Here is a 57,671-nt window from a genome sequence, read left to right on the forward strand (position 1 = left end):
GACAAGACCTCAGCTTTGCTATACCTTTTTTGAACCATCCCTTTTTCACCACCACCATTCATTTTCGGGGTTGATTTTTAATAGTTAATCTTTCTATTCCTCGCGGGCCAAAGCGGCCCGGTTCCATTGGTAAAACACATCCGTGATCGCAGAGCGCCCCCGGCAGGCCGCTGGTCTGCCGGGGGCACGAACGTCTGGCTTGATTCTATTGTAGCAAATCCCGCCCTGCATGTACAAGAGCGCAGGTTCAGGGAATCTCCTCCGGCACAGGGGCATTGTCCGCCCGCATGGACCGTTCGATCCACTGTTGACGGGTGATGAGCACCTCCCGAGGCTTGGCGCCCTGATAGGGTCCGATCACGCCCAGCTGCTCCATATCGTCCATGATGCGGGCAGCGCGGGCATAGCCCAGCTTGCACTTGCGCTGTAAAAGGCTGGTGGACGCCTGCCCGGCATCGATGACAACCTCCACCGCCTGTTCCAGCATGGGGTCGTGGCCGTCGTCCTCGTCGTCGCCGTCGCCGCCGGAGGCCTTCTCGGGCACCGCGTGCTTTTCCATCTCCTCGATCATCTTCTCGTCGTACTGGGAGGTGTTGTCCTTCTTGATGAAGTCCAGCACGGCACTGATCTCCTCATCCTTCACATAGGTACCCTGAATGCGCAGGGGCTTGGATGCGCCCACCGGCATGAAGAGCATGTCGCCCATGCCCAGCAGTTTCTCCGCGCCGCCCGCATCCAGAATGGTACGGCTGTCCACCTGGCTGGATACCGCGAAGGCGATTCGGCTGGGAATGTTGGCCTTGATCAGACCGGTGATTACATCCACGCTGGGGCGCTGGGTGGCCACGATCAGGTGCATGCCCGCGGCGCGGGCCTTCTGGGCAATGCGGCAGATGTAGTCCTCCACCTCTTTGCCAGCCACCATCATCAGGTCAGCCAACTCGTCGATGATAATGGCGATGTAGGGCAGCTTTTCCATACCGTCGGTCTCGGCGGCCATCCGGTTGAAGCTCTTGATGTCGCGCACGTTGTTCTCAGCAAACAGATGGTAACGGCGCTCCATCTCGGCCACGGCGCTGCCCAGCGCACCCGCCGCCTTGCGGGGCTCGGTGACCACCGGCATCAGCAGATGGGGAATGCCGTTGTATTCCGCCAGCTCCACCACCTTGGGGTCGATGAGAATAAGCTTCACGTCCTCCGGGCTGGAACGGTACAAAAAGCTGATGATGATGCTGTTCACGCACACCGACTTACCGCTGCCGGTGGAACCAGCGATCAGCAGGTGGGGCATCTTGCACAGGTCCGCCACCTGAGCGTTGCCGGCAATGTCCTTGCCCAGTGCCAGCGTCAGGGGCGAGGCGCTGCGGGTGTAGGCCTGGGACTCAAAGATTCCCCGGATACCCACCGGACTGGATTTCCGGTTGGGCACCTCCACGCCCACGGCAGGCTTGCCGGGAATGGGCGCCTCGATGCGCACGCCGGCCGCCGCCAGATTCAGCGCAATGTCGTCGGCAAGGCCGGTAATCCGGCTGATCTTCACGCCGGCCAGCGGCTGCAGCTCGTATCGGGTTACCGAGGGGCCGCGGCAGATGTCCAGCACGCGGGTTTTTACGCCAAAGCTCTCCAGCGTGCTCACCAGCAGCTCGGCGTTCTTTTTCAGTTCGGCTTCCACGCCCGGATCCTCCGCGGATTCCATCACCTGGAACAGGTCCAGCGGGGGGTACCGGTAAGCCGCGGGCCGTTCGGCAGGCTCGGCCAGCGCGGTTTCTGCCGGGGCTGCCGCCGGGTTCAGCGGACGCAGGGGTTCGCCATAGGAATTGCCCATGGTCTGGCTGGGTTCCATGGCCTTGTGGATCAGGCTGTCCAGCTCGGTGCCGCCGGTGGCAGGCTGCTCCAGATCCAGCGGAATCGGCTGATCCAGCTGGAAGGGAGGCTCGTCCGCGTCGGAGGGTTCCGGCGCATCGTCAAACCGCATCTCCCAGGCATAATCCGGGCTGCTGCTGGGGTAAGGCTCGAAGCCCACATCCGGGTCGGACTGGGGCTCCTCCATGGGAATTTCGGTTTCAAACTCACTGGGCTCGGAAGGCTGAGAAGAATCCATGGGAGGATACATGCCGAAGGTACCACCAGGGCCCACCAGCGGCTCCTCAGGCTGGGGTTCGATCTCGGTGGCAACCACCGGGTCCGGCCCAAGGTCGATGTCCACCTGAGGCTTTCTCCGGAAGCGCTGGGTAAAGGCCTCCTGTTTTTGCTGGCGGACAGCCGCACGCTCCTGAGCGGCAGCGCGGCGCTCGGGCTCCCGGCGCAGCTGCTCCTCTTCCCAGGCCTCACGCTGCTGGCGGGCAGCGTCCCGGTCGGCACGCCAGTCGCCCAGATAATCCTCCGCAATCTGCCACAGGTCACCCGGCGTTACGCCCATATACCACATGATCATGGCAATGAGCAGAATCACCAGCAGGATGTTCGCCGCCGGATGGCCGCACAGAGCCAGCAGGGTGCCGCCAATAATGCCGCCCAACAGGCCACCGCCGAGAATTCCCTGCCCATTGGCGTACAGCGCGGCTGTGGTCTCGCCGAAGCTCAGGCCCACCAGATCAATTTTGGAAAATACCACCGCCGTGCCGCAGATAAGCATCATCAGCAGCAGAGACTTGGCACAGCGCGCCCAGATGGGCCGCCCCAATGCCACCAGTACCGCAATGTAAAGCAGAACCGGCCCCAGCAAGTAGGTGCACACGCCGAACACACCGAACAGCACGCCGCGCAGCATGGCCCAGACCGACTGCCCGGCCACCAGCGCCATGGCGATGAGAACGATGCCCAGGCCAAACAGCAGAATGCTCCAGCTCTGGGCCACATCCGGCTGGCTGCGCCGCGAGCGGGAGCGGGTGGTTTTCGCGCCGCTTCTCGCGGCGGGTTTCTTCTTTTGTGCCATACGTTTCTTTCCCTCGTTGTATGTATTTCCGGCCCCCGCTCCGGAAAAGACCGGGCAGCGGGGACGCCGCGCTCTGTGCGCGGGAATATCTTTTCGGAACTTATCTATTGTAGCATAAAACAAAAGGTTTTAAAACCCAATTTATCGGACACTTTCTCCCTGTCGTGCCCCTTCGCCGCCACCCGTGCCGGTTCGATTGGCTTCAATCTGGCAATAAAGATAGTTCAGCGCGTCACCCAGGCCGCCCAGCTCGTCGATCAGGCCCTCTTCCACGGCCTGTTCACCACCCAGCACGGTGCCCACATCCATCACCAGCTCGCCGGTGTGCATCATCAGTTCCAGAAACCTTTTTTCGCTGATGTTGGAATGACTTTCCACAAAACCGGTAATCCGCTCCTGCATCTGCTCAAAATAGCGCATGGTCTGGGGCACCCCCAAAACCAGACCGGAATGGCGCACCGGATGAATGGTCATGGTGGCGGTGGGTACAATGAAGCTGCGCTTTGCACTGACCGCCAGCGGAATGCCAATGGAGTGCCCGCCCCCCAGCACCAGCGCTGCGCTGGGCTTGGTCACTCCGCTGATCAGCTCGGCCAGAGCAAGCCCGGCCTCCACATCACCGCCTACCGTATTCAGAATCACCAGCAGGCCCTCAATTTCCGGATCCTCCTCAATGGCCACCAGCTGAGGGATCACATGTTCATAGCGAGTCACCTTCTGTTCCTGCCCGGCGCTCACATGCCCCTCGATCAGGCCAATCACCGTAAGGCAGTGGATGGCATGACGGCCCTTGGTGCGGATCACCGAACCGGTATCCATCATGAAATCCTGCTCCAGCTTCTCCTGTTCCACCTGTGCATCGGTGGGCTGCGATGTATCATTTTTGAGCATTGGTCCGTTCTCTCCTTTGCATTTTTCTATCAGTTTGCACGAATTTTTTGTCTTTATGCCTTGCAAGCGCTCCGGCAGGCCGCAATTGGTTTGACAAGGCTTTTGGAATCCAGTATTATAAAGTATGGATATTTAAGCAAAAGGCCCGGTCGCGCCTTTTGCCCCCCGCGGCGCGAGCACGGCCACAGTGCCGGCCCGACGCCCGAAATCAAATCAAAAGACGGTGATTGTTTTATGAATCATGCTCAGGGAAAGGTTTCTCTGCCGGTGATCAAGCGGCTGCCCAAATATTACCGCTATATCAGCCAGATGCAGCAAAATGGCGTGGTGAAGGTTTCTTCCAGCGAACTGGCCCGGATGATGGGCACCACCGCAAGCCAGGTGCGCCAGGATTTCAACTGCTTCGGTGGATTTGGCCAGCAGGGAATCGGCTATAATGTGGATGTGCTGCTGCACGAGATCGGCCGCCTGCTGTTTGGCGACGGCGAAAAGCTGCCCACCATTCTGATCGGCGCCGGCCGTCTTGGCCGGGCGGTCTCCCGTTTTCTGACCACCGATACCAACGGGTATCATCTGCTGGCCGTATTTGACGTGCAGCAGGATCTGGTGGGCCAGAATCTGGACGGCATCCCCATTCATCACATCGACGAGCTGGAGGACTTCTGTGCAACCCACAAGCCTCAGGTGGCCGTTCTCTGTCTGCCCCGCGAGGGCGCAAAGGAGCTGTCCGGCCGGCTGGTGGAGCTGGGAATCCGGGGCTTCTGGAACTTCAGTCATTATGATCTTTCCATCCCTTACCCCAATGTAACGGTGGAAAATGCCCACCTGGGCGACAGCCTGATGAGCCTTGGCTATCGGCTGCGCAACGACTGATTACATCAAAAACAGCAGCCCGGCTGCGTTCTGCGCAGCCGGGCTGACTTTTGGCAAGGGGCACGCCCGCCCTTCGCCTTACAAAGAGGTTTGTGCAACACTATGGCAAAATTGTATTTTCGCTACGGCGCCATGAACAGCGGCAAAAGCACCGCCCTGATGCAGGTGGCCTACAATTACGAGGAACGTGGCATGCGGGTGCTGGTAATGAAACCCAGCGTGGACACCAAGGGCGGCGACAAACTGGTCAGCCGTCTGGGCGTAACCCGGCTGGTGGACATTGCCGTAACTCCCAAGCTGGATATTCTGGATCTGGTAAAAGACCTGCTGACCCGTGCGCCCGCGCCGGCCTGCATCCTCACCGACGAAAGCCAGTTCTTCACCCCTGAGCAGGTGGAGCAGCTGCTGCGCATCACCGTGGAGCTGAATATCCCGGTGATCGCCTACGGCCTGCGTACGGATTTCTCGCTGAAGGGTTTCCCCGGCTCCACCCGCCTGTTGGAGCTGGCCCATGCGGTGGAAGAGATGAAAACCATCTGCTTCTGCGGTCGCAAGGCCACCTGCAACGGCCGCAAGGTAAACGGTGAATTTGTATTTGAAGGCGATCAGGTTGTCATCGACCAGGGCGGCGACGTGGAATATGTAAGCCTGTGTGCCCAGTGCTATTTCAGGGAGCGGGAGGATTTTTACCGCCGCCACCCGCGCATTACTGTTTGATAATAAACAAAAACACCCGGATGCTATTTACAGACATCCGGGTGTTTTTATTTACAGTACCACGCCCTTGACCAGCAGCGAGATGGTTCCGTCCGGCTCGTTGACGAACTCCACATAATCGTTGTCTCCCCGCAGCAGACTGGTGGGGATCTTCATCTCAATGCCACTTTCGGTTTTGATGGACTGGTATTCCATCCGCTTGATGCGGGCAGGCGGCACCGACACCGTTTCCTCCAGCGGCATATTTGCCTCTTCCAGCTCCTGGGTGAAGGATTCCACCGCCAGCGGGAACTGCTCTTCCAGCCGCTCCTTGACCCGCTGCACCTCCAGATTGCCGTCTCCGGCCACCGCCTCTTCGCAAAGAATAGCCGCGATCTCACTGTCGCTCTTCTGGTTATCCTCATAGCTCTGGCGCACCGCCTGCGCTGCTGCAGCCTGCACCGTTTGCAGCTTGGCCCGCTCAGGCTGGGCCTGGGTGCTGCGCAGAATCCGCTCGGACAGATAGAAGATTTTAGCTCCATCCACCTCATATTTCTTTTCCACCAGCTTGATGGAGCCGTCGGTCATGTCCACAATCACCGACTCATCCGGCTTGGAACCGGCGGCAGGCAGCAGGGTGCGCTGCTTGATCAGCGCGTTATAGTGCTGCCCCTCCACCTGCTGATAGTAGTGGGCATAGGCAGCCTTATAGTTCATTTTCAGAATGGCAATGCTCTCGTGACCGTTGATCGAACAGTACACCACGATCAGATCCGCATTGGGGATGGCCGGGCTGGTGCGCATGACCTGAAAGAATTCATCCGCCACCTGCTTGGAGCACTGCACAAAATCCTGATTTTCCAGAAGAAGCGCCGGAAAAGTGGATTCCGGCAAAAAACTGCAGTTTTTTACTGCGTCATTGTAATAGGCCTTTTCCAGATGAGCCGCCAGATAGTCGGCGGTATCGCCGTCCAGCTCCAGCAGCCGGTCAGAGAACACCGGCGCACCGCCGCTGGAATCGAGCACATGCACAATGGCCTTGAAAATCTGTAATTCCATGGGATCGTTTCCTTTCGGTTAACATTCTTTTTTATTATAGCGGAAAAGCCGTCATTTGGGTAGTGGTGCGCCAAAGCAAAAGCCGCCCGGAACAATCCGGGCGGCTTTTGCTGCTTGCTTTTATGGAGAAATTGAAGAGGAAGTGAATGAATCAGTCGCGGCCGCGGCGCCAGATTACCACGCCGGCAGCCACAGCGGCAGCCACCACCACAATGCCGATTACCACATGCAGTACACTCACCTTGGATTTTTCGGTCTGGGAAGCGGTGCTCTGGTTCTGAGCCTGGCTTTCACTCTCGGCTGCCTGGCTCTGGGCTTCGCTGGAGGCAGACTCACTCTGAGCCTGGCTCTCTTCGGAAGCGGACTCGCTCACCGCGCTCTGAGCGGTGGAGGAAGTACCGGGGGTCTTGCTGGTCGCAGTGGTTCCGGGCTGCGCAGTGGCGCTGGCAGCAGTACCACTCTGGTTATTGCTGCTCTGATTGCTGCCGTTCTGATTGGAACCGCCGGAAGGCTTCTGGGTTGCCTCAGGCTGCTGTGTGGCTTCCGGCTGCTGAGTTGCCTCAGGCTTCTGGGTAGCTTCCGGCTTCTGAGTTGCCTCGGGCTTCTGGGTAGCTTCCGGCTTCTGAGTTGCCTCGGGCTTCTGGGTAGCTTCCGGCTTCTGAGTTGCCTCAGGCTTCTGGGTAGCTTCCGGCTGCTCGGTGGGTTCGGGATCAGGCGATACTTCGCCCACATTCACATTCAGGGTTTCGGCCTGCATGGTCAGGGTTTCCTTGGAAGAACCCGCCCGAAGCAGACTCAGGCCGCTTGCCAGCTGCTCGGCAGAATCCTCATCCTCTCTGGGCAGGCCGGTGGTGATGGCCAGCTCCAGATATTCGCCTTCCGCCGCTTTCACCTGGATGCTGCCCAGGTCGGTTTTATCGTTATCAAACAGCTGACCGTTTGCACCCGCCACATAGACGGTGAGGACGCCGCTGTTCTGATCAAAGCTGTAACGCTTTACGGTACCGGCCAGATCATTGTCGAAATCAAAGCTCACACTGGCCTTGTCCAGCGAGCCGGATACGGGATTCAGCGTGAAGCTCATCTGCAGAGCATTCACGCCCTCGCCCGCGCCTGCCTGATGCAGATCCAGGGACACTTTGGCCCCTCCTTCAACAGGCTGCAGGCTGGCGGCCGCATCCGCGGCCGCCAACCCCTGCAGGGGCATCGCCATGACCAAAACCGCAGCCCCGATCAGGCCGATGATTTTTTTGTTCATGTCTTACTCCTTTATGCTTGGCCCCGAAGCGGGGCAATACCAATTCTTACTTATCCCCGGAAATGGTGATGGAGGGCAGGCTCTCGGGTACCTGCACCCACAGGGAGTCACTGACCAGACGCTGGCCCTGATTGGTGAGGGCATCGTCCACACGGTACAGCTCCACGCGCACCTGCTCGGGCAGAACTGCGTCGGGGCTGATCCAGTAGACCCAGCGGCCGTCGGAGGTGTTGCCCAGATCGCCCTTGTCCGGAACCGGAGCCAGAATGATCTGCTCGGCACTGCCCTCGCCGTTTTCACCGTAGCCCACAATCTTGCCATTCTGATCGTAAACGATCACGGCATTGTAAGCCGGGTTGCCCTTGTACTGGCCCACGAAGATCACGGAACCCGCCGGGATGAACCCATCGGTGTATTCGCTCTCCTCGTAGAGCTCCTGGTCATAGATGTAATCCTCTGCCAGAATGCCGACGCCATCCTCAAACAGCTCCACATTGTCGCCGGTGGGGCCCAGCACATCCAGCTCGGTGATGCTCACGGTCTGAGCACCCTGGAAGGTCAGGCGCAAGGCGGTGGCGCCGCTGGTGCGCATCCAGCCTTCGTCATTCACCGCGTATACGGTGGTGGAACCGGTGTCCTGCAGGCTTTCAACGCTTACGGGAACATCCACCCACTGGTCGTTTTCCTCCAGCTGAAGGACCAGAGTACCCGCGGGCACCTGACCCGCACCGCTCATCAGAGTGAACTTGAAGCCGGTCACATCCAGCTCCTTGCCGAACTGCACCTCGATCATGGCATCTCCGCTCTGGGCGGTACCGGTGTAGGTGGTGCCCAGATTGTCGTCGAAGGCCAGACCAATGGCGGATTTCACGCTGGCGTGGTCATGGGCGCCGGGATCAAAGCCGGCATCCGGATCCTGCTCGTCGTGATCCACCTCGGTGTCCTGCTCAGAGGTCATGTTGGTGGTAACGATCCAGGCGCTCTTGTCCTGGCTGCCGTCGTGGCTGATCTTGATCGCATCCAGAGAAACGGCCTCGGCGTAATCCAGATACTGATCCACAGGAATAATCTGATAGATAAAGGCACGGTTGTTGATGGTGGTTACCGTATCGGTAAAGGTAGCCGCGCCGTTCTCGTCCGCCAGCACAAAGCCAACGGTCTCGTTGTTTTCCTTGCCGCCGGAGATGGAGATCCGGTTGATCTCGTAGCCCAGCAGGCTGGAGGAAGCGGTCTGGGGAGCAATGGTCAGACTTACCTGATTCTGCGCCAGGCCGTTGGTGCCGTTGCCCTGAGTGCGAGTCACATCAGCAGCGCTGATTACGCTCTGACCCTTCAGGCTCTCACCATTCGGGTTCTGGATGCGGTAGCTCTGAGCCGAGTCATTCACATAGTAAATGGCACGGGTCTCAGGCTCGAACTGGCTCACATAGGCCGTGGTCTCCTCGTTGGCCACCAGGCCCCAGCGCAGGAAGAACTCGCTCAGATCCTTCTGAGCGGCCGCGCTGGCCAGTCGGATGATGTTCTGCTCGGAACCGCCGTTCAGCTTCAGGGCAACGCCGCCGGGAGCGGGAGCCTTGGAGGGAGTGCGGGAATAGGTATCCACCCGGGCAAAGAACAGATTGTCAAAGACCTCCTGCTGGGTATCAAAGGTCTTGTAGGGGTAGTAGTTGTCGTAGGCCAGACGCAGCTGCCAGTACATGGCCAGCTGCAGGAACACGTCGCTGGCGCGGCCGATGGTACCGCTGGTCACCTTGTCGTACACGGCATTGTAACCGAAGCGTACGCCGCTGGTACCGTAGGTAGCCAGCTGAGCGAAGTAGTTGTTGGTCACCTCAGCGATGGCATAGCTGGACTGGTTAATGTCGTGGCCGATCTCATGACCGATGCCCCAGCCGAACAGATCGCCGGACAGGTAGGCACCGTTCTCGTCAGCCTGCAGGGGCTGACCCTGCACCACGCCGGGCACAGAGCCCCAGCCAATGCCGATGTGGTTGCCGGCTGCATACATGAAGGCGCCGGCGAACATGCGCATGTAACGGATGTTCAGATGCTGACTGGGCACACGGTTGATGGCTTCCGACGCATTCTCGGTCAGGCCCTTGTGCTGGTAGAACAGCTCCATGGTCTGATCCATGGCCAGCATGGAATCGTTCAGGCGCTTGGCCTTTTCGGCGGTGGTGCCGCTGCCCAGACCCGCCAGCACCTGCTGGGCGGACAGGGAGAACAGCATGTGGTCGCCCATCAGCTCGGTAGCGCCCAGGATGCACTCTTCCTCGTTGTACTCGTAGTTGACGTTGGCATTGCTGCTGCCGGCATGCTCCTGCTCATGCAGAGCTTCCAGACCGGCCACATAGCTTTTCAGCTCTTTCACATACGCCTCGGTCAGAGCCAGACGCTCGGACTCGTCCTCGATGCCGTACAGGTCCAGCATGGGGATGGTGGTACCACCCGCCACACGCACACCATATTTGCTGGTCTTGTTGCTGGCGGCGTAGTACACATACAGGGAGCCGCCGCGCTCGAAGTCCTTGCTCACAATGACAGGAATGGTAAAGGTGTTCTCGCCCACCTTCAGCCGGCCGATCTGCTTCATGAAGCTGCCGGACTCGGCATTGTACTGGGTCGCCACCAGATACAGATCGGTGTTGGTACCGGTCTGCAGATCGGGGTTGCCCACATAAATGGTGATTTCCTCACCGGCAGCGGCGGTCACGCCCAGAGGTTGCCAGGGATTCAGGCCGGTGAAGCCCAGGCTGTTATCCGCATAGCCGCTCACATTGGCGCCCATGGCCTTGATGTGCTGCACGGGGCGCAGGTTGCTGCTGTTAGCCAGCAGATCGGCCGCGGTGTCCAGCTCGCGCTTGAGCTGAGTGTAGTTGGGATGCAGCTCGCCGCTGACTTCATCGGGAGTATCCAGACGGGTGTACAGCGCATTGATCACGCTCTGATCCACATCCTCCCGCAGGGTGGTGTGGTAATCGTCTGCATACAGGGCCATGATATCTTCGTAGATGCTGTCATAGCCATAGAAACGCATTTCAGCGATCTTGATGCTTCTGGTCCAGCCGGTGGTGGTGCACAGATGCAGCTGATCGGTGACGATCCTGGTGCCGAAATCAATGTAGAAGTGACGGCGGCCGTTCTCATCGGTGCGGGTGTTCACACGCAGACCGGAGATCTCCTTCATGGAGTCGGTCTCCAGATCATGGTACCACACACGCACACTGCTGATGGCACCGTTTTCCGGCTCTGCAAAAGCCATGGCGCCAAACTCATAGGTGCCGTCAAAGGCTACTCGCAGGCCGCGGTCGTTGGGAGGCCAGCCGTAGTTCACGCCGTCGTCCCAGTCATTCACAGAGTAGTAGGAGGACTGGTCGCCATCCACCACGCCCAGGGCGCTTCTGCTGCCAGCCGCGTCCAGCGGGCTGTTCACCATCATGTTGGTGCCGCGCATGGTGGTCACGCTCTGGATGTGAGCGGTGAGCTGGCCCACACCGTTGGAGGTGTTGATCAGCTTGTAGGAGGGCATCCAGGCCGGCTCCAGGCTCAGGGTCTTGGCCAGCGCCGGAATGGCGTTGGGGCCGTCGCCCAGCTCGTTGGTGCCGTATACGGTGACCTCATACTCCACATTTTCTTCCAGATTGTCAATCTTGTAGCTGTTGGCGGTGATATTTCTGGCCGCCACAGTGTATTCCGCGTTTGCATCGCTCTTTTTGCGATACAGAACGGTGTAGCTGTCGGTATCCACCATGTCTTTCCAGTGCAGACTGATGGAGCGGTAGCCGCCGCTTGCCTCCAGATTGTCGGGGGCGTCGGGCTTCTTCTCCACCACCGGCTTCACGGTGATGGGATCGCAGTAACCGCTGGACCACTCACCGTTCAGAGACTGAACCTGCACGGTGTATTCCTTGCCGTTGACCAGCTTGCTGCCGTTCAGGCTGTCCACCAGAAGCTGGTTGGCGGTGGTGCGGATGGTGGCGGTAACATTTCCGGTGGAACCCTTTACAGGGCCGGTGATCTTGACCTCATAGGCAGTCACATTCGTTGCAGCCTTCCAGGTCAGCAGGAACGCCTTATCGGAACCGGTGCCGCTCAGGCCCTCGGGAATACTCATCTCAGGCTCGGGAATGCGATTCTCCATGCCGTTCAGGAATTCCACCTTGGAGATCTCGGCCAGATTGTTGCTCTGGGTGGCAGTGATGGTCAGGGTGATCTTCTTCACCGCAACCTGCTTGCCGAAGTTGATCTCCAAGGTGCCGTCCGCCTTGCGGGTGGCGGTGGCGGAAGTGGTGAACAGGCTGAACAGGGCAATACCGCGGGCCTTCTCTTCCTGAATCTCCACCGGGATGGTACCCTCCTGGCCGTTTTCGTCCACATAAGTAACCAGGATGGTACCTGCGGTCACCGCACCCTCACTGTTGGCGGGCGCCTGAATGGTCATACCGTCCATCTTGGGCAGTTCTTCTGCGGTCACGTCCTGATCATCGCCGGCAAAGTTGAAGTCAACCACAATGGGCTTTTCACTGATGGAAGTGCCATCCTCATTGCCCAGCGTTACGCCGCCGTTTTCGTTTACCAGATCCTTCAGGCTGCCGGTAACGGCAATCTCATCGCTCACGACGGGATCTGCAACATTATCCGCCACGCGGGTCTGCACAGTGGAGTACACATCGCCCACCTGCGCCTCTTCGCCGGTCAGGTTGTCAGCCAGCAGCTGCAGATCCGCCAGATCCACTTCGCCGCTGCCATTCAGGTCGGCCAGGCCACCCTGAACGCCGTTCTCAATGGCATTTACAATGGTATCGGCATCGTCGCCATTCAGCACACCGTCGCCGTTGGCATCGCCCACACGCAGCACACCGGGGTGAGCGGTGCTGCCGTAGCCGGCCAGATCGTCGGTGTACAGGGTCAACTCGCTGTACATGTTCTGGCTCACTTCCAGAGACTGGGTGTATGTGGCAAAGCCGGGAGCAGTGATTACCACCTGATAGCTGCCGGGCTCAAGACCGGTTTCGCTGAGCTTCAGCCGGGAGGCCTGACCCTCTTTGTTTTCCGTCAGCTGCCCGCCGACCTGTGCAACCGGCATTTCCTCTCCGTTTCGGTACAGGGTCATGACGAAGTCCACATTTTTCCCCATCACCATGGCTGCGTTGATTACAACAGACACGCCGCCGTTGGGCTCGGTCTCGGTGGGTTCCTCCACCTCATCCAGCAGCTCCGGCTCTTCCTGCATCTCAAGGGCATTTTCCTCCAGAACGAGCTCACTGGAAGCCAGTTCCTCGGAAACTGCTTCACTGGAAGCTACTTCACTGGAAGCTGCCTCGCTGGAAACACTCTCCTCGGAAGCAGCCTCACTGGAAGCACTTTCCTCGGAGACAGCTTCACTGGAAGTATTCTCTTCGGAAGCAGCTTCACTGGAGGCGCTCTCCTCGGAAACAGCTTCGCTGGAAGCAGGCTCCTCGGTCACAACAGTTTCGGGATCGGTCTCGTCCGGCTGCTGGCTGGCAGGTTCGCCGGCTTCCTTTTCGGACCCGGTCTGTACCTGCACCACCGATACGCTGCTCTGAGCGTCCATGGCTGCCACGGCAGGCAACAGCGCCTGCGAAGCAATGGTAGCCATCATGGTGAACGCCAGCAGATAGGCAATGATCGATTTCATAGTTCGATTGCTCATCCTTTCGTTGGAATTTCTCCACAGATTATCTATGCTTATCCCCAGCTCCCGAAGGAGCCTGGTTCTCTCAGCAGGCACTATTATATCAGTCACAAAAAACTTTTTCAATATTTTAATTTCTAAAATCGTTACCAAATCAATTTTTCAGCTTTTTGCCACAAAACCCCTGTTTTCAAGGAAATATCCGGCGCAATTTCCACAAATCAAGTAGAATTTAAACCCGTCAATTTCCTGTCAAACGGTCACAATTCCAATGGAATTTTTGAATTCGACCAACAAAAGGCGTGTTTTTCCACTAACCGGCTCACCTCTGCTGTCTGGTGTGGCATATCCGATCGGTCACACCGATGGTCATAAAGAGATTCGCCGGGCCGTGTTTCCAGCCCTATTCCCATCTCTTTTTGATTTTCGGTCACAAAAAAAGCCCGCCGCTTCGGAATTTCTTCCCAAGCGGCGGGCTCTTTCTTATTTATATAGGAATCGGTTTCGCGGCGCTCAGACCTTCTTCACGCCCAGGGTAACGGTCTCGCCGTTCACATCCCATTCCTTCACATAGCCGTCGGTGCTGCCGGTCACAACAGCATCCGCCAGCACATCGGAGGCAATGGAATCCTTATTGGCTTCCATCAGGGCGGTGATCTTGTCGTTGCCCATGGCATAGGCGGTGATGTGATCCTCCACATTGAAGCCGGCTTCCTTACGCATGGTCTGCAGCTTGCTTACCAGCTCACGCACAAAGCCTTCCTCCACCAGCTCGGGAGTGAGCTCGGTGTCCAGCGCAACGGTAACCTTGGCATCCTCCACCGAGAAGTACCGCTCGCTGCGGGTCATCTCGATGAGCAGATCCTCCTCGCCCAGCTTGATCTCGCCGGTGGAGAGGGTCAAAGTCAGACTGCCGGTCTCGTCCAGCTCCTTCTTGGCGGCGGGGCCGTTCAGGTTGGCCAGCAGGTTGCGGATCTCGCCCAGCTGCTTGCCGTATTTGGGTCCCAGAGTCTTGAGCTGCGGTTTGAAGGTGTAGTTGGTGAACATGGACATGTCATCGGTAAAGGTGACCTTCTTCACGTTCAGCTCGTCCTCGATGATCTCCACATAGTACTCACCCAGCTTCTCGTCTGCCTTCACAAACATTTCGGCCAGAGGCTGGCGGTTCTTGCGGTTGGCGCCATTGCGGGCGGAACGGCCCAGAACAACGATATCCAGAACCAGTTCCATGTCGCGCTCCAGATCAGCGTCCACAAAGCTCTCGTCCACCACGGGGAAGTCGCACAGATGCACGCTTTCGGGAGCGGACTTGTTCACGCTGCGCACCAGATTCTGATAGATGCTCTCGGCCATGAAGGGGATCATGGGGGCGGCCGCCTTGCAAACAGTCTCCAGAGCAGTGTACAGAGTCATGTAGGCGTTGACCTTATCCTGCTCCATGCCCTTGGCCCAGAAACGCTCACGGCTGCGGCGCACGTACCAGTTGGACAGATCGTCCACGAACTCCTGCAGAGCCCGGGCCGCCTCGGGGATAGCGTACTGATCCAGCTCAGTGTCCACGGTCTTGACCATGGTGTTCATCTTGGACAGAATCCAGCGATCCATAACAGACAGCTTATCCTTCTCCAGGGTGTACTGGGTGGGATCGAAGTTGTCGATGTTTGCGTACAGGATAAAGAAGGCGTAGGTGTTCCACAGAGTGCCCATGAACTTGCGCTGGCCCTCCTGCACAGCCTTGCCGGAGAAGCGCTTGGGCAGCCAGGGTGCACCCGCGGTGTAGAAGTACCAGCGGATGGCGTCGGCTCCGTAGGTGGCCAGAGCGTCGAAGGGATCAACGGCGTTGCCCTTGGACTTGGACATCTTCTGACCGTTCTCATCCTGCACATGACCCATAACCACAACGTTCTTGAAGGGAGCCTTGTTGAACAGCAGGGTGGAGATGGCCATCAGGGAGTAGAACCAGCCACGGGTCTGGTCCACCGCCTCGGAAATAAAGTCGGCCGGGAAGCGGCTCTCGAACACTTCCTTGTTCTCAAACGGATAGTGGTACTGGGCAAAGGGCATGGAACCGGAGTCGAACCAGCAGTCGATCACTTCCGGCACACGCTTCATCTGCTTGCCGCAGTCCGGGCAGGTGATGGTCACCGCGTCGATGTAGGGGCGGTGCAGCTCGATGTTGTCCGGGCAGTTGGGAGACATCTTCTTGAGCTCCTCGATGCTGCCGATGGAGTGACGGCAGCCGCACTCACATTCCCAGATGTTCAGCGGGGTGCCCCAGTAGCGGTTACGGCTGATGCCCCAGTCCTGCACGTTCTCCAGCCAGTCGCCAAAGCGGCCCTTGCCCAGAGAGGCGGGTACCCAGTTTACGGTGTTGTTGTTGCGGATCAGATCGTCCTTCACCGCGGTCATCTTGATGAACCAGGAGTCTCTTGCGTAGTAGATCAGCGGGGTGTCGCAGCGCCAGCAATGGGGATAGCTGTGCTCGAAGACCGGCGCGCTGAACAGCAGACCCCGGGTCTCCAGGTCGATCAGCACTTCCTTGTCGGCCTTTTTGCAGAACATGCCGGCCCACTTGGTCTCCTTGGTCATGCAGCCCTTGGCGTCCACCAGCTGCACGAAGGGCAGGCCGTACTTGCGGCCCACGTTGGAGTCGTCCTCACCGAAGGCGGGAGCAATGTGAACGATACCGGTACCGTCGGTCAGGGTGACGTAGCTGTCGCAGGTCACATACCAGCACTTCTCCTTGGGAGAAACGAAGTCGAACAGGGGCTCGTACTCCTTGTACTCCAGGTCCTTGCCCTGGTAGCTCTCCAGCACGGTGTAACTGCCCTCGCCCAGCACGGTGTCGGCCAGAGCCTGAGCGATGTAGTACACGGTGCCGTCCTCGTTCATCTTGACCTTCACATAAGTCTCGACCGGGTTCACACACAGAGCCACGTTGGAAGGCAGGGTCCAGGGGGTGGTGGTCCAGGCCAGGATGTAGGCGTCTTCGCCCTTGGCCTTGAACTTGGCAATGGCGCTGCGCTCCTTCACGTCCTTATAGCCCTGAGCAACCTCATGGCTGGACAGAGGGGTTCCGCAGCGGGGGCAGTAGGGCACGATCTTGAAGCCCTTGTACAAAAGGCCCTTTTCCCAGATCTGCTTCAAAGCCCACCACTCGGACTCGATGAAGGTGTTGTCATAGGTCACATAGGGGTCGTCCATATCGGCCCAGAAGCCGACGGTGCCGGAGAAATCCTCCCACATGCCCTTGTATTTCCAGACGCTCTCCTTGCACTTCTCAATGAAGGGCTCCAGACCATACTGCTCAATCTGCTCCTTGCCATCCAGGCCCAGCAGTTTCTCCACTTCCAGCTCAACGGGCAGGCCGTGGGTATCCCAGCCGGCCTTGCGGGGCACCTGATAGCCCTTCATGGCCCGGTAGCGGGGGATCATATCCTTGATAACGCGGGTCTCCACATGGCCGATGTGGGGCTTGCCGTTGGCCGTGGGGGGGCCGTCGTAGAACATGTAGGTCGGCCCTTCCTTGCGGGAATCGATGCTCTTCTCAAAGATGTGGCGTTCCTTCCAGAACTTGAGCACGTCCTTCTCGCGGTCAACGAAATTGAGATTCGGGTTTACTTTCTCGTACATCTTAAATCTCGTCCTCCTTGTTTTTCCGTTTTTTGAACGGAACGTACAAAAACAACAGAAAAAGCCTTCGCCCCTGCAAACAGGGCGAAGGCTTTGCGCTTTCGTTGTACCACCTTTTGCTGTGTACCATCATACACGCTCCCCTTAACGGAGGGATGCCGGCGGCGCCTACTGTGAGTTCAGCCCGCAGCTCCGGAGTGATCTTCGGCGGGGCGCTACTGGCGCGGGGCTCACACCCTCCCCCGCTCGCTTGGTCGTTCGCACCGGGCTTACTGTCTCCATCACAGCTGTTCTCTGTGTCTTTGCTAACAGATACACTTATATCATATACAACCGCAAAAGTCAAGGCAGCACCGCATAATTTCAGGCTGCGGAGCGCACTGAAAGGCCGGAGCAATGATTGCTCCGGCCTTTTGCGGTTTATTTAGTAATTCTCACAGCGCATCTCGAAGAAGCTCTGGGCGTAACCGCATACCGGGCACACCTCGGGAGCCTTCTTGCCCATGACCAGATGGCCGCACACACGGCACTCCCACATGGTCAGCTCGCCCTTCTCGAATACCTGCTGCATCTCAACGTTCTTCAGCAGACGGCGGTAGCGCTCCTCATGGCTCTTCTCGATGGCAGCCACCTTGCGGAACTTCTCGGCCAGCTCAGGGAAGCCTTCCTCTTCGGCATCTTTGGCAAAGCGGTCGTACATGTCGGTCCACTCGTAGTTTTCGCCCTCGGCTGCGGCCAGCAGGTTGTCGGCAGTGGAACCCAGGCCACCCAGGGCCTCGAACCACAGGCGGGCATGCTCCTGCTCGTTGCGGGCAGTCTTGCGGAACACCTCGGCCAGCTGCTCATAACCCTCGCGCTGGGCTACCTGAGCAAAGTAGGTGTACTTGCCGCGGGCCTGGCTCTCGCCGGCAAAGGCTTCGCGCAGGTTCTTCTCGGTCTTGGTGCCGGCATAACGGCTGCCGCTCTTAGGCTCCTCGATCTTCTCAAATACCGAAGCGGGCTTGCGGCAGCGGGGGCAGGTGAAATCCTCGGGCAGAGGGCCTTCATGAATATAACCACATACAGTGCAACGCCATTTTTCCATTGTCATTTCCTCCATATTCTTTTCGTTATTCCGGCAAATCAACACATGACGGCTCATGCAGTGCTGCCAGCTGATTCTTTCAATATTTTGTTGGTGGGTTTCGTTTCCGTAGATTAATGATAACATTTCCTATTTATTCTGTCAACCCCCTAACTAGGAATTTTTCCTATTTATTTTTTCAGTATGCTCACGCACACGAAAAAGCCCCCGCAGCAGAGCTGCAGGGGCAAAAAGATTCAGAACAAACGGGGGCGCGGCGCATAACTGGTGTGCAGAATGTGGTGGGCCTTTTCGCTGCCCGGCTCGCCCAGAAATTCCGCGTAGACCTGCTGAACCAGCGGGTTCTCGTGGCTGCGGCGCAGCACGCTGGCCTCATCCTGATCATACAGGGCCTTGGCGCGCAGAGCGCGGATGTCGGTGAAGTTGCGCACCGGGGCGGGCTGGATGGGCTGGCCGCCGCCGTTCACACAGCCGCCGGGGCAGGCCATGACCTCGATCATATCGTACTGCTTTTCCCCGCTGCGCACCATGTCCAGCACCTTGCCCGCGTTGGCGGTGCCGCTGACCACGCACACCCGCAGGGTGAGCCCGGCCACCTGATACTCCGCCTCCTTGATGGCGTCGGTGCCGCGCACCTGGGTGAATTCCACCAGCTCCACCTTTTCGCCGGTGAGGGTCTCCACCGCGGTGCGCAGGGCCGCCTCCATCACGCCGCCGGTGGCGCCGAAGATATGGCCCGCACCGGTGGCCTGGCCCATGGCCGGATCGAAGTCCTCGTCCGGCAGGTCGTTAAAGCGCAGGCCGCTGCGATGGATCATGCGGGCCAGCTCACGGGTGGTGATGGCCACATCCACATCCGGGATACCGTCGCCCGCGGCGCTCTGATCCGGGCGTCCGATCTCGAATTTCTTGGCGGTGCAGGGCATTACCGACACGCAGTATACATTTCTGGGGTCCAGTCCCATCTTCTCGGCATAATAGGTCTTGCTCAGAGCGCCGAACATCTGCTGCGGGCTCTTGCAGCTGGACAGATTGGGAATGAAGTCCGGGTGGAAGGTCTCGCAGTATTTGACCCAGCCGGGGCTGCAGCTGGTGATCAGCGGCAGCTTACCCCCGTTCTTCACCCGCTCCAGAAACTCGTGGGCCTCCTCCATGATGGTCATGTCGGCGGCAAAGTCGGTGTCGAACACGCCGTCGAAGCCCAGGCGGCGCAGTGCCGCCACCATCTTGCCCTGTACATTGGTGCCGATGGGAAGGCCGAATTCCTCGCCCAGAGCCGCACGCACGCTGGGCGCGGTCTGCACCACCACATGGCGGGTGGGGTCATCCAGTGCAGCCCACACCTTCTCGGTGTCGTCCCGCTCCACCAGAGCGGCGGTGGGACAGACCACAATGCACTGGCCGCAGCCGATGCAGGTGGAGTCCGCCAGCTTGCCCTCGAAGGCGCAGGCGATGTGGGTATTGAAGCCGCGCTCCACCACATTGATCACACCCACGCCCTGATTCTCGGCGCAGGTGGAGATGCAGCGGCGGCAGATGATACACTTGGAGCTGTCCTTCACCAGATGGGGTGCGCTGTCGTCATCCTGCCGCTCGGGCAGAACGCCCTCGAAAGCGTTGGATTTGTCCACGCCGTACTGCTTGCACAGGCGCAGCAGCTCACAGTCGCCGTTTCGCACGCAGCTCATGCAGTCCTGATTGTGGATGGAGAGAATCAGCTCCAGATTCATCTTGCGGGCGTTCTGCACCCGCTTGGTGTTGGTGAATACCTCCATGCCCTCGCTCACCGGGTAGACGCAGGCGGGCAGCAGGTTCTTTGCGCCTTTCACTTCCACCACGCAGACCCGGCAGGCTCCGTTCACCCGCTTAATCTCCTTTAAATAGCACAGGGTGGGAATGGTGATGCCCACCGCGTGGGCCGCCTCCAGAATGGTGGAGCCCTCCGGGGCCTGACAGGGCACGTTGTTGATCTTCAAATTTACCATATTCATTGCCGTGTGCCCTCCTTAGCCTTTGCTGATGGCGCCAAAGCGGCAGGTGTCCATGCAGGCGCCGCACTTCACGCACTTGTTGGTATCGATGCTGTGGGGGTTGCGCACACTGCCCATGATCGCATCCGCCGGGCAGTTGCGGGCGCACAGGGTGCAGCCGCGGCACTTGTCCGGGTCGATCTTGTACACCAGCAGCGCCTTACACACGCCCGCCGGGCAGCGTTTGTCCTGAATATGCGCCAAATATTCCTCCCGGAAATACTTCAGGGTGGACAATACCGGGTTGGGCGCGGTCTGGCCCAGGCCGCACAGGCTGTTGTTCTTCACAAACTCGGCCAGCTCTTCAATGCGCTCCAAATCCCGCATGGTTCCGTTGCCGCTGGTGATCTTCTCCAGCAGCTCCAGCAGCCGCTTGGTGCCTACCCGGCAGGGGGTACACTTGCCGCAGCTTTCGTCCACGGTGAATTCCAGAAAGAACTTGGCGATATCCACCATGCAGGTGTCCTCGTCCATGACGATCAGACCGCCGGAGCCCATCATGCTGCCGATCTTGTTCAGGGAATCGTAATCGATGGGGGTGTCGATCAGCTCGGCGGGGATGCAGCCGCCGGAGGGGCCGCCGGTCTGGGCCGCCTTGAACTTTTTGCCGTCCGGAATGCCGCCGCCAATCTCCTCCACAATCTCCCGCAGAGTGGTGCCCATGGGAACCTCCACAAGACCGGTGTTGTGGATCTTGCCGCCCAGGGCAAACACCTTGGTGCCGGGGCTGTTTTCAGTGCCCATGCTGCGGAACCACTCGGCTCCGTTCAGAATGATCTGGGGAATGTTGGCGTAGGTCTCCACGTTATTTAAAATAGTAGGCCGGCCGAACAGGCCCTTTTTGGCCGGGAAGGGCGGACGGGGTCTGGGCTCGCCCCGGTTGCCCTCAATGCTGGTCATCAACGCTGTTTCCTCGCCGCAGACGAAGGCGCCCGCGCCCAGCTTGATCTCGATGTCAAAGTTAAAGCCGCTGCCGAAGATGTCCTCCCCCAACAGGCCGTAGTCCCGGGCCTGATTGATGGCAATCTGCAGCCGTTTCACCGCGATGGGATACTCCGCCCGCACATACACATAGCCCTTGTCGGCCCCGATGGCATAGCCTGCGATGGCCATGGCCTCGATCACCGCATGGGGGTCGCCCTCCAGCACGCTGCGGTCCATGAACGCGCCCGGGTCGCCCTCGTCCGCGTTGCAGCACACAAACTTCTTCACCTTGCCCCGGTCGGCGCAGGCCAGCTGCCATTTGCGCCCGGTGGGGAAACCGCCGCCGCCCCGGCCCCGCAGGCCGGAATCCAGCACGGTCTGAATCACGTCGTCCGGCGTCATCTCAGTAAGTGCCTTGCCCAGCGCGGCATAGCCGTCGAAGGCGATGTATTCCTCAATGTTTTCCGGGTTGATTACGCCGCAGTTGCGCAGCGCCACCCGCTTCTGTTTTTTGTAAAATCCGGTCTGATCCAGACTCTTGATCCGCTCGCCGTCCACCGTTTCGTCAAACAGCAGGCTGCGCACCGGGCGGCCCTTGAGCAGGTGCTCGGTCACGATCCACTCCACATGCTCTTCCTTCACCCGGCTGTAAAAGCTGCCCTCCGGGTAGATCACCACGATGGGGCCCAATGCGCATAAACCAAAGCAGCCGGTGCGTACCACCTTAACCTCGCTATCCAGCCCATGGCGTTCCAGCTCCCGCTCAAAGGCCGCGGCGATTCGGTCGCTGCCGGACGAGGTGCATCCGGTGCCGCCGCAGATCATCACATGATTTCTGTACACTGTGCCGCGCCCCCTTTCACTTGGTCAGCGAACCGATGATGTAGTCCTGCACCGGCTCGCCCTTGATCAGATGCTGGCGCACCATGCGGATGGCCTTTTCCGGGGTCATCTTCACATAGGTCACCTTCTCCTTGCCCGGCTCGTACACCTCCACCACCGGTTCATACTGGCAGATACCGATGCAGCCGGTCTGGGTGACCTGCACACCGGCCACATTCTCCCGGGCCAGTTCCTCCACAATGGCGTTCAGCACCGGCCTTGCACCGGCGGAGATGCCGCAGGTGGCCATGCCAACCACCACACGAATGGTATTGCTGTCGCTCTCGCGGGTATTCACGGTCTGGCGCATCCGGTCCCGGATGGCCTCCAGTTCTTTCAGGCTTTTCATGGGTTTGTTTCACTCCTTTTCCAGCAGGGGGGCGCTGTTTTCTTCTATATATTCCCGGAGGAACAGCGCCACTTCGGGCTGTGCCAGGGGCACATCGCCCAGGATCTGTTTGATCTCGCGGCTGTTTACCGCGAAGCTTTGGTCGTTCACATGCAGCTCATAGCAAAAATCCCGCTCGGGATTCGCCTGCATCAGGGCGGAGATGGTGCCCGCCATATCGCCCAGAGGCGGGCGGTCGATGTGGGAAAGGCCAAACCAGGCCGTGACCCGGGTCCCCTTTCCCGGCGAACTCTCGATGGCCACGTCGCCTCCGGTAAGCTGAGCGGTCAGCCGCAGCAGCGGCAGCCCAAGGCCCACCTTCCGGGTGGTGCGGCTGGTATAAAAGGGATCCAGCGCCGCCCGGGCCTGCTCATCGGTCATGCCCCGGCCGTCGTCCTCCACGGTCAGCTCCAGCCGGTCGGCAGCGGTATCCATCCGCAGGATGATGCGGGTATTCGCTGCCCCTGCGGCCACCGCGTTCTGGGCGATGTCCATCACATGCATGCTCAGTTCCTGCATGGCCGCTTACTCGTATTTCGCCAGAATGGCATCCAGCTCGGCATCCTCACCGGTAAGCCGGCCGTATACATCGTCGTTCACCATCATCACCGGGGCCAGACCACAGGCGCCCACGCAGCGGCAGCTGTCCAGACTGAATTTGCCATCCGGGGTACACTCACCGTCGCCGATGCCCAGCTTTTCCTGCAATTTTTCATACAGCTTTCCGCTGCCCTTCACATAACATGCGGTTCCCAGGCAGACACTGACCCGGTAGCGCCCCTGGGGCACCAGCCGGAACTGGGAGTAGAAGGTTGCCACGCCATAAACCTCGGCCAGCGGGATGCCCAGCGCATCCGCTACCATACGCTGCACCTCAATGGGCAGGTAGCCATAGATTTCCTGGGCTTTCTGCAGAGCAGGCATGGTCACACCGGGCATATCCCTGTGCTGGTCCAGCCATTCGGTGAGCTGACGCTCCTGCTCGGGGGTCCCTGCGAAAGGCAGGGTGGAAAAACGCCTCATGTTGGGTATCCCTCCGTTTTCTGTTTTTTATGGGTGGCCGGCTCATCCCCAGGCCACCTTTGCTTTTGGCTTAATGGTATCATTGTATCATAAAATTGCCCGTTTTCCTATAAATTTTGCATAGTTTTAATCTTATATCGAGAAAAGTAATTGGATATTTTTTATGCAACCTGCCACAAGCAGATTTTTCTCTGCCCATTGCCCACTGCCCCTGCTTTGCCGTATACTGAAAGAAGAAAACACAAAGCAAAGGGGCGAAACCACCATGACCATTCAGGACATTATGCAGCTTCTTCCCGCGGAGCTGCTCACAGCGGATGCCCGGCTGGACACGCAGGTTCACAACGCCTGCGGCAGCGACATGATGAGCGATGTGCTGGCCTTCGTGAAAGATCAGGCCGTGCTGCTCACCGGGCTGAACAATCCCCAGGTGGTGCGCACCGCCGATATGATGGACATGGTATGCATCGTGTTCGTGCGGGGCAAGCGCCCCTCGCCGGAGGTTCTGGAGCTGGCCAAACAGCGTGGCATTGCGGTGCTGGCCACCCGACGCACCATGTTTTCCGCCTGCGGTATTTTGTACCAGGCGGGCCTGCGGGGAGGTGGCGGCCATGACTGAACCCATCCGGCTGGAATACACCGTGCCCGGCGACGATTTCACCCGCGCGGGGGAGGCCTCGGCAGATCTGAAGCACACCTTAAAACGAATGGGTTTCCCACCCGAAGCCATCCGCAAGGCATCCATCGCCCTGTATGAGGGCGAGATCAATCTGGTCATCCACGCGGGCGGCGGGCAGATTTTTGTGGAGCTGACCCCCGAGGCCATCCGCATGCGGCTGGAGGATGAGGGGCCCGGCATCCCGGACATTGGCCTTGCCATGCAGGAGGGCTACAGCACCGCCTCGGAGCAGGTGCGCAGCCTGGGCTTCGGGGCGGGCATGGGGCTGCCCAACATGAAGCGGTACAGCGACGAGTTTTTCATCGAATCCCAGCCCGGGCAGGGCACCACCATCCAGATGAATGTGCTTCTGTGAGGAAAGGTGGCCGGTATGAAACAGGAATTCATCCATTCCGTGACCCTGAACCGGGCGCTGTGCAAGGGGTGCATCAACTGCATCAAGCGCTGCCCCACCCAGGCCATCCGGGTGCGGGGCGGCAAGGCCATCATCGACCCGGCCCGCTGCATCGACTGCGCCGAGTGCATCCGCATCTGCCCCCATCACGCCAAAACGGCCGCCGCAGACCCCCTCTCGGTAACGGAGCGGTTCGACTACACCATCGCCCTGCCGCCGCCCAGCTTTCTGGGCCAGTTCAATCGGCTGCCCGGGCCGGATCTGGTGGTGGACGGGCTGCTCGCTCTGGGCTTTGACGAGGTGTTTGAGGTGGGGCGGGCCGCCGAGCTGGTGAGCGACGCCACCCGCCGCCTGATCACCGCCGGGGGCCAGCCGCTGCCTCTGATCAGCAGTGCCTGCCCGGCCGTGGTGCGGCTGATCCGGGTACGGTATCCGGATCTGTTGCCCCACCTGCTGCCGCTGGCCCCGCCGGTGGAGGTGGCCGCCCGCATTGCCAAGCGGGACGCTGCCCGCCGCACCGGCCTTGCGCCGGAGAAAATCGGTTGCATCTTTCTCTCCCCCTGCCCGGCCAAGATCAGCTATGTGCGCAGCCCCTTGGGGGTGGAGCACAGCGCGCTGGATGCGGCGGTGAGCATCAAGGAGATTTACCCACGCATGCTGTGGGCCATGAAGCAGACCCCCAGCGAGGGCAAAAGCCAGATCGGCCGTGCGGGCGTGCGCTGGGGAGAAAGCACTGGCGAGAGCATCAGTCTGCGCGCAGTGGACGATTATCTGGCTGCAGACGGCATCGAAAACGTGATCCGGGTGCTGGAGGATCTGGAGGACGAAAAGCTGCCCGGTCTGCGCTTTGTGGAGCTGAACGCCTGCGCGGGCGGCTGCGTGGGCGGCGTGCTGCAGGTGGAGAATCCCTTCATCGCCAAGGCAAAAATGAAACAGCTGCGCCGGGGCCTGCCGGAGGCCCGCTCCCGCCTGAGCAGCCGTCAGGTGCCGGATTTCATGCGCTGGGACGCTCCGCCGGTCTATGCTCCGGTGATGGAGCTGGAGGGCACCCGGGCAGAGCAGATGGAAAAATACAGCCGCCTGCGGGAGATTCTGGCCCGGCTGCCGGGGCTGGACTGCGGCGGCTGTGGCGCTCCCAGCTGTGAGGCGCTGGCCGAGGACGTGGTGCGCGGCCGGGCAAAGCCGGAGGACTGCACCGTGCTGATGCGCCGCCGGCTGGAAGAGCTTTTACAGGAAAGGAGCCGAAACGATGACCAATCTTGAACTGGAAGGCCTGGGCTTTGTGCCCGCCGGGCCGGTGCCCGAGCATGAGGTGACCGGCGGCTTCTGCTGTGACCTGCTCAGCTGGGCCATGAGCCGCTGCACCGAGGGTAAGGTCTGGTTCACCGTAATGGGCAACATCAACACAGTGGCGGTGGCAAGTCTTGCCGATGCGGCAGCCGTAGTGCTGTGCCAGGAGGCCACCTGGATGCCGGACGCGCTGGAGCGGGCCGCCCAGCAGGGGGTGGCCCTGTTCACCACCGACCTGCCCGCCTACGAGGCCGCTCTGGTGCTGGCCCGCAGGCTGGGCCAGCTATAAGCAGTTACAAAAAAGAAGGGAGGAACCCGGGCATGCAGTACGACCTGCACATCCACTCCTGCCTTTCCCCCTGTGCGGACCGGGAGATGACCCCTGCCACCATTGCGGGGCTGTGCGCTCTGAACGGGGCCGATGTAATCGCCATCGCGGACCACAACAGCGCTCTGAACCTGCCCGCCGCCGAAAAATGCTGCAAGGCTTACGGGGTGAAGCTGCTGCCCGCGCTGGAGGCCAACACCGCTGAGGAGATTCACCTGCTGTGCTATTTTCCCACAGTCCAGGCAGCGCTTGCCATGGGCGACGCCCTTTATGAAAGCCTGCCGGAATTTGACTGGGACCCAGCCATCTGGGGCCCGCAATGGGTGATGAACGAGGACGACGAAATCATCGCCCAGCCCAAAAAGCTGCTCACCGCAGCCGCCGGGCTGACGCTGGAAGAGACCGCCCGCCTCTGCCGCAGTCTGGGCGGCATTTCGGTTCCCGCCCACATCGACCGGGACAGCTATTCCCTGCTCAGCGTGCTGGGCCTCTGGCCCGAGGAGCCGGAATTTTTGCTGGCGGAGCTGGCCGACCCGAACCGGGCCGCAGCACTGACTGCCGCCGGGCTTGTCCCCCCGTCGCTGCACTTTCTCACCGGCAGCGACGCCCACTGCCTGGAAGCTCTGCGCACGGAATTTCCCCTGCTGGACGAAGGCTGCCCGCTGCGCTCGCTTTTGAAATAAGAATAAACAAAAAACGATCCCCTCCGGAGCCGGCTTTTCTGCCGGATTCCCGAGGGGATCGTTTTTGCATTTTAACTCAGTGCGGTTTGGTTACAGCCGCTCGGCCACCTTCCAGGCCTGCCAGATTACGGTGCGCAGATTGCCCACCTTGCAGGCGTCGCCGATCACATGTACATGACGCCCCTTGGCGAAGGCCGGAGCCGGGGTGTAGCCCACCGCCAGAATCACATCGTCCGCCGCAAGGGTCTGGCTTGCGCCGTTTTTCCCCTTCACGGTCACGCCGGCGGCGTCGATCTTCTCCACGTTGCTTTCCAGATGAACCTCTACCCGGTTGGCTTCGAAGAAATCCCGCAGATAAGAGGAGTTGGCCAGGCACAGGCCACGCACCGCCATCAGGTCGTTCTTGGCTTCCACAATGACGGGTGTCTTGCCCTTTCGGTACAGATCATAGGCGATCTCGCAGCCGCTCAGACCGCCGCCGATGATCACCACGCGCTGGCCCACCGGCTTGCCTTCCAGATAGTCCACCGCGTCCATGGCCCGATCTGCGCCGGGAATGGGCAGTTTGCGGGCAGCCGCGCCGGTGGCCACGATCACTTCGTCCGCCTTGAGCTGGGAAAGATCGGTCACATTGGTGTTGAACTTCACCGGAATCTTCAGCTGCTCGATCTGGCGGCGATACCACTGGATCAGCTCCTTGTCCTTCTCCTTAAAGTCCGGCGCAGCAGCGGCGATGAACACACCGCCCAGCCGGTCGGTCTTTTCGTAGATGGTCACTTTGTGACCCCGCAGGGTGGCGATGCGGGCGGCCTCCATGCCGCCGATGCCGCCGCCGATCACCGCAATGGTCTTGGGCTTCTTGGCGGGCAGGATATCGTATTTATGTCCCTGCATGGTGGTGGGGTTCAGCGCACAGCGAGCCATGTGCAGCACGTCGTTAAAGTCCTCGTCGTTGGCCACGCCCTTGTAATGGGCCAGGGCGAAGCAACCGTTGTGGCAGCAGATGCAGGGCTGGATGTCCTCTTCCCTGCCCTCCTTCAGCTTGGTCACCCAGGCACCGTCCACCAGAAACTGCCGGGCCACGCCCATACCATCGATCTGGCCTGCGGCGATGGCCTGTGCGCCCGCTTCCGGAGTCATACGGCCGGCGCAGACCACCGGGATGTCCACAAACTTGCGGATGTGAGCCACATCCTCCAGATTGCAGTTCTGGGGCATGTACTGGGGCGGATGGGCCCAGTACCAGGCATCGTAGGTGCCGTTGTCCGCGTTGAGCATATCGTAACCCGCGTCCTGTAAATACCGGGCCGCCCGCTCGCTTTCGGCCATGTCGCGGCCCACCTCGGTGTACTCCTCGCCGGGCACCGCACCCTTGCACAGGCCCTTGGTCTTGCTGAGCACCGAATACCGCAGAGAAACCGGGTAATCCTTGCCGCAGGCCTTTTTGATGGCATGCACCGTTTCCACCGCGAACCGATAGCGGTTTTCAAAGCTGCCGCCGTATTCGTCGGTGCGCTGGTTGGTGTAGGGCAGGGTGAACTGGTCCATCAGGTAGCCCTCATGCACCGCGTGCACCTCCACACCGTCCACACCCGCCGCCTTGCACAGCCTGGCGGTTTTGGCGAAGGCCTCCACCAGCTGGTGGATTTCCTCTTTTGTGATGGGCCGGCACATCACATCCTCGGCCCAGCGGGAGGGGAGCTCACTGGGAGAAGCACACAGGAACGAAGCGTCCACAATGGGCTTGGCCAGGGTGCCCAGCGCCTTGTTGCGCAGCAGAATGCTCAACTGGTCGGTGATGGCAAAGCTGCGGCCGAAACCGGCGGTAAGCTGCACAAACAGCTTGGCGCCGGTGGCATGGATCTGCTCCATGTAGGCTTTCAGCTCTTTAAACATGCCTGGGTTCTGATACAGCCAACGGCCGCCGATGGGGTCCCGCAAAGGAGCGATACCGGGGATGATCAGACCCACATTGTTGTGGGCGATGTTCAGAAAGAACTCTGCCGCCACCTTATCAAAGTGGTTGGGTTCCATCCAGCCGAACAGCGAAGTGCCTCCCATGGGGCACATCACGATGCGGTTTTTCATCTCCACATTGCCGATTTTCCAGGGGGTGAACAGGGGTTCATAACGCTGATCCATGGGATGATTCCTCCTCTTTTGTTGCTCAGTAGGCCACCGGCACGTCGATTTCCATATCGCTCAGCGGGTAGGTCACGCAGGGGTGGATGAAACCGAATTTCCGGTCCGCTTCCCGGCGGCCATCCCGGCCTTCGGCCACATGGTATTCACCGGCCAGCCACTTGCTGTGGCAGAAGCCGCAGCCGCCCGCCCGGCACTTGTTGGGGGCGTTCAGGCCCGCCCGCTCCATGGCGGTGAGCAGGGTCTCGTTCTGCATGGCGGGGATGGTGTACACCTGATCTCGCATGTGCACGGTGAGAGTAAATTTTGCGGGGTTCTCCACCGGCAGGTCGCCGCAGCAGCCCGCATCCCGGTGAACCGCCTTGCGGGGCAGGCCGTAGGGGGCCAGCTCCTTTTCCACAAAGTCGTACATAGCCTGCGGACCGCACAAAAAGAAGGTGCTGGAAGCAACGTCCGCATACTGCTCCATCAGCTTGGCGGTTACAAAGCCCTTTTCGCAGCCGGGGCATTCCTCATCGCTGAGCACATAAACCACCTTCAACCCCTTGCAGCGGGCGGTCAGCTGGTCCAGCTCGGCCCGGTAGGCCAGCTGGTTTGCGGTGCGTGCGCCATAGAACAGGGTCATCTGGTAGTCCTCGTCCCCGTCAGCCAGGCTGGAGGCCATGGACATGAAGGGGGTGATGCCGCTGCCGCCGGCGATGCAAACGATGCTGCGGCTGTCCCGTAGGGTCTCGTAGTGGAATTCACCGGAGGGCTCGGTCATCACGAACCGGTCGCCCACCTGGGCCTTCTGGGTCAGATAACCGGACACAAAGCCCGCGTTTTCCACCGCCAGCACCAGCTCGCCCGCCAACGCCTGCCGGGGGCTGGACACGATGGAATAGGGGCGGCTGACCAGGCTGTCGCCGATCTTCACCTGAATGGAGGCGTACTGGCCTGCCCGGAAAAAGGGGAAAGCCTCGCCGTCCACCCGGCGGAAGGTCAGCTCCCGGATGGTATCAGTCAGCAGGCGGGCGGCAGTCAATTCCACCCGCATGTAGCCGGGATGCAGCTTTTTTGCCAGGGTGTTGGTGCGGTATTCCTGAGGCAGCGGCGTGTTGGGGCCTTCCGCCAGCATCTTGCGGCGGTTGGGCACCAGCTTTTTAAACCGCAGCATATCCATAAAACCAAAAGGCTGTTTCTTGAAATTCATTACGCCTTCGCCTCCTTCTTCAAATCGCCCACCGTCTGTCGGCCGGACAGATCGCCCGACACATACGCGCTGGAGTAGCCGCTGGAGCGCATGGCGTAACCGCCCGCAAAGCGCAGGCCGGGGCTCATCAGCGCGTCCTCCTTCATCATCATCATGCGGGGCATCAGGCTGTCCCATTCGGCGGTTTCATAGCCATAGATTACGCCCTCCGGATGGCCGCAGTAACGGGCGTAGGTGGTGGGCGACGCCACGCAGATTTCCTCGATGGCATCCCGGATCTTGCAGCCGGTCTCCCGCTCAAACACCCGGATCATATCGTCGGCTACCCGGTCCTTGGCCTTGAAGTAATCCTCCTCGGTCACGTTGCCCCAGTCATCGGACATGAACATGGTGGTGAAGTACATCATGCAGGTGCCCTCGGGGGAGCATTCCGGATAGGCGTTGTTCAGGCACACGGTGGCCTGTACGTGGTTGGTGCTCACCTTGCGCATCATGTCGTACTGCTTCACGGTGTCGGCAGTATCATAAATGAAGTAGTTGTGGCTGGTGATACCCAGCTCCTCGGCCGAACGGTTCAGACCCAGGAACAGGGTGAAGCCGCGGCCCGCGAAGGTGCGGCTGTTGGTGGCGCGCACCATCTGCTCGGTGACCGCCTTCTTCTCCAGCATCTTGCCGAAGACCAGGTGCGGCGAGCAGTTGGCGATCACGTGGCGGGTCTCGATCACCTTGCCGTCGGTCAGCTTCACGCCCCGAATGTGACCCTCGTCGTCCGCCAGAATGGTCTCAGCTTCGGACTGGTACCAGATGTCGCCGCCCAGCTCCCGGATGCGTGTATCCAGCGCAAGGCTGATCTCGTGGGAGCGCATTTTGGGCATCCAGGCGTCGCGGGTGATGTAGCGGATGACCATGGAGCCGTAGTGCAGAAAGCTCATGCGGTCGCAGTCCACACCCAGGTAGCACCAGTAGGCGTTCAGGATGTCCTTGGCCTTTTCGGGCATTTTCAGCGCGTCCAGCACCTGGTTCACCGAGTAACTGCCCGCCTTGATAAAATTGGGGAAGTTCTTCTTCATGTACTCGGAGTCGGTATTGCCGTTCACCGAGTTGGAGTAGGTCTGGGCGTCCCGCACCTCGTTGCACAGCTCAAAGAACTCGGTCATGGACTTGCGGCTGCCCGGGCAGTACTCCTCCATCTTGTCGATGAAGGCCTGGATGCCGAAGGGCATCACGCAGTCGTATTTTTTGTCGGTGGTGATCAGATGGTAAGCTTCCGGGATACGCACCCAGTCGATCTTGTCCTCCACCCCCAGGCTGCGGAAAAGGGTGCGGATATCGCCGGGTTCCTCAGCGGAGCCGAAGTCGTTCAGCTCGTTCAGGCTGGCCTCGAATTCGAAACGGCCCCGCTTGAAGCTGGTGGCAAAGCCGCCGGGCAGGTTATGCTTTTCCAGCAGCAGGCAGGAATAGCCCGCCTGAAGCACCCGAATGGCCGCCACCAGGCCGCCGTTGCCGGCGCCAATGACCACCACGTCATAGGCCTTATTTGCATTTGTTGCCATAGTGTTCCTCCTTTGGTTTATCCCAGCAGATTTCGCGAGCGATACAGCCAGTGCTGCAGCTCTTCCTCGCTTTTCACCTGCTTATAATAGCTTAATACAATGCGGTAATACTCGGTGAGTTCCCGGTCAATCTCCTCTTCCGAAAACTCCAGATAACCGGTGGCCATCATCACCGCCATGGAGTAGCAGTAATAGACCATACGGCGGTGAAGATCGGCAGCCTTTTCCCGGTTCAGCTCCAGACTTGTTTCCAACTGATGAATGGTCTCCGGCGCGTTTGGATCCTCGAACCGCGTCTCCCCTGCCGGGCGCTGGCGCAGATAGACCAGCCGAAACAGATTTTTCTGGCTGCGGGCGAAGTTCAAAAAGGAAACTGCCACCTGCTTGTAACTGCTGGCCTGCGCCCGCAGATAATGCTCCCGCACATAGTCAATAAGAGCCGTGTGCAGAGCATCCATGCTTTCGAACGCGGAGTAGATGGGCTGGGTGGAGCAGCCCATGGCCCGGGCCAGACTGCGCACCGAAAGCGCCTGCGGCCCCTGCCCGGCCACCAGAGCGGCGGCAGCCTCCAGAATATCCTGTTGAAAAATTCGCTTTTGCGGCGGCAAACCCACATCACCTCTTCTTGCACCGCGTAAAATAACAGGTGTTATTTTATACCTATCCTACTACAGCTGCCCATCAAAAACAACCCACTTTGCGGATTTATTAACATGCAATTGATGTCTTTGTTTGCTTGCACAAAAACACTTTTCTCTTTTATGCGCTCACCACAAATGATTTGTGTCTCTTTTCCGGCCACCTTCTCCAGTTCTAGCGGCAAAAAATCCGAAAAGAGTTGAAGCCTTTACGATCCCAACCATTGGAACACCGCTTTCCGTTATCCTTTTTGGTAACCACTGCCCCCTATTTTGGGGGCTTCGATCGTTTTTCATCCCACGGAGGACAGTCTGCCAACAGCTTTCTCCCCTATTTTTAAAATGTAAACACGAAAGAAAAACCCCGGAAATCCGAGGATTTCCAGGGTTTTTGAAGGTTTCTGATAACGATTAGCGCTTGCTGAACTGGGGAGCGCGACGGGCAGCCTTCAGACCGTACTGGCGTACAGTTTAGCGCCTGTTTTCCTTGATTTTATGGGCTTTTTGGCCTCTGCCCTCAAATGTTGCCCCAGTATTTAATCATAAAAATGGGGGCATTTTAGGCACCAACAGATGGAGCAAATGCAGCATTTACAACACTCAGAAGTTCCTCCGGTTTATTATACTTCACCTGCGCGTAAATGTCCATAGTCGTCTTACTGTTTTCATGCCCGGCAAGATATTGAACAGTTTTTGGGTCAATGCCTGCATACAGCAGGTTAGTAATATAGGTGTGACGAAGTTGATGTGGGGTTACATCAAAGTCAATGGCATACACTAACTTCGGGTTATTTTTCTGATGACTGCCAGGGGTAGGCGTTACCGTACACTTCACGCACTGGCCATTTACATACTTATAATAGTTATGGGGTTTCGTAGAGCGAACGGTTACATATTTCCATACCCGCTGAAACTGCGAAGATGAAAGAGGATTTCCATTTCTGTCAGCAACCACATATTCCGATTCGGTTTTCTCTTTCACTTCCCGCAGGCAGTCTGTCAAACACTTTGGGATCGGAATATCTCTCCGGGCCGCCTTCGTTTTCAGCGTTGTGGAAATCACCGGCCTGTTATTTTCTGAGCGCCATGCTCTCCGTACAGAGATGTACGGCGTAGGAACATCCAGAAATACGCAGTCCCATTGCAGTCCCAAAATTTCTTCGCGCCGCAGACCGGAATATAAAGCGATCATTATAAAGGTATAGGGTGGAAGTCCTCGGACAGTATCTAAAAGCAGCTTCACTTGCTCATCCGTCAAGGCATTTATCTTTTTCCCCGGTTTTCCCCCTTTGGCCGAGAGTCCCTCACAGGGATTATATTCAAGTAACTGGCTTCGCTCTGCCGAATAAAAGACACATTTCAGGAGCATATTTACCTTACTATACAATCCAGCAGATTTTGAAGCCAATGGAATCATCGCAAGCCGAATATCGTCTGCAGTCACATCCTCAAGATACATATCGCCTAAAGGCTTGACAATATAGTTGTTCATGGTCTGGGTATATCCTCTCAACGTGCCGGAAGATACCTTTGCCGACTGCATGAGCAGCCACTTCTCGCAATACTCTGCCACCGTTGGATGTTTTCTGCGGAAAACCGCCTCCTCTACCTGGCGTCGGGCCTCCATCTCCTTTAGCTGGAGTTCCTCGCAGGTTTCAGCATACAAGTCCACTCTCTTTCCATCGGCATCGGTGATCCGAGTCCTGTAATATTGAATACCCCTCCGCATGGTAGTGCCATACCGGGGAACATTTTCTTGTTTTTTCGCCATGATTTCAGTTCCTTTCTATTTAATATGTATTTCAGCGCCGATACCTTCTTTATACTGAAAAATCATGGCTCTATCAAAGGTGCGATTCTGGGAAACGCAAAGGGCGGGGAACACTCCCCGCCCTTTGTACGTTTTCCGTCAAATTATTGTGCCGCTTCGTATTCACCGCCATCCCATTCTGCAAAGGCTCCGCTTAAAACTCCTGCCAGTTGCTCCGGCTTGTTGTACTTTACCTTCGCATAAATGTCCATCGTGATCTTACTGCTCTCATGGCCAGCCAAGTATTGAACTGTTTTCGGGTCTACCGAAGCATGAATCAAATTTGTGATGTAGGTATGACGAAGCATGTGTGGCGTAACCTCAAAATCCAAGCTATATACCACATGACCATTGTTCCGTGCTTTTTCACCCAGCTTCGGGTAAAGCATATACTTCACATATTTCCCGTCCACAAGTTTGCGAGCTACCCTCGGTTTTGCTGTCCGTGTCACGATATACTGCCAAAGCCGCTTAAACTGCGTATAAGACAACGGCTCTCCATCCTGGTTGGCAATTACATAGTCTGATGTCGATTTTTTCTTTGCCGCTTTCAAGCACTCTGCCAAACGATCCGGGAGAGGGATATTCCGCTCCGCAGCCTTCGTTTTTAACTCTGTGAGAATGACCGGCCTGTTATGTTCCGTGTGCCACGCACGCCGGACCGTCAGATACGGCGCTTCTGTATCCAGATATACTGAATCCCATTGCAGCGCAAGGATTTCTTCCCGCCGCAGTCCGGCATACAGACCAATCATCACAAATACATAGGGCGGCAACCCGCGAATGGCGTCCAAAAGCCGTTCTACCTGTTCATCCGTCAAAGCCTGCCGCTCCTCCTGCGGAACGCCTCCGCCTTTTGCCTCAAGGTATATCGTCGGGTTTGTATCAATCACATGGCTCTCCTTGGCCGCCCGGAAGATAGACTTGTAGAGGATTACCACGGACTTATACACTGAAGCTGACTTTTTAGAGACTGGCACAAGGGCAACCTGGATGTCATCCAGGGTTACATCGGCCATTCGTTTCTCACCCAGCTCCTTGATAATATGCCGCCGCACCTTGGATGTATAATCAATCAATGTGGTGGCACGGATATGGACAGACTGCATCAGAAGCCACTTTTCACAATACTCGGCAACCGTGGGGGATTTACGCCGGAATGTGGCGTTGTCGATTTGCTCAAGAGCCGCCATTTCCTTGTCGTAAACTTCCTCGCGGGTTTTTCCGTAAAGAATCACCCGTTTGCCATCTGCGTCCTCAATATCTGTTTTGTAATACTCATACCCATTTATCTGGACTTTGCTGTACCTGGGAATTCGTTTTCTTTTTGCTGCCATTTTTCTACCTCCAAATGCAATCAGTGTTGTATCTTTGTTTTACCAAAACCACACGATTTGCTCAAAGGTGCGATTTGTTTCCTCGCACATTTCGGTAGGTTGCTTTCTTTTCCACAGGTTTTGCCCGATAGGTGCATTTAGCAACATATTCCTGAAGGTAGGCAGAAGTGAAATATACGCACCCATTCGGTACATATTGAATATAGGAAATCAAACCGATGTTTCTGGCTTCATCCAAGGTGGCAAGGCTGATTCCCAACAATTTTGCCGCCTCCTTACGAGTAATCAGCTTTTCCATATCCAATCTTCACTTCCTTTCCTTCTTTTTTACCACTTCATAGTCAAAACCGGGCCGCTGGCCACAGTAGGTGCAGATGTCCTTTTCCACCCGGTCAGGGTGGACCCTGCGCAAATAATAAGAGCCTGTGCCGTAGAAGTTATTGGCACAGGCCGGACAAAGGCACATGATTAAATTTTTCGGCGTTTCTTCAATCAATCCCACGCTGACTGCCAGAGCGCGGTTGAGCCGGCGGATATGCTGTTCCTCCAGATGTCCGATGTACGTTTCCAGCCGTCTTTTATCAATGGTGCGGAGCTGCTCCATCAGCACCAGAGAAGGCAGCTCCAGGCCGTTCTCTGCTTTGAGAAGGTAATGGGTAGGCAGCTTGGCCTTGGCGTCCACTTTGCTGGATATGGCTGCCACAATGACCGTGGGGCTGTGCTTATTTCCAGTATCATTCTGAATAATCAGGACCGGGCGATAACCTTCCTGCTCGGAGCCGATTCCCCGGCCCAAATCGGCATAGTACATATCGCCGCGATGATATGTTCTGTTCATGCTTTATGACCTCCCTTTGAAATGCAGGCGGCTGCTGCCGCCTATGTAGAACCGGACAGCAGAACAGAATGAAGGCCGGGGAGAGATAAAACAATCCTCTTGTTTTCATTGGCCCGTCCTGCTGTACGGCTCATATTTCAAAGCGTTCCTATTTGTCCTCGACACCCCGGAACACTGCGGGAAGTCATCAAACGGCTGGCAGCTCACCAGCTCCACGGGGAATCTCACCCCTCGCGTGGTTCTCACGCAACCGCCCCCATTGCCTGCGACGGATCACGGCGGCAAACCGCTTCAACGCTCGGACGTTAGGCTGGACGGGAGTATCGCTCCGCTGCTGGTCATGGCCGTACCGGGAGCCACCCGGTACTGGCAGCCTGCTGTTTCTCGCTCCTTGCTGGGAAGAACAAACCAAAGACCTACAATTTCTTTTTTCGGTGGTGTCTCGTTGTTTTCTCCCGGCAGATCGCCGCGCAGCCGCTACCTGGGCTTTGGCTTTCGCCAAAGCAGCGGGAATGTGCTTGATGAATGGGTATGCAGTTTTCAAGGTGCCGTGAGGCCATAAAAAGAACCTCTCACCCTATTTGCCGTTGAGGGTGAGAGGTTGCACAACGATTATTCCAAAATTTTTTTATTTTCTTGAGGGCCATCATTTTCCGAACATGAACAGCATTGCAGTACACGCCAGAACACCAGCTATATATTGCCATTTCACAAGTTATGTGGTTATCATAAATTTTAATTTTGAAGATTTCATAAAGATTTGAAAAAAGGGCGGCTTTGAGCCGCCCTTGAAGTCAATATGGAATTGAGATTGTGACCTGTGCGCCGCCAGTTTTTTCGGAATTGCTCAAAATAAGCTGACCTCCGTGTTGAGTAACAATAGAGTTTACCACATAAAGTCCTATCCCATAATGAGATTTAGAATTTCTGCTTTGATCGTCCATATAAAACTGTTCTGTTGCTCGTTTCAATGCCTCAGAAGAAAAGCCACTTCCCGTATCGGTGATAGAGAATAGTATTGCATTATCTTTTTCATTCACATCAAAGAAAACGGTTCCTTTCGCTGGCGTATATTCTACGGCATTTGAGAGGATATTGACAAAAGCCCTTATAAGTTGTTCCCTGTCCACAAAGATATATTCCTGATTGAAATTCTGATTCCATTCCAAATGAACATTTTTTACAACGCATAAGCCTTTTGCCTGTGTATGGATTTCCTGCAATAAGGAAGATACTTTCACATTTTGGCGACAAAAAGGAAAATTCTCTTTTGTTTTCGTCATTTCGATCAAGGTTTCAACATAATCCTGCATTTGGATAACGCTGCCCTCGATATAGTCCGTACATTCTTTCTGATTTTCAGCAAGTTCCGTATCATAAAGCAACTCTGCGTTTCCGCGAATGATGGTTAGTGGTGTTTTCAGATCATGAGCCAAAGCCGAAATCTGATCTTGACGCAATTTATCCGCCTGCCACTGTTCCGCAAGTGACATTCGTAATGCCTGTTTCAAATGTTCCAAAGCATATAAAGCACGGTCTACTTCAAATATACCGCTGCTTTCAATCTTAAAATCCAAATCCTGTTGCTCAATTTTCTGTGTTATGAAAAGCAACTTGTCGATTTTTTTACCCGTATATTTCCCGAACCAATGGGAAATAAGGAACAAAAGAATGATAACCTCAACAATTATCAATCCGACAAGCAATAGATCAGTTGTCGGACAGATCCGCCGAAGTGTGGCATTACTGAATTGTGAAGTCAAACGGTAGCGCAAAAGAATAACTTCATCTCCACGGTTAATAACCAAAACACGGTATGGGGTAATCCGATCCCCTCCATTTGTGACGGCTTCAACCCAAAAAGTATTGGCGGTATCTTCTGATAAAGAACCATCCTGAAATACACCCGTAGGAGAATAAACGGCATAGTCACAAAAGCTGGGGATGTCGGCTTTGTTGAACAATTCATCTGTCTGTATGCTTTCTGCTGCGGCAGCAATCCTATCTTCTATCTGCATAGCGGGGATAATGACCCCAGTGTTTACACAGAGGGAATATAACCCTAAATTGATGGCGATAATTAAAAGGATGCCGCCAGCAACTGCAAATATATACCGCATGAAGATAGAACGTAATTTCTTTACTCCCATTTATAGCCCACCCCCCAAACTGTTTCGATAGGGGATAATTTAACAGCGGCCAATTTACTTCGGATATTTTTTATATGGGTGGCAATTACGCTGTCATCACTTTCCCCATCAAAGCCAAAAACAGCTTCATAAATCTGCTCCCTGGAAAAGACCTGACCTCGATGCAGGGCCAGATATTCACAGATTTCATACTCGCTTTTAGTTAAGGGGAGTTTATTCCCATTTACTTCCGCTTCCTTTGCATTGATGTGAAAAAGTATTCCTGAAATAGATACTGCGTATTTCTTTTCTCTGGTATCTCTGCGTAAGTGTGCATTGACACGGGCAAGCAGTTCATTGGTGCCAAAAGGTTTGGTAATGTAATCGTCGCCGCCAATCCCCAACCCACGAACAATGTCGCTTTCCTGCGTTTTTGCGGTCAAGAAAATAATGGGGCAATCTACACGGGAACGAATTTGATTGCACAATTCAAAGCCGTTTACATCAGGCATCATAACATCTAACAAAATCAAATCGTATCGTCTGAAATCCATATCCAGAACAGCCTTTGCATCTGCTTGAAGTGTTACAATATGAGCGTCTTTTTCAAGAATACGCTTAATCAGTTGCAGCATTGCATTTTCATCATCAACCACTAATATATTTGCCATGTCGATCTCTCCTTTCCCTTAGATTTCTATTACAGTGGCCCCAAAAGGCATGAGGGCGAGTTTGGCAATCTTAAAGCATTGCATCCCAAACGGTATGCCGATGATTGTGCAGCAAAGCAAAACCCCATTTAGAGCCGCTGATATAGCAAGGGGAATACCGCTTATGACAAGCCATAAAATATTTGCCAAAGTAGACATCGCACCGCCGCCATACTGAATTTCCTTTCCAAAAGGGAAAAAGGCAAGAGATGCAAATTTGAAGCATTGCCGTCCAATCGGTATGCCGATAATGGTAATACACCATAGGATACCCGATATTGTCCATGACAAGCCTTGCCAGAGTCCTCCAAATAAAAACCAAATTACATTTCCTAAACAACCCATATTCGACCACCGAATCAATCATTTGCACATTTTCCGCCATATTTTGAAAACCAAATAAGCAGAATGGCAATAAACAGAACCGTCATACCCAAACACATATCTATCCCCAATTTAAGTTCCGCATTGATGGTTGGCAAAACTTGTAGGACGAATTTAAGCGAAAAATCCGTTAAACGTATCCCAAAACCATACGGCAGTACAAACCACAAGCCGGTGCCTAAGCCTGTTTGAAGAAGTGCAGCCAATAAACTGCCAATAGCGCCTATACCTATGCAGATCGTTCTTCCGAACCGAAAAGCCAGAATGATGTGAACCGCATATAATAAAATATTACTGCTCCACAAAGTCAGAACTGGCAACATAAGGGAAGATACTGGCAAAATCAGTTTGGTTCCTGTCACGGGAAGTACCATAATTAACAGGAATGTACTGAACAATATTGCGAACAAGCCGGCGAAAATAAGCAAGAGGAATTTGGATAAAATGGCCTTGGTTCTGGAACGCAGCACTAAAATATTATGACAGTGCCCGGCCCGGATTTCCTGCTCTGCGGCAATCTCGCAAACGATACTGATAACAAAAGGATATGCGATAGCAAAAAGCTGAAAAAAAACCGCAATTTTATTTATATCACTCACAGTCGCAAAGACCGCATAGAGCAACACAAGTGCTACCCCGGAAATTGGAAATAAAATATGTGCCCCAAAAAACGAGGAATTCCGCAACTTGAAAAAATCGCTTTTTACATAATACCATAACTCAATCATGTTTTCTATCTCCTTTAGCGAATAGCCATGCTGTAAGCCAGAAACACAGTACCGCTAAAACTAAGCTGATCCCAACGGCGGGAATGACCGCTCCTGTATTCAAAAGAAAAGAACCGTTTTCAATGGGAATCCCATTAGGGTGCATTTTGAAAAAGGGGCAAACAATACGTGCTGGAATAGCAAACGGATTGAGATAAAACAAATTGATTTCTGCTCCAATCATGGACAAAACAATATTGCAGCCAAAGGAAATCAAAACAGCAATCAGATAATTTGCTTTTTTTGTGAGCCACATAATAAGTGGAAGCTGCCAAATGTAGGTAAGGAACAGCAACATACAGCCACCTAACCCGTTAAGCGGATCAATGTTCATCACAGTAAAAATACCAAAGGCTGTGCAGCCGCCCCACATGACAAGGCTGGTTAAGAAAAGTAATACAGTAACCGCCAGCAGTTTACTGAACCAGATTTTTCTCATGGCAATCGGCAAGCATAAAATGTTCTGATACTGTGTGCGTTTCTCACAGCTAATAATGTTGGCGCACCAAATAGCAATCGTAATTGGCAAGATTAAAGTGTACCACCAATTATAGGCGGTAAGCTGAACAGATTTGCCACTCAAAAAATATCCTAACCCCAAAGTGACAACAGGGGCAGCGATGAATAGCTTTAATGCAAATGTATGACGCATCTTTAATAGTTCGGAGCGGATAAGATGAAACATTAGTTTTTCCCCCTTTCACCATTAGCTGCCACAACACGCATAAAAATTTCTTCCAGATCAGTGCTCTTGTCTATTTTGTTTTCATATCCCAATTTTCCAGCAGCAATAATTCCAATGTGATCTGCAATCTGCTCTACCTCGGATAGAATGTGGCTGGACAGAATTACCGTTATCCCATGCGCCGGAAAAGAACGAATAAGTTCCCGTAGTTCTTGAATACCGATAGGGTCTAATCCATTCGTTGGTTCATCCAAAATCAACAATTTGGGAGATGCCAGTAAAGCAAGGGCAATTCCGAGTCTCTGCTTCATGCCTAAAGAGAAATGTCCCGCTTTCTTTTTCCCTGTGTCTGTAAGATCAACGATGTGTAAGACTTCATCAATGCGAGTATTCGGAAGTCCAAGTGCAAGGGTTCGCACTTTTAAATTTTCATAAGCGGTCAAGTTTTCATACAGAGGCGGCATTTCAATCAGTGCGCCAATATCCTGCAAATCGGCACGGCTCCATGCGTGACCGTCCATTTCAATACTGCCGGAACTCGGCTTGAGGATGCCTACTATCATTTTCAGAATAGTAGATTTGCCTGCCCCATTCGGCCCCAGCAGGCCATAGACGGAATTTCTCTGAATGTTCAGCGATACATTATTTACGGCCATCTGCCCTTTGAAGTTTTTGCAGAGGTCAGTTGTTTTCAAAATCATATCCATATCTTTTTGTCCTTTCTTTTTGATTTCAAAGATAGAGTACAGGATAACTTTGAAGATTTCATAAAGATTTCAAAAGCGAATATTGTCTACGCATTAAGGCCGCCGAAACGCCAGCCATTTCAAGGCTTTTGGGGCATGGTCGGCGGGCAGGCGGGACAGATTATCCAATCCCCGTCAGAACAGGTTTCTAAATGCGTAGAAAACACCTATTAGAAAACGCCGGATGCGGTGGCCTGCTGCCCCCACACTCGGCGCTTTCTATTTATATTGTCATCGGTTTTTCTCTGCTATGCAGAGTTAATGATTACTGCAAATCTTCTAACAAAGACTTGAGCTTTTTAAGGACCTTCATTTTCCGAACATGAACAGCATTGCGGTACACGCCAAGCTCGTCTGCATATTGCCGTTCTGTCTTTTCCTCAAAGAACAGCGCCTGGATCAGCGCACGTTCCTCTGGAGTCAGCAGGGAAAGCGCGGTATGTAGCCTGTCCACTTCCAGCTTGTGAAGCACCACGCTCTCCACGCTTTCCTGCTCATCGGAGAATTGCTGGGCATTTTCATCCACCAGCCGGTCCAAAGAATCTTCGCGGCTGGGGATGATCTGCACCACTTGGCCCTCCTTTCCGAAAACGAACCGCTCGGTTTTCAAATCGTTCTCAAAATAGCGCATTTTCCGGTCGCCCTGCATATAGGCCCGGTACACTTCATCCGTGACCTCAACATATTGGCCGCGAATCCATATCCTTTTTTTATCAGCGTCCACGCTGTTTTACCTCCGATCAGTCTGAATTGCGAGAAATTCAGACTGGTCGGGCGGCCCCCTACAGCGTGGAAATGATGGGGTTCCTCTATATAGAAAAACGCACCTGCAGAATGGGACAACAGTCCCAACAGCAAGTGCGTTTCTTTTTAGTTCGTGTAAATCATGGCATGATGGTTCAGTATGAAGGGCATAATATCCCGTTGAAAAACGGGAAGTTTTTTTGACCGTACACCGTCAAGCAGGCGGCCTACGACATAGAATCATAATCGCTGCTTCTAATGAGCAGCGGTGCGCAGGATGACCAACGCATGAAATATCCCTCCAGGCCAAAAACGTGGTCTGGAGGGATGGGCATGACAAACCACCCTGCCAAAACCTCGTTTTTTTTATTGGCAGGGTCTGCTATACGATCCCGGTCAGTTCACTTTTCTCCGCACTGTCAGTTCTCTAAAATTTGAACTGCTATGCCATTATAAAACTGGCATAAATCCGTAAAATAGAAGGAGAGGTGAACTGAAAGTGCAGAATGAACATGAAACACTTGGTGAGATTATCAAGAATGCCCGCATAAAAGCAGATATTACGGTCGAAGATCTGGCAGCCAAGGTCGGAGTAACCGAGAGATTTATATATCGTATCGAGAACGAAGGCAAAAAGCCCAGCTACGACATCCTGTACAAGCTGATTCGGGAGCTGTCCATTTTACCCGATCAGATTTTCTTCCCAGAAAAGCAGATTGAGGATTCTGAAATGGAAAGCCTTGTCCGTATGCTGTATAACTGCGATGAGCGTTCTATGCAGATCATCAAGGCGACGGTCCGAGCAGCCTTGGACAGCCAGCCCAAAGAGTGAAAAAGAGCCGATGTCCGTGGGAAATTCTCACAGGTTCATCGGCTCTGCGTCTATGCGTCTGGCTCTTTGATGACAACGATATGTAGTTGTTTCGCCTGGATCAAGCTCTCTCGTTTGCACTTCGGGCAGTAGAGAGGATAATTGATTAAAACCGTATCCTCTCTGATTCGATCACGGGTTTTATTCCCGCAGACGGGACAATAAACCCACTCTGTTTGCTGCATGGGAATCACCTCCGTTCTCCTGTTTTCAAGACATGGCCGAGGGCTTGCGGCTCTGCAAGCCTGCCGGCATGTCTTTTTTATTTATTCTTCCTTTTTCCGGAATCCCCAAGCCTCAAAATCCGCATCGTCCTCCTCCGGCTCCACTTCCTCGGTATAATCGGAACCGGTGGCCGCTGCCGGGGCGTTGAGCATATAGGGCGTGACCTGTACCGGCGCTTCGCTCTTGAGCGCCAGCACCTTGGCGGCTGCCTTGCCGCAAAACACCATGGCGGCGGCAAAGGCGAAATACTGCACACAGCTTGTAAGATAGAGATTCACAATGGCCAGTTCATTTCCCTGCACAGGGACACCCTGCTCAAGCTGCCGAGTGATATTTTGATGGCAGGCCGCCAGGGAGACAAAAGCTGTAATCAGCAGCACCACCGCAAGAGCATAAAAAACTGTGGAAAGGATAGCTCCTTTTTTCGAGGGCTTTGTGATTGGATTGCTGTCCATCTCCATCAATGCGCCCTCCTTTCACTGCGGGGAACGTTGTTCCTGCGGGATTGGGGCTGGGCGGCTCCATCTTGAACGCGCTCCAGAACCTGCAGCTCACCCTTTTTCAGACGGAACACCACATCGGCCTGCTTCGCCAGCTCATTGGAGTGGGTAACGACCACCACACACTTGTTCATCTTGTGGGCGCTCTCTTTGAGAATTTCCGTGATGTCCTGGGCGGTATCCTCGTCCAGATTGCCCGTAGGCTCGTCTGCTAGGATCACCGGGGCCTCACTTGCCAGGGCGCGGGCGATAGCCACCCGCTGCTGCTGGCCGCCGGAGAGCTTCAGCACATTCCGCCTGGCTTCTTCTTTCGTCAGGCCCAGCCGCTCCAAAATGGGCAGCGGCGGCAGCTTGGAAGTCAGCGACACATTCTCCGCGGGGGTCAAGTAGTCGATTAAGTTGTACGCTTGGAAGATAAACGCCACATGTTTTTTCCGATGGTCAGAAAGCCCCGTCTTGGCAATGTCCTGCCCATCGAAGGTTATCTGGCCGCTGCCGGGGCTGTCCAGGCCGCCGATCAGGGAGAGCAGGGTGGTTTTGCCGCAGCCGGAAGGACCCAGGATGGCGTAGAGCTTGCCCTGTTCCATTTCGGCGTTGACGCCTTTTAAGACTTTCTTTTTATTATCGTAGGAATATCCCACTTGCTTGATTTCCATGATACTCATAGTGATTACCTCATTTCGTTATTTTAGGGGTGGATAGTCTTATTCCATCTGAGACAAAATCTGCTTGGGCTTCAACCGCAGGGTGGAAATGCTGGAAACCAGCACCGCCGCCACCAGCAGGATGCCGCCCACGACAGCCACCAGCATAAAGTGTTCCGGCGTGACGATGACATTCTCTGCGGCTTTGCCGAACAGCGTACCCAGGGTGCCGGCAACCTGCTTGCTCGATAGATACGCCAGCGGGAAGGCCACCACTGCGATCAGCAGAGTTTCCAGCACATATTGGAGAATGACCGCAGGCTTGGCGATACCCACCGCCAGCAAAATCCCGGTCTCCCGTTTCCGGCTGCGGATGGACATGGAGAGAATGAGAATTATCAAAACCATGCTCACAGCAGTAATGACAATAATCAGCGTCGTAACCAAAGCGGTTGTGTCAGAGAGAGAACTTGAAATGTTCTGATACACTTCATCGTTGGCTGTAACAATAAAGTTGTTCCAGTTGATAGAAGAAATGCTCTGTACTTCGTTTATCACGCTCTCTAACTGTGCTGCGTCAGTTACATAGAAATCTGCCTCTTGAATTTTGTTGCCATCACCATAATTTACACACATTGCCTCCATCGCAGCTTTGCTACAAAAGGCATAGTTGGAAAAATCCCACATGGTAGACGCATCATACATTGTGGCCTCATCGTTCTTGTCAGCCACTACTTCAAAAATCCCCACAATTTCCATATCCACTTCGGGATCATCGGTATAAGGGTCATTGATTCCAACAACTTTGCTGCCGACTTCCAGTCCATTCTGTTCGGCACGTTCCCGGCTGATGATAAGGCCATTGGTCATATCCTCTGTGATATGGGACCCTTCAACCAATTCAAATCGTCCTGATACGAATAAATCGTTATACTCCGTATTGATAGAGCCATAGGTATAAAAACTGTTGGTGTAGCCCGTTGTAACCACGCTGTCGCCCGTTTCCTTGAAGTAATAAGGCATGGAAACAATCGAGGCATCATATCCGGCAATCCCGTCTACTGAGGCAATCTCCTGAAGCATTTCATCTGAAATAAATTCCTGAGTGCTATATGAGCCGCCATTGCCGCTTGTCCAACCTCCGGTAGATAGGTTTCGTTCCACGGTAAAACTGGTTCCCGTCACACCCCGCAGTTCCTCAGCCTGTTCCTCCTGGGCGTCGGCAATCGCCAGCCCGGAAAGCACCAGGGTGGTAATAGCCAGGAGCAGGAAGAACACCAACAGCGTCTTTTTCCATTTCCGTGCGCTGTATAAAATTGCTCGTATCCCTAAATTCATATTGCCTGTGCCTCCTTTACTCCATCTGAGACAAAATCTGCTTGGGCTTTAACCGCATGGTCGAGATACTGGACACCAGCACTGCCGCCACCAGCAGGACGCCGCCCACGATGGCTACCAGCATGAAATGCTCCGGTGTGACGATGACATTCTCCGCCACCTTGCCGAACAGCGTCCCCAGGGTGCCAGCCACCTGCTTGCTGGACAGATACGCCAGCGGGAAGGCCACCACTGCGATCAGCAGGGTTTCCAGCACATATTGGAGAATGACCGCAGGCTTGGCGATTCCAACGGCCAGCAAAATCCCGGTTTCCCGTTTCCGGCTGCGGATGGACATGGAGAGGATCAGAATAATCAGAACCATGCTCACAGCAGTAATAACAACAATGAGGGTGGTGATCAGAGTCCCGGTGTCGGAAAGGGCGCTGGAAATATTCTGATATACCTCGTCATTGGTAGTGATGTTAAAGTTGTTCCAGTTGACAGAGGAAATCTTTTGCACTTCTTCAATCACGCTATCTAACTGAGCAGCGTCAGAGACATAGAAATAGGCTTCGGAAATACCTTCGTTTTCGTCTCCCCAACCTTCGAGCAATCCTTCTGCTGCTTCCATACTGCAAAAGGTGTAGTTTGAATAGTCGAAATAGGACGCATTATCATACAGATTCACGGCATCGTCTTTGTCAGCGACAATATCAAAAATACCCACAATTTCCATATTCACAGCCGGGGTATTGCTTTCAGGATAATAAATCCCTGTCAAGGTATCTCCAATTTCTAATCCATTCCAATCAGCAAGGTCCCGACTGATGATAAGTCCGTTTTCCATATCTTCGGTTATATGAGAACCCTCTACCAGTTCAAATCTTCCCGATAAGAACATAGCGTTGTACTCAGAATTATAAGAACCATAAGAATAAAAACCGTATCTTTCTGTTTTCAATGCCTCTCCATCTTCATTAAAGAAATCTTCATGTACAATAAGAGAAGCATCATAACCAGCGATTCCGTCCACAGACGCAATTTCCTTAATCATATCCTCAGATATAAATTCCTGAGTGCTATATGAACCACCGCTGCCATTTGACCAACCACCAGTAGATAAGTTTCTTTCCACCGTGAAGCTGGCTCCGGTGGTTCCCCGGACTTCCTCGGCCTGTTCCTCCTGGGCGTCAGCTATGGCAAGCCCGGACAACACCAGGGTGGTAATGGCCAGGAGCAGACAGAACACCAGTAGCGTCTTTTTCCACTTCCGTGCGCTATATAAAATCGCTCGTATTCCTAAATTCATATCGCCTGCACCTCCTTAACTCATTTGCGACAAAATACTCTTGGGCTTCATCTTCATAATGGGATAGGCCGCCAGTGCGGTAGAAGCCACACACAGCACCATGCCGAAAGCCCACACCAGTGCGTAATCCTCGGCGGAAACAGCCACCTCGATCTCGGCAAGGCCCAAATCCTCGGTGGATTCTTCTTCCGCAGCTTCGCTTTCCCCGGTCAAGTCCACCGTTTCATAGGTTTCGCTTGTCACCTGGGAGAGCAGGCTGCTCCCGATCTGATGGGAAATGGCTGTGCTGGTGCCGAAGGAGATGACCAGGGCGATGGCCGCCACGAGGATCACTTCCAGCAGGTATTGCAGCAGCACCGAGCCCTTGGAAATGCCCATGGCCAGATAGACGCCGGTTTCATGGATTCGCCCACGGAGCCGCAGCGTCAGGAACAGGGCTAGCACCAGGAAACAGATCACCGATACCACTGCAATGGCGATAAAGACGATGTTCTGCAAGCCCTCCAGGGATTCCTTGGCGTTCTGATAGTCGTTGTCGTAGCGAGTCAGGGTGCAGCTCTCCCAATCCACGCCATCCAATTCCTGCACATCGGTCATAATGCGCTCCAGCTCGTCCGGGTCGTTCACATAGAAATCCCCGTACTGGACATTGGTGGTTCCCTCGTTGCCGTAGAGCAGGAAAGAGGCGGTGGAGAGGTCGGTAAATACGATATTGTCGTAAAGGTCATAGGACGGGGCCATGCCGATGGAATCCTGTTCCTCGGTGTTGGTGAAGATCCCGGCCACCGTCACGGGGATGGTCTTATCTTTGTCCTCCACATTCCCCAGCAGCATGGTGTCGCCCACAGACAGGCCATTGCGCTGGGCGAACTTCTCATGGATCAGCACCTGGCTGCCGGTTTCGGTGGTGATGGGATTTCCCTCCACCATCTCAAAGCCACCATCGGTGAAATAGCTGTCCTCCTGAGAGTTGGAGTTTGCTACCACCCGTCCGGCGTTCTCATAGCCCTCCGGCACCTGGGCAGCGCCCTCGGTGTTGATCTCCAGAAGGTTCCCGTCTGCGTCAAAATAAGTAGCATAGGTGTAGGAGCGCAGGGTGTACCTGCCGCTCAAGCCATCCACATCAAGAATCTGGCTCACCGTATCCTCCGGGATACCGTTTTCCAGCGTCTTGGCGTTGATGGTGAAATAGCCAAGCAGGGCTTTTTTAATATTGGCGTTGGCCGTTTCCGTAGCCGATTGAATGGAAAGGCAGGTCAGCATCAGCGTGGCCATGATCAGCAGAAACGCCAGCAATGTGAGGGTCTTGCCCTTTTTGCGGATGGAATACAGGCAGGCCCGTTTGCACAGGTTCATCTCACGGCCACCTCATTTCCTTTGCGTAAAACCAGTGGGTTCACTTGTGTACCTCCTAACTTAGTATTTTGCCGGGGCGTTTCTCGCTCCGGTGGTGTCCCCGTCTGCCGGGAACACCCTTATGGTACACTACGAAGGTGGAGTTGAGGTGGAGTTGAGATATTTTTTAGGTGGAGTTGGCGATAAAGTGTAAAAAAATCGGCGGCCTTGATTGGTTCAAAGCCGCCGCAATCTAATCAGGCATGTAAAATGGGCTGCTGAACGACGGCTTTTTTCTTTTGCCATTGTTCGGCAGAATACTAATCCTTTATTATCAGACACAAGTTTGAAAAAAGGCGTCCTCCAGTTGTACAAAGTCGCGTGGATTTTCAAACTGGAAAACCTTTCTCTGCTTGTCGATAAAAACCACATCGTCACAAAAGTTTGCAACCAAATCAAGGTTATGGGCTGAAAAGAGTACAAGGTTCCCTGCGTCCCGATGTTCAATCAGTAACTTTTTTAGTGTGGCAACACTTTCTGGATCAAGACCGTTAAAAGGTTCATCCAGAATCAAATTTCCTGCACCAGAAAGAAAGGCCGCAATCAGATACACCTTTTGTTTCATGCCAAGCGAATAGTTTGCAATATATTCGTTCAGTGACCGCTCCAACTTGAAAGCCGCTGACAACCTTTCGAGCGTTTCTTTTGCTTTAACGGCATTTTGGCGATATAGCTGTATGATGCACTTCAAGTATTCATTTCCGGTCAAATTCAAAAACATCTCTTTGCTGTCTGGAACATAGAAAAACTGAAACTTAGACTTAAACTCCCGATTATCAATCCCATCAATTTCAACATTTCCGCTATCCATGCTGGCCGGTTGTGTGATGGCATTTAATAATGTGGATTTACCAATGCCATTGACGCCAACCAGTGCATAAATCCGTTGATTGTCCAAGGAGCAGGAGATGTTTTCAAAAATTATTCTGTTTCCATACTTTTTCGATATACCTTTTACTTTAATCACGAAAGCTCCTCCTGCAAAACAACCAATATACGCACTCTATCGCAACAACACAACCACTCACACAAACAGCAAATGGCAGCAGAGAAATATAATCAATGATTTGCGTTATAAAATAGATTTCCCCAACAGTCAAAGTTATTGAAGCAAAAAGCACGATTACTTTGCTGATATTTCCATGGAGCAGCTCATTTGTGCTATTTGGTGAGCGTGGCATTTTATAGTCTAAAAATACTCCAAGCCATACACAGCCATAATTCATGACAGTTCCATAAATGAGAAGCAAGAAGGCATCCAGTGCAGATATACCATGAAAAAAGGTTGCTCCCACCCAGAACAGCAATACAGTAATCTCTCCCCAAAAGAAACCTTGCAGGGTTTTCCAGAAAAATAATCGGTGTGAGGATATGGGAAGAAATGAAATGTATGCTTTATTCGGATCGCTGGAATAGGCGGTGCTTGAAATGGTGTTCACAGCACAGCAGGACACCAGCAGAAACAATTCTATGGTATATCGCTCGGACACTCCTATCCAATCAAAGTTTTGCATCAATAGCCCACACAGAACAACTACTGTTATGATATTCTTAATGTTTGAAAAGAAAATGAGTTCCTTGTTTCTTGATACCCGTTTCCATTCCAACAGGAAGTACGGATTTTTAATTTTTGTAGGCGCTATGGCTTTATTGGCTTTTTGATGCTGAAAGTTCTGGGTGTTCAGATACCCGCGAACATATCCAGCCTTTACGCAAAAGTAAGCACAAAGAGTTGACAAAGCTGCAACCAACATTGCAATCAGGAGCCACTTGTCGGGGCAAAACGCTTCATTCAGGTTATCTAAAAAATCCGGCACAAAGAAAATTTCTGATACAAGATTGCCGGCTGAAAGGGCCAACAGCAAAAATGCCCCATATTGTAAAACTATAAATCCATATCCCACACTGGATGCCGGAAGCAAATTGGCGATAGCCATAGAAATCAGCAGAACAAGCAGATCAATCAAACAGCTACCTATCCAACAAAACAGCATGATTGTTACTGTCGAAAGCCAATCTGAAGTGGCATATAAAAAGCAGGCCCAAAATGCAGAAATGGTAACGCCTAATTGTACGCAGGCAAGACGGCCAATGACTAACAGGACTAATCTGCTTGACGACAGCGGAAAGCACAGAACATCTTTTATCCGGCGATTTGTAAAAAGCTGATCGGGTATTTTATATATCGCAATAAATGTACTTATCCAAATTGCAAGGATGGACACGAACACACGATAGACAGATATTGGTCCGGGAAGGTAGTGACCCAATACATACCATATCAAGTACCCCACATAAATACCGATCATAGAAAGTGAAAGCGTAATAATGGGGGCGCTTCTACTTTTTAAGATTGCTTTATAGAGTGTACGCTTCATGGTTGATCCGGCTCATATCTGTGAAATGTAGGATGTCATCATTATTACTAAAAGAACAACAAACACAATGCTATTCATTTTTGAAAGCCGCTTCTGCTTGATAAATCCGATGTTTATAACCAGCGCAATGATTGGGAGCAACCAAACAGCTAAAACACTGGGTAAGGGATAATAGGTATCACCCGTATGCAAAATAGAAATCTGCTCCGGCAGGAAGAACAGCATAATGCCGGACAGAAGAAACATCAAAAGGACAATCGCAAAATTGACGGACGCCAGTTTTGCGTTATTTTCGGTGAAATTTTCACCAAGAAGGTTTTTTAACAGTTTGCGAATCATTTTATTAGCCTCCGTTTCTAAACCGGCTCAACCATTTTCTTCAAGGGTTTTCAGCCGCTTTATGATATTTTGGAAATGAACATCGTCTTTCAACGGTTCAAAGGTCTTGCAGTTAATAATGGCTTCTACTGCGCTTTTCTTAATCGTCATCTCATTGCGCGGCATATCGCTCCCCATCGTAAGTGTGTTTTCCAGCCAGCCATCTAAAAGGTCAAAGTATTCATTTCCGTGAAAACTCAAGGGATAGATATTGCTGGTTGCCAGTTTTGTATATCGTTCCAGCAGTTCCAACGCTTTTTCAGAGTTTCCCAGTTTCATATACCCTTGTGCAAGCGTGAAATACAGCGGAAGTATAATCCCTGGGTGCAGTTTCTCCAAGTCAAAAGCCTCTATAATTGCATAGGATTTTCTTGCCGTTTCTTCAAAGACTTCTTTGCGCTCCAAACACAGCCCCAGATAGATGGATAGTAGATTGATAAGCACAACGGTATGTTGGAAAATGCCAACTTGTAAAATACTCTTGGCCTCTTTTTTATTACCCAAAAAGTGGTAGGCAGAAGCCAGCAAGGGTTCTGTGGATGTCATAGAAAAATCTGGCTCGCCCAAAAGATTTAATACTTCTGATGGCTTGCCCAAGGTTAATTGGCATAGTGCTTCCATATTGAGAGCCTGTTTTGCCAGATCCACATTGTCTGTTTCGGACTTTACCCGTTCAAATAACCTGCTGGCATCCTCTAACATTTCTTTTGCCGTATCCTTATTCTCAACCAATGGGCTATAGTTTACATACAAGCTCCCAATCTGATACAAAAGAGGAAAACAGGAGAAATACTTTTTCGTAATTTCCTGGCATTGCTCCCGTACCTTTTCTATCGGCTGCGTAGAAAAGTCGGTTGCTAATTTTCGACATAGGACTCGAATCTGCTCCTTTGTCATTTGTGGCTCATAGCCAATCAGTTCATCAATACTGATATTAAAATAGGTGGCAAGCTGCGGTAACAAAGTAATATCAGGATATGTCATTCCTGTTTCCCATTTTGAAACAGCGGCTTTAGATACTCCCATATATACGGCCAGCTCATCCTGTGTAATCCCACGCTTATGGCGATTTTCAACCAGGATACGGCCAAGATTGATTTCTTTCATTATCCCTACCTCCTGATAATAGTATAGAAAACTGGAATCCAAAAAACAATGGAGCATATTTTAACTTCTTGAAGAAAAATCAACCTGCAGGAAACAAGCAATTAAATCTATTGTACTTCATATCTAAAGCAGCAGCAAGCAAAGCCATTCTGGTACAAAAAATCCCGTTCTTGTCTACTCATTTAGGACGTTAAAAGCGCATCCGTAGTAAGACTTTCCCGGCGTAGTCGGCAGGTAAGCAGGACAGATTATCCAATCCCCGCCAGCAAAGGCTTCTAAATGCGTAGAGGAAAATCCATAAGAAAGCACCGGGCGCAGGGCCAGCAGGCCGCCGCGTCCGGCGTTTTCTTATGGGCTGTCCTTTAGGATAGCCCGGATCAGCTTGTTTTGCAGGTGGTGTTTATTTTATCGTTGAATAGTTCGGCTGGCTTTTCCATTCATTCCTCTATGTTTTGTATTTGATCGGTTATCTCTGGCTGATTGCTCTGAATGCCTTCATTGAGGTTTGGAACGCTGAAAAACACGGCAATGAAAATGTTTATTAAAACGATAGCCGCCAATATAATGGCAACGATTTTCCAGATACGGCGTGAGCGGCGATTTTTGATTGCAAGCTGCTCATTTATCCTTGATAACTGCTCTGCGACATCACTGGCGGTATTTTCATTTTCAATTTTTGCCCCCAGCAATTCGCTGACAGATACTTCCAATATTTCAGCCAATCGGATAAGGGTATCGGCGTCGGGAACAGATAAATTTTTCTCCCACTTAGAAATGGTCTGTCGGACTACATGGAGCCTTGTTGCCAATTCTTCCTGTGAAAAGCCTTTCTGCTTTCTGAGAGTTTTTAAGTTTTCTCCAAACATTGTGCGTTACACTCCTTTGCTTTGATAAATCCAAAGTAACACATTAGCCCTCATACGGCAAGCAACGCAGATTAACAATAACGCAACTTCCCGTAAAAGAAAGGCTTACATTCAAAAGATGCTACGAGCATAAGAAATTAGGCTGAATGGCACCGGAAAATAAACTTGTTATCCACCCAAAGGCATAGATAATCCATAATAAAGCGCCGGATGTGCCACCCCATGAGATATGCATCCAACGCTTTTGAATGATAATATGGTGCCATCACCACAAAAACGCCGTAAACTTCACTCCATTTTCCGTATTAACCATGTTGTGGATGATTTCGTGGTGATCCAGGATGGTTTTAGTGATATACAGCCCCAGGCCGCTGCCGCCGCTGTTCCGGTTTCTTGACTTGTCCACCCGATAGAAGGGAGTGAAGATACGCTCCAAATCTTCCTCTGTAATGTGTACGCCGGTATTCTCCACGGAAAACACCTCGTCTTTTTGGGTGACAGTAATCACCGCGCCCACCGGCGAATAGGCCACGGCATTTCCGATCACATTGGTGAACACCTTCTCCATGAGCCGCCGATCCCCCTGGTAGTGGTATTCCGGCTGGATGTCCATGCGAAGCTCGATCTGCTTGTCCTCCATCCGGCCACGGAACTGCTGGCAGACTTTTCGCAGCATTTGGCTGATGTCCAGGTCGGTACGCTCCAAGTGGAAATCGCTGCCGCCCATCCGGGCCGCCGATAGAATCTCCTTTACCAGCGCCTCCATGTCATTGGTGGTTTTCAGGCACCGGCGCAGGTAAGTATCGCGGTCTTTGTATTCGCCCACCTGATAGATCATGCCCTCCAGTTGCCCCTTGATGATGGCGATGGGGGTTTTCAGCTCATGGGAGACGGCGGTGAAAAATTCCACGCGCTGCTTTTCCTGCTCACGCTCCCGCTCAATATCTTTCTTCAACTGCCAGTTTGCCGAACGCAGGCTGGCCAGCGCATTGTTGAGCTGCTCCGCCATCTCATTCAGGCTGGTGACAAGCACACCGATTTCGTCTTTTCGGTTAACTTCGCACTTCCAGGTCATGTCCAGAGTAGTCATCCGCTTTGCCACGTTGCTGATATTGACCAGCGGCTTGGAATAGTACCGGGAACAAACCACCGCCCCGATGACGGAGATCAACAAAATCACAACGGCGATAAAGGGGATGAGCTTCAGCAGGATGTCATAGGACTGCGCCACCGCGACAAGGGCGGCATTGGCAAATACATGGTAGGTCTGCCCGCCTTGCTGGAATGTTGCAGAACAGCTCATAGAGGGAACGGAAGTGTCCAGGTTCTCCATATCGGCAAAATTCACGGAGAACAGATTATTCCCATAATTATCGTTGACTTCCACCGAGGCGTTGTTCGTCATGGAAAATTCCATAAGACTGTCCGAACTGGCCTCCCAGCCATTCCGCTCCAGAACCTCCACCAAGTCATAAAAATCAGAAGTGACCTGTCCTTTCAGCTCCGTATGATAATTTCTCGGCAGAAAGATCATTACCATGCCGTAAATGAGGATGCAGCAGACCACCAGCAGCGCCAGCATACTGAGGAAGGTCTTGGCCTGAATGCTTTCACTGATCTTCTTTCTCAATTTTATATCCCGCCCCTCTCATGGTTTCTATGTAGTCCACACCCAGCTTCTTGCGGATATTCTTGATGTGGGTGTTGACGATTTTTTCGTCGCCAATATAGTCGTAGCCCCAAACCGTGTCCAGCAGTCTTTCCCTGGACACCACCCGGCCCTGGTTCTCCAAAAGGAGCTTCAAAATCTCAAATTCCCTGGTGGTCAAGGAAACGCTTTCTGTTCCAACAAGGACGGTAAGGCTGTCCGTATCCACCGTGATTTCCTTATAGCGGATCACGTTATTGGGCGCAGCGCCGCCCTGTTCGGCCCGACGCAGCACCGCTTCGATGTGCTTCATCACAATCGGCATGGAAAAGGGCTTGGTGATGTAATCATCTGCCAGGGCGTCAAATCCCTTCATCTGGCTGTCGTCATCGTCTAAAGCGGTGAGCATGATAATGGGAACCCGGCTCTCCTTCCGCAAGATCTCACACACGGCAAATCCGTCAATTTTGGGGAGCATTAAGTCCAGAAGCACCAGGTCGGGCTTGTTCGCCCGGAACTGTTCAATTCCTTCCAGGCCATCAGCGGCCAGGACCACCGTGTAGCCCGCGTCTTCCAGGAACGCCTTGATAATATTCTGAATGGGTTCTTCATCCTCTATGATCAACATCATTTTTGACATTGCTTGCACCTCCAAGGGTAGTGTAACATACAAAGGTGGAGTTTAGGTGGAGAAGGGGGCTTTTTTTGAAAAAGCTCCTCTGTTCATATTATACCTGAACTACAAAGCCAGAAAAAGTGTGCGAATTTGATTTTCTCAGTTAAAATTTCTATACCCCTTGAAAACACTGGTGTTTCCAGCGTTTTCGCCACCTCGGTTTGGCCCTTTCCCCTCATTTTTTCCCTTGCGAGAAGAAATGAGGGAAACTTTTTTCAGGCTGTCCCTACAACCTTATCCAGCAGCCTTGCGGAAGTTCGCTTGGCCTCTCTGGTGGCGTGGGCGTAAATGTTCATCGTGGTACTTACATCAGAATGTCCCAGCAGCTCCTGCACATCCTTGGGTGCTGCCCCGTGAGAGAGAAGGTTGGTCGTATATGTATGCCTCAACAGATGGAAGTGAAAATCATCCATATCCCCGATCTTCTTTCGGGAGTATCGGCACACACTGCTGACCGTTGCCGGGGCTTCATAAGCTCCATCGGGCCGCAGGCAGACGAAGGAAACCTGGGTGTAACCTTCTGGTGGTGTCTCTGTCCGGGGCAAGGAATAGACCTCATAGTAGGTGCGGTTCTTTTCCTTGACGATGCGGTAGTAGTTTTGTGAGTACAGCGGTCCATATTTGATGCTGTTCAGCATTTGCTCCTTTTTGGCTTCCCGCAGGATGGCCGCCAGGGTGTCGCAGAAATCCACAGTACGGATTTTCTTACGCTTTGTGGGGCCGATCTGTGTTTTCTTCCTTACGGAGTCATACCGCATACTCCGGCGAATGGTGAGGCATTGTTCCTTCAGGTCGATGTCCTGCCAGGTCAGCCCGCACACCTCACCGATACGAAGCCCGGCGAAATAGGCGATCTGGATAGGCAGTAACGCGGGATTGTGTTTTTTCTTCAGAAGCTCGTTCAGTGCCAAATACTGCTCATGGGAGATTGTCGGCGTTTCAGCAGGAAGGTCGCCTGTACCATCCTCAGTGAACAGCTCATATTCATCACCTTTAATCCGCTTCACCACATACTGCATCGGATTGAAAGTAATCAGCCGCTTGGGAAAAACCGCAAATCTGAAAGAGTTTTGAAGCACCGCTGAATACTGGCCCAGCGATCCTTTACTCAATGCCTCAACAGTTTTCCCATCAGGGTCTGTCCCTCCGAAGCTCAACAAGTCCATATAGCTTTGCAGATGGTCGGAAGTTACCGTCTTGAGCTTGCGTTTTCCAATGGGATGCTTCTTGATGCGGGAAACAGTGTTGATGTAGGCTGTCACCGTTCCATCACTCAATGAGCCGGGTTTCAGTTCTTCCTCCACCCACATATCCAGCATATCTCCCAAAGTGATGTTCTTGGCCTGCGCCAGAAACATCTTGGTTTCATAGTCCTCCATCGCCTTGCGGAGCAGTGACTCGGTTTCACTCTTGCTTTCTGTTCCCGGAAATTCCTTCTGAACGCGGTTGCCGCTGGCATCCTCTACATAAAAGCGATAGTACCACTTCTTTCCTTTCTTTCTTACAGATCCTTTTGCCATAGCAAACTCCTTTCTATGCTGGCAAACGGAACCGTAGTGATGTGTCACCCTGATTATAGCAAAGGGTGGCCAATCTATCAAACATACCGCTTGCTAAATATCAAAAGTTTCTATGTTCAATCCACTGCAAGGACCTGATTGCGGTCCAGAAGGTCGCGGCCCTCGTTGATCTGCATAAAACAGCAAATCACATCCACACGGACTATGGACTTACGCCCAATCCGCAGGACCGGGATTTTTCCCCAATCCACGAGGCGGCGGAGGGTGTTGCGCCCAATGCCGGTATAGTCGGCAGCTTCTTCAATCGTCATGCCGATCTTACCAAAGCCCGCAGGCTGAACAGCGGAGTATCTTTCTGTATGAGTACGCCCGGAAGTTCCGGACGGGATATTCGCATAACAAACAGGCGAATTTGAAGTCATAATTGTTCGCCTCCTTCGAGAACAAAAAAAG

The 57,671-nt window shown here is 54.1% G+C and carries 50 protein-coding genes; 8 read left to right on the top strand and 42 right to left on the bottom strand.

The window, feature by feature from the left end; translation table 11 throughout:
* Window positions 1–247 precede the first annotated feature (247 nt).
* Together EDD77_RS03530 and EDD77_RS03535 are read right to left on the bottom strand one after the other, a co-directional pair.
* Window positions 248–2,935 carry a DNA translocase FtsK gene (locus EDD77_RS03530; protein WP_058966834.1) on the bottom strand — a complete coding sequence of 896 codons (2,688 nt, stop codon included), beginning with the start codon at window positions 2,933–2,935 and terminating at the stop codon, window positions 248–250.
* 141 nt (window positions 2,936–3,076) lie between these two features.
* Window positions 3,077–3,826 carry a ClpP family protease gene (locus EDD77_RS03535; protein WP_058966836.1) on the bottom strand — a complete coding sequence of 250 codons (750 nt, stop codon included), beginning with the start codon at window positions 3,824–3,826 and terminating at the stop codon, window positions 3,077–3,079.
* Window positions 3,827–4,060: 234 nt separating this feature from the next.
* Between EDD77_RS03535 and EDD77_RS03540 the strand changes: the two genes are divergently transcribed.
* Complete coding sequence (locus EDD77_RS03540) at window positions 4,061–4,699, top strand: redox-sensing transcriptional repressor Rex (protein WP_058966838.1); 639 nt, start codon at window positions 4,061–4,063, stop codon at window positions 4,697–4,699.
* Window positions 4,700–4,801: 102 nt separating this feature from the next.
* Window positions 4,802–5,416, top strand: coding sequence for a thymidine kinase (locus EDD77_RS03545; RefSeq protein ID WP_058966840.1), 615 nt, complete (start codon window positions 4,802–4,804; stop codon window positions 5,414–5,416).
* 51 nt (window positions 5,417–5,467) lie between these two features.
* Here EDD77_RS03545 and EDD77_RS03550 read toward each other — a convergent pair whose 3' ends face one another.
* The 10 genes from EDD77_RS03550 to EDD77_RS03595 all read right to left on the bottom strand — a co-directional run bounded on the left by EDD77_RS03550 (window position 5,468) and on the right by EDD77_RS03595 (window position 23,332).
* Window positions 5,468–6,454: a nucleoid-associated protein gene (locus EDD77_RS03550; protein WP_058966842.1), complete on the bottom strand. Its 987-nt coding sequence runs from the start codon at window positions 6,452–6,454 to the stop codon at window positions 5,468–5,470.
* 151 nt (window positions 6,455–6,605) lie between these two features.
* Entirely contained in the window at window positions 6,606–7,712 is a 1,107-nt protein-coding gene (locus tag EDD77_RS03555) for a hypothetical protein (RefSeq protein WP_058966844.1), read from the bottom strand.
* A 46-nt stretch (window positions 7,713–7,758) separates the two neighbouring features.
* Complete coding sequence (locus EDD77_RS03560; RefSeq protein ID WP_058966846.1) at window positions 7,759–13,371, bottom strand: fibronectin type III domain-containing protein; 5,613 nt, start codon at window positions 13,369–13,371, stop codon at window positions 7,759–7,761.
* Window positions 13,372–13,881: 510 nt separating this feature from the next.
* Entirely contained in the window at window positions 13,882–17,001 is a 3,120-nt protein-coding gene (ileS, locus tag EDD77_RS03565; RefSeq protein WP_058966848.1) for an isoleucine--tRNA ligase, read from the bottom strand.
* A gap of 424 nt (window positions 17,002–17,425) precedes the next feature.
* Entirely contained in the window at window positions 17,426–18,085 is a 660-nt protein-coding gene (gene rbr, locus EDD77_RS03570) for a rubrerythrin (protein WP_058966850.1), read from the bottom strand.
* A gap of 236 nt (window positions 18,086–18,321) precedes the next feature.
* The gene (locus tag EDD77_RS03575) at window positions 18,322–20,076 is read right to left on the bottom strand and encodes an NADH-dependent [FeFe] hydrogenase, group A6 (RefSeq protein WP_058966852.1); all 1,755 of its coding nucleotides are present in this window, start codon (window positions 20,074–20,076) and stop codon (window positions 18,322–18,324) included.
* 15 nt (window positions 20,077–20,091) lie between these two features.
* Window positions 20,092–21,882 carry an NADH-quinone oxidoreductase subunit NuoF gene (locus tag EDD77_RS03580; protein ID WP_058966854.1) on the bottom strand — a complete coding sequence of 597 codons (1,791 nt, stop codon included), beginning with the start codon at window positions 21,880–21,882 and terminating at the stop codon, window positions 20,092–20,094.
* 16 nt (window positions 21,883–21,898) lie between these two features.
* On the bottom strand, window positions 21,899–22,270 hold the full coding sequence (locus tag EDD77_RS03585; protein ID WP_058966855.1) for a (2Fe-2S) ferredoxin domain-containing protein: 372 nt from the start codon (window positions 22,268–22,270) through the stop codon (window positions 21,899–21,901).
* Between the two features lie 9 nt (window positions 22,271–22,279).
* The gene (locus tag EDD77_RS03590; RefSeq protein WP_132587312.1) at window positions 22,280–22,828 is read right to left on the bottom strand and encodes an ATP-binding protein; all 549 of its coding nucleotides are present in this window, start codon (window positions 22,826–22,828) and stop codon (window positions 22,280–22,282) included.
* A 6-nt stretch (window positions 22,829–22,834) separates the two neighbouring features.
* Entirely contained in the window at window positions 22,835–23,332 is a 498-nt protein-coding gene (locus tag EDD77_RS03595) for an NADH-quinone oxidoreductase subunit NuoE family protein (protein ID WP_058966859.1), read from the bottom strand.
* Window positions 23,333–23,597: 265 nt separating this feature from the next.
* Between EDD77_RS03595 and EDD77_RS03600 the strand changes: the two genes are divergently transcribed.
* From EDD77_RS03600 to EDD77_RS03620, 5 genes are read left to right on the top strand one after another with little or no spacing between them, the layout of a single operon-like run.
* Entirely contained in the window at window positions 23,598–23,951 is a 354-nt protein-coding gene (locus EDD77_RS03600) for a DRTGG domain-containing protein (RefSeq protein WP_058966861.1), read from the top strand.
* Window positions 23,944–24,366 (top strand): ATP-binding protein, encoded by a 423-nt coding sequence (locus EDD77_RS03605; RefSeq protein WP_058966863.1) that lies wholly within the window; start codon window positions 23,944–23,946, stop codon window positions 24,364–24,366. Before EDD77_RS03600 ends, EDD77_RS03605 begins: the two co-directional genes overlap by 8 nt.
* Before the next feature lie 15 nt (window positions 24,367–24,381).
* The gene (locus tag EDD77_RS03610; RefSeq protein WP_058966865.1) at window positions 24,382–25,668 is read left to right on the top strand and encodes a [Fe-Fe] hydrogenase large subunit C-terminal domain-containing protein; all 1,287 of its coding nucleotides are present in this window, start codon (window positions 24,382–24,384) and stop codon (window positions 25,666–25,668) included.
* Window positions 25,655–25,984 (top strand): hypothetical protein, encoded by a 330-nt coding sequence (locus tag EDD77_RS03615; RefSeq protein WP_058966867.1) that lies wholly within the window; start codon window positions 25,655–25,657, stop codon window positions 25,982–25,984. The genes EDD77_RS03610 and EDD77_RS03615 overlap by 14 nt, the downstream gene beginning before the upstream one ends.
* A 32-nt stretch (window positions 25,985–26,016) precedes the next feature.
* Window positions 26,017–26,706, top strand: coding sequence for a PHP domain-containing protein (locus EDD77_RS03620; RefSeq protein WP_058966868.1), 690 nt, complete (start codon window positions 26,017–26,019; stop codon window positions 26,704–26,706).
* Between the two features lie 90 nt (window positions 26,707–26,796).
* Here EDD77_RS03620 and EDD77_RS03625 read toward each other — a convergent pair whose 3' ends face one another.
* From EDD77_RS03625 to EDD77_RS03695, 15 genes are all read right to left on the bottom strand, one after another.
* Window positions 26,797–28,848: an oxidoreductase gene (locus EDD77_RS03625; protein WP_058966871.1), complete on the bottom strand. Its 2,052-nt coding sequence runs from the start codon at window positions 28,846–28,848 to the stop codon at window positions 26,797–26,799.
* Window positions 28,849–28,873: 25 nt separating this feature from the next.
* Window positions 28,874–30,040 carry an iron-sulfur cluster-binding domain-containing protein gene (locus EDD77_RS03630; RefSeq protein WP_058966872.1) on the bottom strand — a complete coding sequence of 389 codons (1,167 nt, stop codon included), beginning with the start codon at window positions 30,038–30,040 and terminating at the stop codon, window positions 28,874–28,876.
* Complete coding sequence (locus tag EDD77_RS03635; RefSeq protein WP_058966874.1) at window positions 30,040–31,593, bottom strand: phytoene desaturase family protein; 1,554 nt, start codon at window positions 31,591–31,593, stop codon at window positions 30,040–30,042. Before EDD77_RS03635 ends, EDD77_RS03630 begins: the two co-directional genes overlap by 1 nt.
* A gap of 17 nt (window positions 31,594–31,610) precedes the next feature.
* Complete coding sequence (locus EDD77_RS03640) at window positions 31,611–32,201, bottom strand: TetR/AcrR family transcriptional regulator (RefSeq protein WP_058966876.1); 591 nt, start codon at window positions 32,199–32,201, stop codon at window positions 31,611–31,613.
* 589 nt (window positions 32,202–32,790) lie between these two features.
* Window positions 32,791–34,002 (bottom strand): tyrosine-type recombinase/integrase, encoded by a 1,212-nt coding sequence (locus EDD77_RS03645; RefSeq protein ID WP_058966878.1) that lies wholly within the window; start codon window positions 34,000–34,002, stop codon window positions 32,791–32,793.
* Between the two features lie 143 nt (window positions 34,003–34,145).
* The gene (locus EDD77_RS03650) at window positions 34,146–35,378 is read right to left on the bottom strand and encodes a tyrosine-type recombinase/integrase (RefSeq protein ID WP_058966880.1); all 1,233 of its coding nucleotides are present in this window, start codon (window positions 35,376–35,378) and stop codon (window positions 34,146–34,148) included.
* 61 nt (window positions 35,379–35,439) lie between these two features.
* Window positions 35,440–35,676 (bottom strand): hypothetical protein, encoded by a 237-nt coding sequence (locus EDD77_RS03655; protein ID WP_058966882.1) that lies wholly within the window; start codon window positions 35,674–35,676, stop codon window positions 35,440–35,442.
* Window positions 35,677–35,685: 9 nt separating this feature from the next.
* Window positions 35,686–36,216, bottom strand: a complete 531-nt coding sequence (locus EDD77_RS03660; RefSeq protein WP_058966884.1) for a type II toxin-antitoxin system PemK/MazF family toxin — start codon at window positions 36,214–36,216, stop codon at window positions 35,686–35,688.
* Window positions 36,217–37,010: 794 nt separating this feature from the next.
* Window positions 37,011–38,366, bottom strand: a complete 1,356-nt coding sequence (locus EDD77_RS03665) for a sensor histidine kinase (protein ID WP_058966886.1) — start codon at window positions 38,364–38,366, stop codon at window positions 37,011–37,013.
* Window positions 38,357–39,016, bottom strand: a complete 660-nt coding sequence (locus tag EDD77_RS03670) for a response regulator transcription factor (protein WP_058966887.1) — start codon at window positions 39,014–39,016, stop codon at window positions 38,357–38,359. The genes EDD77_RS03665 and EDD77_RS03670 overlap by 10 nt, the downstream gene beginning before the upstream one ends.
* Window positions 39,017–39,034: 18 nt before the next feature.
* The gene (locus EDD77_RS03675) at window positions 39,035–39,400 is read right to left on the bottom strand and encodes a YccF domain-containing protein (RefSeq protein ID WP_077138627.1); all 366 of its coding nucleotides are present in this window, start codon (window positions 39,398–39,400) and stop codon (window positions 39,035–39,037) included.
* A gap of 14 nt (window positions 39,401–39,414) precedes the next feature.
* Window positions 39,415–40,167: a lantibiotic immunity ABC transporter MutG family permease subunit gene (locus EDD77_RS03680; RefSeq protein WP_058966891.1), complete on the bottom strand. Its 753-nt coding sequence runs from the start codon at window positions 40,165–40,167 to the stop codon at window positions 39,415–39,417.
* Window positions 40,160–40,891 (bottom strand): lantibiotic immunity ABC transporter MutE/EpiE family permease subunit, encoded by a 732-nt coding sequence (locus EDD77_RS03685; RefSeq protein WP_058966893.1) that lies wholly within the window; start codon window positions 40,889–40,891, stop codon window positions 40,160–40,162. The genes EDD77_RS03680 and EDD77_RS03685 overlap by 8 nt, the downstream gene beginning before the upstream one ends.
* Entirely contained in the window at window positions 40,891–41,598 is a 708-nt protein-coding gene (locus tag EDD77_RS03690; protein WP_058966895.1) for a lantibiotic protection ABC transporter ATP-binding protein, read from the bottom strand. The genes EDD77_RS03685 and EDD77_RS03690 overlap by 1 nt, the downstream gene beginning before the upstream one ends.
* 304 nt (window positions 41,599–41,902) lie before the next feature.
* Window positions 41,903–42,286: an RNA polymerase sigma factor gene (locus EDD77_RS03695; protein ID WP_341439676.1), complete on the bottom strand. Its 384-nt coding sequence runs from the start codon at window positions 42,284–42,286 to the stop codon at window positions 41,903–41,905.
* Window positions 42,287–42,880: 594 nt separating this feature from the next.
* Here EDD77_RS03695 and EDD77_RS03700 point away from each other — a divergent pair.
* Window positions 42,881–43,213 carry a helix-turn-helix transcriptional regulator gene (locus EDD77_RS03700; protein WP_058966898.1) on the top strand — a complete coding sequence of 111 codons (333 nt, stop codon included), beginning with the start codon at window positions 42,881–42,883 and terminating at the stop codon, window positions 43,211–43,213.
* Window positions 43,214–43,263: 50 nt separating this feature from the next.
* Here the strand turns inward: EDD77_RS03700 and EDD77_RS03705 are convergent, their stop codons facing one another.
* The 15 genes from EDD77_RS03705 to EDD77_RS18860 form a co-directional block, all read right to left on the bottom strand.
* Window positions 43,264–43,437 carry a cysteine-rich KTR domain-containing protein gene (locus tag EDD77_RS03705; protein ID WP_058966900.1) on the bottom strand — a complete coding sequence of 58 codons (174 nt, stop codon included), beginning with the start codon at window positions 43,435–43,437 and terminating at the stop codon, window positions 43,264–43,266.
* An 81-nt stretch (window positions 43,438–43,518) separates the two neighbouring features.
* Entirely contained in the window at window positions 43,519–43,938 is a 420-nt protein-coding gene (locus EDD77_RS03710) for a hypothetical protein (protein ID WP_242868483.1), read from the bottom strand.
* Window positions 43,938–44,642: an ABC transporter ATP-binding protein gene (locus EDD77_RS03715; RefSeq protein WP_058966902.1), complete on the bottom strand. Its 705-nt coding sequence runs from the start codon at window positions 44,640–44,642 to the stop codon at window positions 43,938–43,940. Before EDD77_RS03715 ends, EDD77_RS03710 begins: the two co-directional genes overlap by 1 nt.
* Window positions 44,643–44,681: 39 nt before the next feature.
* Window positions 44,682–45,959: an ABC transporter permease gene (locus tag EDD77_RS03720; RefSeq protein ID WP_058966904.1), complete on the bottom strand. Its 1,278-nt coding sequence runs from the start codon at window positions 45,957–45,959 to the stop codon at window positions 44,682–44,684.
* A gap of 16 nt (window positions 45,960–45,975) precedes the next feature.
* Complete coding sequence (locus EDD77_RS03725) at window positions 45,976–47,250, bottom strand: ABC transporter permease (RefSeq protein WP_058966905.1); 1,275 nt, start codon at window positions 47,248–47,250, stop codon at window positions 45,976–45,978.
* Between the two features lie 15 nt (window positions 47,251–47,265).
* A complete protein-coding gene (locus EDD77_RS03730) occupies window positions 47,266–48,606 on the bottom strand; it encodes an ABC transporter permease (protein WP_058966907.1) in 1,341 nt (446 codons plus the stop codon).
* Window positions 48,607–48,919: 313 nt separating this feature from the next.
* Window positions 48,920–49,612: an ABC transporter ATP-binding protein gene (locus tag EDD77_RS03735; RefSeq protein ID WP_058966909.1), complete on the bottom strand. Its 693-nt coding sequence runs from the start codon at window positions 49,610–49,612 to the stop codon at window positions 48,920–48,922.
* The gene (locus tag EDD77_RS03740; RefSeq protein ID WP_058966911.1) at window positions 49,605–51,023 is read right to left on the bottom strand and encodes a hypothetical protein; all 1,419 of its coding nucleotides are present in this window, start codon (window positions 51,021–51,023) and stop codon (window positions 49,605–49,607) included. The genes EDD77_RS03735 and EDD77_RS03740 overlap by 8 nt, the downstream gene beginning before the upstream one ends.
* A gap of 12 nt (window positions 51,024–51,035) precedes the next feature.
* Window positions 51,036–51,362, bottom strand: coding sequence for a hypothetical protein (locus EDD77_RS03745; protein WP_058966913.1), 327 nt, complete (start codon window positions 51,360–51,362; stop codon window positions 51,036–51,038).
* Between the two features lie 27 nt (window positions 51,363–51,389).
* Window positions 51,390–52,508: a helix-turn-helix domain-containing protein gene (locus EDD77_RS03750; protein WP_058966915.1), complete on the bottom strand. Its 1,119-nt coding sequence runs from the start codon at window positions 52,506–52,508 to the stop codon at window positions 51,390–51,392.
* 437 nt (window positions 52,509–52,945) lie between these two features.
* Complete coding sequence (locus EDD77_RS03755) at window positions 52,946–53,374, bottom strand: helix-turn-helix domain-containing protein (protein ID WP_058966918.1); 429 nt, start codon at window positions 53,372–53,374, stop codon at window positions 52,946–52,948.
* Window positions 53,375–53,639: 265 nt separating this feature from the next.
* Window positions 53,640–55,004 carry a sensor histidine kinase gene (locus EDD77_RS03760; RefSeq protein ID WP_207644227.1) on the bottom strand — a complete coding sequence of 455 codons (1,365 nt, stop codon included), beginning with the start codon at window positions 55,002–55,004 and terminating at the stop codon, window positions 53,640–53,642.
* Window positions 54,985–55,662, bottom strand: coding sequence for a response regulator transcription factor (locus EDD77_RS03765; RefSeq protein WP_058966920.1), 678 nt, complete (start codon window positions 55,660–55,662; stop codon window positions 54,985–54,987). Before EDD77_RS03765 ends, EDD77_RS03760 begins: the two co-directional genes overlap by 20 nt.
* Before the next feature lie 251 nt (window positions 55,663–55,913).
* Window positions 55,914–57,218, bottom strand: a complete 1,305-nt coding sequence (locus tag EDD77_RS03770) for a tyrosine-type recombinase/integrase (protein ID WP_058966922.1) — start codon at window positions 57,216–57,218, stop codon at window positions 55,914–55,916.
* 116 nt (window positions 57,219–57,334) lie between these two features.
* Window positions 57,335–57,640: a helix-turn-helix domain-containing protein gene (locus tag EDD77_RS18860; protein ID WP_082669687.1), complete on the bottom strand. Its 306-nt coding sequence runs from the start codon at window positions 57,638–57,640 to the stop codon at window positions 57,335–57,337.
* Between the last annotated feature and the right edge of the window lie 31 nt (window positions 57,641–57,671).

The sequence above is a fragment of the Allofournierella massiliensis genome (assembly GCF_004345265.1).
GTDB lineage: Bacteria > Bacillota > Clostridia > Oscillospirales > Ruminococcaceae > Allofournierella > Allofournierella massiliensis.

What these genes read in the sequence shown, in the direction of transcription:
- EDD77_RS03530 (WP_058966834.1), bottom strand. Translation starts at nt 2,935, where the DNA reads ATGGCACAAAAGAAGAAACCCGCCGCGAGAAGCGGCGCGAAAACCACC.
- EDD77_RS03535 (WP_058966836.1), bottom strand. Translation starts at nt 3,826, where the DNA reads ATGCTCAAAAATGATACATCGCAGCCCACCGATGCACAGGTGGAACAG.
- EDD77_RS03540 (WP_058966838.1), top strand. Translation starts at nt 4,061, where the DNA reads ATGAATCATGCTCAGGGAAAGGTTTCTCTGCCGGTGATCAAGCGGCTG.
- EDD77_RS03545 (WP_058966840.1), top strand. Translation starts at nt 4,802, where the DNA reads ATGGCAAAATTGTATTTTCGCTACGGCGCCATGAACAGCGGCAAAAGC.
- EDD77_RS03550 (WP_058966842.1), bottom strand. Translation starts at nt 6,454, where the DNA reads ATGGAATTACAGATTTTCAAGGCCATTGTGCATGTGCTCGATTCCAGC.
- EDD77_RS03555 (WP_058966844.1), bottom strand. Translation starts at nt 7,712, where the DNA reads ATGAACAAAAAAATCATCGGCCTGATCGGGGCTGCGGTTTTGGTCATG.
- EDD77_RS03560 (WP_058966846.1), bottom strand. Translation starts at nt 13,371, where the DNA reads ATGAAATCGATCATTGCCTATCTGCTGGCGTTCACCATGATGGCTACC.
- ileS (WP_058966848.1), bottom strand. Translation starts at nt 17,001, where the DNA reads ATGTACGAGAAAGTAAACCCGAATCTCAATTTCGTTGACCGCGAGAAG.
- rbr (WP_058966850.1), bottom strand. Translation starts at nt 18,085, where the DNA reads ATGGAAAAATGGCGTTGCACTGTATGTGGTTATATTCATGAAGGCCCT.
- EDD77_RS03575 (WP_058966852.1), bottom strand. Translation starts at nt 20,076, where the DNA reads ATGAATATGGTAAATTTGAAGATCAACAACGTGCCCTGTCAGGCCCCG.
- EDD77_RS03585 (WP_058966855.1), bottom strand. Translation starts at nt 22,270, where the DNA reads ATGAAAAGCCTGAAAGAACTGGAGGCCATCCGGGACCGGATGCGCCAG.
- EDD77_RS03590 (WP_132587312.1), bottom strand. Translation starts at nt 22,828, where the DNA reads ATGCAGGAACTGAGCATGCATGTGATGGACATCGCCCAGAACGCGGTG.
- EDD77_RS03595 (WP_058966859.1), bottom strand. Translation starts at nt 23,332, where the DNA reads ATGAGGCGTTTTTCCACCCTGCCTTTCGCAGGGACCCCCGAGCAGGAG.
- EDD77_RS03600 (WP_058966861.1), top strand. Translation starts at nt 23,598, where the DNA reads ATGACCATTCAGGACATTATGCAGCTTCTTCCCGCGGAGCTGCTCACA.
- EDD77_RS03605 (WP_058966863.1), top strand. Translation starts at nt 23,944, where the DNA reads ATGACTGAACCCATCCGGCTGGAATACACCGTGCCCGGCGACGATTTC.
- EDD77_RS03610 (WP_058966865.1), top strand. Translation starts at nt 24,382, where the DNA reads ATGAAACAGGAATTCATCCATTCCGTGACCCTGAACCGGGCGCTGTGC.
- EDD77_RS03615 (WP_058966867.1), top strand. Translation starts at nt 25,655, where the DNA reads ATGACCAATCTTGAACTGGAAGGCCTGGGCTTTGTGCCCGCCGGGCCG.
- EDD77_RS03620 (WP_058966868.1), top strand. Translation starts at nt 26,017, where the DNA reads ATGCAGTACGACCTGCACATCCACTCCTGCCTTTCCCCCTGTGCGGAC.
- EDD77_RS03625 (WP_058966871.1), bottom strand. Translation starts at nt 28,848, where the DNA reads ATGGATCAGCGTTATGAACCCCTGTTCACCCCCTGGAAAATCGGCAAT.
- EDD77_RS03630 (WP_058966872.1), bottom strand. Translation starts at nt 30,040, where the DNA reads ATGAATTTCAAGAAACAGCCTTTTGGTTTTATGGATATGCTGCGGTTT.
- EDD77_RS03635 (WP_058966874.1), bottom strand. Translation starts at nt 31,593, where the DNA reads ATGGCAACAAATGCAAATAAGGCCTATGACGTGGTGGTCATTGGCGCC.
- EDD77_RS03645 (WP_058966878.1), bottom strand. Translation starts at nt 34,002, where the DNA reads ATGGCGAAAAAACAAGAAAATGTTCCCCGGTATGGCACTACCATGCGG.
- EDD77_RS03650 (WP_058966880.1), bottom strand. Translation starts at nt 35,378, where the DNA reads ATGGCAGCAAAAAGAAAACGAATTCCCAGGTACAGCAAAGTCCAGATA.
- EDD77_RS03655 (WP_058966882.1), bottom strand. Translation starts at nt 35,676, where the DNA reads ATGGAAAAGCTGATTACTCGTAAGGAGGCGGCAAAATTGTTGGGAATC.
- EDD77_RS03660 (WP_058966884.1), bottom strand. Translation starts at nt 36,216, where the DNA reads ATGAACAGAACATATCATCGCGGCGATATGTACTATGCCGATTTGGGC.
- EDD77_RS03665 (WP_058966886.1), bottom strand. Translation starts at nt 38,366, where the DNA reads ATGGGAGTAAAGAAATTACGTTCTATCTTCATGCGGTATATATTTGCA.
- EDD77_RS03670 (WP_058966887.1), bottom strand. Translation starts at nt 39,016, where the DNA reads ATGGCAAATATATTAGTGGTTGATGATGAAAATGCAATGCTGCAACTG.
- EDD77_RS03675 (WP_077138627.1), bottom strand. Translation starts at nt 39,400, where the DNA reads ATGGGTTGTTTAGGAAATGTAATTTGGTTTTTATTTGGAGGACTCTGG.
- EDD77_RS03680 (WP_058966891.1), bottom strand. Translation starts at nt 40,167, where the DNA reads ATGATTGAGTTATGGTATTATGTAAAAAGCGATTTTTTCAAGTTGCGG.
- EDD77_RS03685 (WP_058966893.1), bottom strand. Translation starts at nt 40,891, where the DNA reads ATGTTTCATCTTATCCGCTCCGAACTATTAAAGATGCGTCATACATTT.
- EDD77_RS03690 (WP_058966895.1), bottom strand. Translation starts at nt 41,598, where the DNA reads ATGGATATGATTTTGAAAACAACTGACCTCTGCAAAAACTTCAAAGGG.
- EDD77_RS03695 (WP_341439676.1), bottom strand. Translation starts at nt 42,286, where the DNA reads ATGCAGGGCGACCGGAAAATGCGCTATTTTGAGAACGATTTGAAAACC.
- EDD77_RS03705 (WP_058966900.1), bottom strand. Translation starts at nt 43,437, where the DNA reads ATGCAGCAAACAGAGTGGGTTTATTGTCCCGTCTGCGGGAATAAAACC.
- EDD77_RS03710 (WP_242868483.1), bottom strand. Translation starts at nt 43,938, where the DNA reads ATGGAGATGGACAGCAATCCAATCACAAAGCCCTCGAAAAAAGGAGCT.
- EDD77_RS03715 (WP_058966902.1), bottom strand. Translation starts at nt 44,642, where the DNA reads ATGAGTATCATGGAAATCAAGCAAGTGGGATATTCCTACGATAATAAA.
- EDD77_RS03720 (WP_058966904.1), bottom strand. Translation starts at nt 45,959, where the DNA reads ATGAATTTAGGGATACGAGCAATTTTATACAGCGCACGGAAATGGAAA.
- EDD77_RS03725 (WP_058966905.1), bottom strand. Translation starts at nt 47,250, where the DNA reads ATGAATTTAGGAATACGAGCGATTTTATATAGCGCACGGAAGTGGAAA.
- EDD77_RS03730 (WP_058966907.1), bottom strand. Translation starts at nt 48,606, where the DNA reads ATGAACCTGTGCAAACGGGCCTGCCTGTATTCCATCCGCAAAAAGGGC.
- EDD77_RS03740 (WP_058966911.1), bottom strand. Translation starts at nt 51,023, where the DNA reads ATGAAGCGTACACTCTATAAAGCAATCTTAAAAAGTAGAAGCGCCCCC.
- EDD77_RS03745 (WP_058966913.1), bottom strand. Translation starts at nt 51,362, where the DNA reads ATGATTCGCAAACTGTTAAAAAACCTTCTTGGTGAAAATTTCACCGAA.
- EDD77_RS03750 (WP_058966915.1), bottom strand. Translation starts at nt 52,508, where the DNA reads ATGAAAGAAATCAATCTTGGCCGTATCCTGGTTGAAAATCGCCATAAG.
- EDD77_RS03755 (WP_058966918.1), bottom strand. Translation starts at nt 53,374, where the DNA reads ATGTTTGGAGAAAACTTAAAAACTCTCAGAAAGCAGAAAGGCTTTTCA.
- EDD77_RS03765 (WP_058966920.1), bottom strand. Translation starts at nt 55,662, where the DNA reads ATGTCAAAAATGATGTTGATCATAGAGGATGAAGAACCCATTCAGAAT.
- EDD77_RS03770 (WP_058966922.1), bottom strand. Translation starts at nt 57,218, where the DNA reads ATGGCAAAAGGATCTGTAAGAAAGAAAGGAAAGAAGTGGTACTATCGC.
- EDD77_RS18860 (WP_082669687.1), bottom strand. Translation starts at nt 57,640, where the DNA reads ATGACTTCAAATTCGCCTGTTTGTTATGCGAATATCCCGTCCGGAACT.